Source organism: Blautia acetica (assembly GCF_038739805.1).
Taxonomy (GTDB): Bacteria; Bacillota; Clostridia; order Lachnospirales; family Lachnospiraceae; genus Blautia.
The window spans coordinates 1-57,671 of sequence record NZ_JBBEWO010000009.1 but is presented as its reverse complement, the minus strand read 5'-3'; the positions used below and the strand labels follow the sequence as shown (position 1 = coordinate 57,671).

Below are 57,671 nucleotides of genomic sequence, written 5' to 3'. Positions count from 1 at the left end.
GCAGACACCATGATAACCGGCGTATTTTTCTGATTTCGGATTTCCCGGCAGATTTCAAAGCCGTCTACCTGCGGCAGCATCAAATCCAGAATAAACAAATCATAGTCCTCTTCCAGAGCTCTTTTCAGTCCTACGTCTCCCCGGTTTTCAATTTCCACCTCAAATCCGCTCAGTTCCAGATAATCCTTCTCTAAATCTGCAATCGCCTCTTCATCTTCAATAATCAAAATCTTACTCATTGACTGGTACCTCCTGATATTTTCTAAGAACAAAATACATCACTGTTCCGATATTTTCCTTGCTTGTCGCCCAGACCTTTCCGCCATGGTCCTCCATAATCTTCTTTACAATGGAAAGCCCGATTCCGCTTCCGCCCTTGGAAGAATTTCGTGAAGAATCTGTACGGTAAAAACGGTCAAAAATATTAGGCAAATCTTTGGCCGCAATGCCCTTTCCGTTATCCTCGATTTCCACCTGAATGAAATCTCCCACGTCCTTTACCCGCAGGTTAATCCGCCTCTGCCTGCCTGCATCTGTATATTTCAGAGAATTGCTCACAATGTTATTGACAACCCGTTTAATCTGCTCTGCATCTGCAATGACCAGCACTTCCGGCTCCACATAGTTGGAATAAGAAAATTCCACATTCTTGGAACTCAGTTCCATTTTCAAATCTTCTGCGCAGTCATCAAAAAAGTCTGTAACCGAAATTTTATTAAAGGTATACGGAATTTTATTGGTATCCATTTTGGAATAAAAGGTCAGTTCATTAATCAGCCTGTCCATCTCATTGGCTTTGTTGTAAACCGTTTTAATATAACGCTCCATTTTCTCCGGGGTGTTGGCCACGCCGTCCATAATTCCCTCTACATAGCCCTTGACCGCTGTGATAGGCGTTTTTAAATCATGGGAAATATTGCTGATAAGCTCTTTACTCTCCCGGTCAAACTCTATTTTTTCCTCGGCATTTTCCTTGAGCCGCTGGCGCATATCTTCGAAATCCTGGCACAATTCTGCGATTTCACTTACACCTTCTGTAGATACGGAAAAATCCAGATTTCCCTCCTTAATCTTTCTGGTGGCAGTGCGGAGTTTGTCCAAAGGCGAAATCACACCGCGGTAAATCCACCAGGTCAGTCCCAGCGCTGTAACTGCCAGAATAATAATCACCGTTACCAGCATATTGCGAAATAATTCTTCTGTCTGCGGAAGCGTCTCTAAAATGTTGGAAACAATAAATACATTTCCTTCCTGTACCTCTTCTGTATGAAAATCCACTCTTTTTACAAGGGCCTGTACCTTACCGCCCAGATACATACCGTCGCTGGCACTGGTGGTAAATTCCTGTACCTTTGCCAGCTTCTTTACAAGCTCTGAAGGGTAATCCTCGCACCCATAATAAATAATTCTGTCATCCTCGCATACCAGAAGATACGAATACATACTCTGCAGCTCTTTGTTCAGTTCAGTCAGATATTGAATATTTTCAAATTTTTCCGGTTCTGTATCCGCCACCTTCTGAATTACCTGTGCCTGTTCATTTGTCAGATTATTTACAAGCTCTGCTGTATTCGATAAACTCTGGTAAGTGGGATTTTCAATGCCATACTGTTTTTCAATTACTTTAAACTGATACTGAGAAAATGCCCAGAAGGCCAGCCCTGTAAAAAGAAGGGGTTCCAGCACAATGATAAAGAAAGAAATGATGATTCTTGTTTTTAATTTCATGACTATTGCCTCTCCGCCAAAGTTATTCTAAATCCTACTTATGTATATTATAGCATAGTTTTTTCTCTTTTCCTCTAAAGAATATAGAATCAAATCTAAACTTTCTATAAAAAACCTGCCAAAATCTTTTGACTTTCTGCAAAACTCACTCTAAAATAATAAAAAATGGTAATACAAACGAAGGAGAAATCATGTTTATAGATAAAGGCCAACTACTTTCCAGTTTAACACAATTATATGATACCCAGATTACTCAGGCGGTTTCCCTCTATTCCCATCCCGGAATGGGCAAAAGCCGACTGCTGCAGGAGTTTTCACAGGAGAGAACCGTGCTGTATTTTAAAGCCCCTGCCCTTCCTTTTGAGGAGATTTTTTCTCTTTTCAAACAGCTTTGCATCCGCAGACTGGGTACTTCTTATGAAAACACAAAAAAATTTGGAGATATTTTCAAACTGCTTTCCAAAGACTCTGTCCGTGAACCTGTGGTTCTGATTCTGGATGACTTCGTCAACTGGACTGCCGCAAACCGGCGTTTTCCTACTATGCTGAGTTCGCTGATACAACGGGCGGATCCAAAATCCCGGCTTTTTGTACTTTTGTGCAAGCCGGCCTCCTTATATGAAAAAGAAAGCCCCAGAGAATCTGCCTCTTTCCTCCTTGAGCCTTTTTCATTCTTTGAAATGCGCAGACAATATCCTCAGATGAAGTTTGAAGAACAGATTCTGCTTTACAGCATTACAGGCGGCGTTCCGGCTTATCTGCAGTATTTTCCTGCTGACTGCTGTGTGCGGGAAAAACTCCGGGAATTGTTTTTCACTGCAGACGGGATTTTTTACCGGCTTGTGGAAGCCCGCACCAGAGAATATTATTCCGCCTCCTCTGTTATGCGCGCCATCCTTTCAGCTATAGGCACGGAAACCAAAAAGCTGCAGGAAATCTGTGACTATACGAATCTGACCCCCAGTGCAGCCGGAAGTCTGCTTTCCTCTCTGGCTTCCCGCAATCTGGTCAGCCGCATTGTTCCGGTCACAGAAAATCAAGGCAGCCGCCGGGCCCTCTATCTGATTAGCGACGGCATTTTCCGCTTCTGGTATACCTGTGTACTGCCGTATCTTTCCGAAATCGAAGTGGGCGAAGGCGCACAGGTATTTGAAAAGCAAATCGTTCCTCTTTTGGAAGATTACACTATCCGGGTGTTTCCGGATATCTGCTGTGATTTTCTGGAACTGGAAGAAAAGGCCGGACGCACACCATTTCCTATGCAGCGCATTGGCCGCTGGTGGGGACAGCATCCCACCAAGAAGAGAACAGAATACATTTCCATTGCCGCCTATTCCAGAGACAACATTATGCTGGGCGCCTGCTTCTGGACAGAAGACTGGCTGGACGTTGACGCGCTTTATGACTTGCAGAAGCATGCCAGTCTTTTCCCTGATGAAGAACAGTGGTATTATCTGTTCTCCAAATCCGACTTTGTCAGTGGATTTGAAACCATATCCGGAAACCATGTGCATGTATTCAGTCTGGAAAAGATGTGCCGTATGGCCGATGAGTATCTCTCTTCCACAATTTAACAGTGCATATTTCAAATTGGATTTCATTTTTGCAATATTATAATTATTATTTGCATATTTTTAGTTTGTTTTTGTGTATCCCTGTCAATGCTATACTTTACAGAAGACAAGGAGAACACAAATATGAACGAAAAGAGAATCCGGCAGTTCCGGGAACTCGGACTGACTATTTCTTATTATCGAAAATTAAAAGGGCTGACTCAGGCTGACCTTGCCCAGAATGTAGGGCTGAGCAGAACGCATATCAGCAACATCGAAGCGCCTCAGGTGAAAACTTCTATTTCTCTGGAAAGTTTATTTGACATTGCAGATGCCTTAGATGTTCCGGTAAAAGACTTATTTGATTTCAGAAATTAATCACAGATGACGAATAGGCTGTCGCACGCGACAGCCTATTCTTTCTTCTGCAGTGTCTGGTACAACGAGTGCGAAACTCATGCGGCGCTGCCGGAACCGCTTCCTTTTCCTTTACATGCCTGTTCAAATTCTTTCAGTTTTTGCCTTGCTTCCCGGCTGATATTTCTGGGCACCTGGATTTCCACAGTGGTATACTGATCACCATGGACGGATGAATCCTTCATAGATACGATTCCTTTCCCCCGCAGACGGATTTTTGTTCCTGACTGTGTGCCCTCCCGGATTTTGCAAAGCACATTTCCATAAATGGTACTGACCGGAACTTCACCGCCCAGAACAGCAGTGGTAAAAGGCACTTTTACAGTCGTGTACACATCCATACCCTTCCGTTCAAACCCCGGCTTATCCTGTACCTGAACCTTCAAAAGCAAATCTCCCGGCTGCCCGCCTCGGGTACCCGGATAGCCTTTTCCTTTCAGACGAACGTATTTGCCTGATGCAATGCCTGCCGGTATCCGCACCTGCAGATTCTGAGGCTGTCCTGAATGTTCGTCCTGCAGACGGAATATCTTTTTACAGCCAAATGCCGCCTCATCAAAAGTAATCGTCACATCTGCATGCAAATCAGCGCCCCGGCGGCTAAATCCACCTCGTCCAAATCCGTCCGTAAACGGTCCGCCAAAAGATGCGTCTCCATGGAACTCGTTTCCGAAAATATCCTGGAAAATATCCCCCATATCCTCTCCTGTAAAATGGTATTCCCGATAACCGCCCTGCCGGGTATTTTGTCCCTCTGCTCCCGGATTGCTGCCGTCAAAGGCTGCATAGCCGAACTGGTCATACAGCCTCTTCTTCTCTTCGTCACTTAAAATTCCGTAGGCTTCTGTCACTTCTTTAAACCGCTCTTCCGCCTGTGCATTTCCTGCATTGGTATCGGGATGATATTTTTTTGCCAGCTTTCTGTATGCTTTTTTTATTTCATTTGCCGTAGCGTTTTTGCTCAATCCAAGAATCTCATAACAATCTCTCTTTGTCTTCAATTTTACCACCTTCTAACTTTTCCCCTGCTTGTTGCCTTTACAATCTATAAAAACATAAGACATGCCCTGAGAACCTTACGTCCTTTGAAAGTCATTCTTATGGAATTTTTGTTCTATTTGTAATATAACATCCATTTTTACAATTGTCAACCACCTGGCAATTTATTTTTTCTCCGCAGTCCAAAACAGGAAAAAGCCGCTCTGCAAATCCCTGTCAAAAAAACTTTCAACAGTTTTCTGCAAAACGGCTCTTTCCACCTTTTTATTTCCTTTTATAATACAATACCTGCAAATTCAAATAAGATTCCCCACAACACGCTGACACCATATAAAATCCCTATAATACCCAGATTCTCTTTGGCGCCTTTATTGGTCCTGCAGAGTACCAGAATACCGACTCCCGCTCCTGCCAGAAGTCCTGCCATCATCTGCCCCGCTCCCAGAATACCACTCAGATACATCTGCGTAATAATGACAGACGCCGCGCAGTTTGGAATCATGCCAATCAGTGCAGCCAGAAAAACACCCAGCACCGGCTGATTGACAATGAAACTGCCGATTCGCTCCTGTCCTACCGCTTCCACCAAAAAACCAATGGCCGCAGACACCAGGAAAATAAAAACGGTTATCTGCAGTGTGTGTATCAATGCAGATTTTAAAATACTTCCTTCTTCACAGTGGCAATGCTCATGTTCACACAGTTCATGAATGCCTTTTTCGTGATGTTCGTGATGTTTATGGTGATGTTCTCTGTATTGGGCCCGTTTTCTGCTGCCAACTCTCCAGAGAAAATCAATGGCAAAACCGGAAACGGCTCCAATAACCACTTTTAGCCCCAGAATCTTAAAAATTGTCCCCGCTGCCACGGATTCCGAAATGAAAATAGGCAGCATTTCATCTGAAGTTGAAAGAAAAATGGCCAGAAGCGTTCCTACAGAGATGACCCCTCCTGCGTAGAAACCGGAAGCTGCCGCCGAAAAACCACACTGTGGAAATGCGCCCAGCACACCTCCGATAAGCGGTCCGAATCTGCCGGCTTTCTGCACCATCTGCTGCGTTGCTGCTTTTGTCCTGTGTTCCAGGTATTCCATAATAAAATACGTAAGAAACAGGAAGGGAATGAGTTTTACTGTGTCCAGAACTGCGTCCAGACAAACGTCGATAATGATTGACATGCTTGCTCCTTTTATCTCAAAGGGACTGTTTCTCTCCCAGCCCCGCCCTCTTGCTACAGGGTTTGAATTTACCACAAATTTGAAAAAAAAGCAAGAACCATCGTTGTTTTCCTTTATCGGTACTTTTCACCTAAAAGAGAGCATCGCATCTTTCATAAAGGCAGTATATATAATATCCTGGTACACGTTTCATGCTGCAGCGCTTTTTTCATTTCATTTTTAATAATTTTCTGTCTTTCTCTCAAAATATGCCTGCGGGTGTACACATGCAGGACATACTTCCGGTGCTTCATCTCCCATGTGAATATATCCGCAGTTATTGCATTTCCATCCCAACGGCGCTTCTCCCTTAAATGTTTCTCCCTTTTTCAGAGAATCCAACAACTTGAGATACCGTTTCTCGTGGGCAGCTTCGATTTCAGCAACTAATTCAAATTTTTCCGCAAGTTCAGCGAAGCCTTCTTCTCTGGCTTCTTCTGCCATACGTTTGTACATGCTTGTCCATTCTTCATGTTCACCTTCGGCAGCATCTTTCAGATTCTCTTCCGGATTATGAATTCCGTGAAATTCCTTAAACCACATTTTTGCATGTTCTTTTTCCTGGTTTGCAGTCTCTTCAAAGAGATTTGCCATCTGCACAAATCCTGCTTTTCTGGCAGCTGAGGCATAATATGTATATTTATTGCGTGCCTGTGACTCACCTGCAAAAGCTTCCATAAGATTCTTTTCTGTTTTTGTTCCTGCGTACTTTGACATACAAGACCTCCCTTTATTCATTATACTCACAAGTGTAACGAACCTCAAAGAAGATGTTAATAGAATTGCCCTTGTAAAAACGGGCGTGCCGAGTAAAAGGCGGGCGGCTTTAGAAAAAGCCATCGGTAATTTGCTGGGCCTTTTTGCAAAAATCTTCCTGAGATATTTCATCCGTAATATACTTTTGAAAAAGATTTCCCATAGCTGTAATATCCTCCATCGTATTGGCTGACAAAGGTCTTTCCTTTAATTCTACGTTTTCCACATAGTCTCTCAGCCCCTCAAATCCAGGAACATCTAATTCTTCTTCGCAAATAATATCTATTCTGGCGGGCAGTCTGCTCATACATTCTGAGTATGCAATACTACCTTCACGGCTGGCTGCATACTGCAAAAATTTTACCGCATTGTCCTGTCTTTTTGAAGAACGGTTCAGAACATACTGCCAGGCAGCAATATTCGTGGCCTGCCTTGTAAACTGAGGCAGCGGTACAACCTGAATCTGCTCTTTTCCATATGCTCCTGCTCTTTGAAAGGTGTCCATGGCTCCGCTGTACATAAAGATACTGCTTATGTTTGAATTCACTTACCATTTCGTCATTTACTGTAAAAATATCCACAGAAGCCTCTCCTGCTGCCAAAATAGTGGAAATTTTTGCATGGCGGTTATCTGCATTCTCTGGGCAGGAAAGTACCTCTATTTCCATCTGTAGTTCTTTTTCTGCCCGCTGGATAAATTTCTGAAATTCCGGATTTTCTGCATCAATATGCATAATCGTCAAATCAGCCTCCCTCGATTCTTTCAGAGCTTTCTCTTTTTCCTGTTCCTCTGCCATACAACCCGTAATACCCAAAATACAAACCCCAATTACAAAACCCAACACCCGTCTTTTCAAAAACCTCTCTCCTTATCTGGGCCACCGGTCCTCCTTTTCCATCAGGGGAGCAAAACCCTTATGAGGCTCCGCCTGATACCAGTATGCCACGCTTGCCACATCATCCTGACGCTCAAAAAGTCCTCTGTACCCCACACCAATCTGCTGAATGGTTACCTTCAAATTTTCTTCAAAACAAATAGGATCCTGAATATGCCAACGTTAAAATCCCCGCATAGGCATACAGTCATCATTGTGATAATCGTTGTGAATCACCTCATCATGAGAAGAATAATAGGGATATCCCATATAAGGCGTACAATAGTTCTGCTCCACGGTTTTGCCGTCCACCTGTTTTGCAAAACTCCAGGAACCACCAAAGTAATCCTCTGTTCCTGTTCCGCATATCGTAGGGTATTCCTCATCCCCATCAATATAAAACTTCATTTCTCCTTCGCCCCACCAGTAGCGTTCTAATGTTGTCAAGGCCATATAAGTTCCCACATAATGACCTTTTCCTCTCACATTATCCAAAATCACATAATCTTTTTGAAGCTCCGTAATTTTTTGTCTTCTCCACTGTGCATGAAAATAAGCAATATCTTCTGGTAAAGGGTCATCCCAAAGGCAGTAATCTATCTGGTAGAAAAATGCCGGTATCGGATTCACATGCTGATTTTCCAATGTAATTCTTGCTTTCTTTTTAAACGGCATTTGAAAATAACTGTTCAGTCCCCTGCTTGGAACTGCCGCAATAGGAAGTGAATTTACAATACACTCCCTGCCAAAGCCACAGCAGAAAAAATCTCCCAGAGGGCTTTCCACAGAGGGTTCCTCTTCATCATCCCAATACATACGCAGCACTAAATCCCTTAAAACAAAGCAGTCCGCTTCTGTAGTTTTATTAGTCACAGTAATCCATATATGATTGATGGTTCCCGGCCCTTCGATTTCTGCCAATGTCACAGTCTCGCCGCTTGGTATATCCCGCAGGCACGGGCTTCCTTTCCTTGATGGTCCCAGGGGGCTCGCCGCCATTCCCCCTTTGCCTTTTTCTCCTGTAGGATTCTCTGCATTAATGGCACGGCTTTTTCTGTGCTTCGCCAATGCCAGAGTTCCCAGGCTTCCTCCTAAATCATAGTTCATCTTATTCTCCTCCTGTCTGCTTTTCCTGCTCTAAGCCTTTACACCGCCTGCCATAATTCCATCCATAATCTGTTTCTCAAAAATTGCCACAAAAATAATAATTGGAAGCAATATAATCCACCCCATAGCACTGACCAGCTCCCACGGCACTCCATACATATTATCTCTCAGAGGAAGCTGTACAATAGCAACAGATAACACCTGAATATCATTAGAGTAATATAACGGCGTAAAGAAATTGTTCAGGCAGGTAATAAAATTAATAAGAAGTTCTTCCCCCTAAAGTCTATGCTCTCTTTTTCCTTTTCTTTCCCGTCTTTTTTACAGGTGTTCCTGCTTCCTCACCCTGCGCCTTTTCACTGTGTCTCTTGAGCCGTCTCTTCTTCCGCAGCTCTTCCTTTTTCTGCCGAATCAAATCCGCCTCTTCTTCCTCTATCTGTTTCAGAGTCCTGACCACATAATATTTCCCCTCATCTGTCTTTTTTATCCTGGCCTTTCCTTTAAAGTACCCATGCTCCGGACAATAAGCCAGGCAGAGATGGGATTTGGGATTCAGGGAAAACCAGCGTATTTTCTTTCTGGCTGTCTGACCACAGAGAAAGCACTTTGTTTTCGTTACTTCCCGGTCCTCCATCGCTTCTTCTTTTGAATAAAACTCTCTGGAAATATACTTAGAATAATTTTCAAAAACCCGATAAATTTCTTCGCCTCTGGCTTTGGGGTTCTGATAGCAGTCAATAGAATAATGTTCCTGTACAAAAGCTTCGGGAATCTTCTGCAGGATTTCGGCAGTGTAATAGGCATCATTCAGTGCTCTGTGAAATTCCCCCTCTTTTCCCATACACAGGAAATCTATGGCATATTCCAGAGACCTGGAAGTTTTTTCTCCTTCGTAAAACAATCCAAACAATTTCTGCACATCATAATAGAAAACAGGTCCTTTTAAAAGATTTATCATTCGGTAATACTTCAGATTGCGCTGCAATTCAACCAAATCCGAACATCCCCATGTACAAAATTTCACGTCAGATCCGCACCATTTCATAAACTGCTTTGCCGCTTTGGCAAAAGGCATACCCTTTTCCAGTGTTGCTACATCAATATCCAAAATCTCTTTTGTGCGAAAATGCAGCTTTCGATAAACACAGGGTTTTACAATCTGCTGAAAAGAATCTACAATTTCCCGCTTTTCATTCAGTTTCACCGCACCTATCTCGATAATTTCAAAAGGCAGTTTCTTATTCTCTCTTCCCTTTCCATAAGGACATTGATTCCACTCTAAGTCCAAAACAATATAATTCATACCAGCACCTTTCTTTCGGAATCATCATTTGTGCAGAATCATTCTAGCAAAATATCCTATACAAGTCAATGCGGCTCCATTGAGAAAAGATGCCGGACACAGCGCTTACAGCCCTTTTCTGTCCGACATCTTTTGCATTTTCCCTTATTCTACTGTCACACTTTTTGCCAGATTTCTGGGCTTATCCACATCCAGTCCCTTGGCCACTGAGATATAATACGCCAAAAGCTGCAGAGGAATCACCGCCAGACTGGTGGTAAAAGTGTCTTTTGTTTTAGGCACATACACGGTAAAATCCGCAATATCTTCCATTGTATAATTTCCGTAAGAAGTCAATCCCAATACTGACGCTCCACGACTGCGCACCTCTACCAGATTGCTGATTTCCTTTTCAAATAATGCAGGCTGTGTAGCTGCTCCAATGACCAGAACGCCTTCTTCAATAAGCGAAATCGTACCGTGTTTCAATTCTCCTGCTGCATAAGCCTCAGAATGGATATAGGAAATTTCCTTCAGTTTCAAAGAACCCTCCAGAGAAATGGCATAGTCCAATCCTCTTCCGATGAAAAATACATCTCTTGCATGGGAATATTTATTTGCCAGCCACTGAATTCTTTCCTTTTCATCCAGAATCCGCTGAATTTTCTCGGGAAGTTTTCCCAATTCCTGAATATACTCTTTATATTCTTTGTCCTTAATCGTGCCTCTCACTTTTCCGAAAAGCAGACCAATCAGATATACCGCTGCCAACTGTGTGCTGTAGGCTTTCGTTGTTGCCACGGAAATCTCCGGCCCTGCCCAGGTATAGAACACACTGTCCGCTTCTCTGGCAATAGAACTTCCCACTACATTTACAATTCCCAGTACCTTATAACCTTTTTTCTTAGATTCTCTTAAAGCCGCCAGAGAATCTGCCGTCTCACCGGACTGGCTCACCACAATGACCAGAGTGTTTTCTGTCAGAAGCGGATTTCTATACCGGAATTCAGACGCCAAGTCCACATCTACCGGAATCTGAGCCAATTCCTCCAGCACATACTTCGCGCATACACACACATGATAAGCAGAACCGCAGGCCACCATCTGAATACGGCTCACATTCTTAATATCCTCATCTGTCATTTCCAGTTCATCAATCACAATTTTCCCATTTTTAATTCTGGGGCTGATGGTATCTGCCACTGCTTTTGGCTGTTCGTAGATTTCCTTCAGCATAAAGTGTTCAAACCCTTCTTTTTCAGCCGCTTTCGCGTCCCACTCTACAGTTTTGAATTCTTTCTGCAGTTCTTCCTGGTCTACATCATAAAAACGAATGCTGTCTGCTGTAATTTCTGCAATTTCTCTGTCATCAATATAACATACCGTCTTTGTATACTTCAAAATTGCAGGAACATCCGACGCAATAAAATTTCCCTGGGCAGATTTTCCGATAATCAGAGGACTGTCTTTTCTCACTGCATACATCACACCCGGATTTTCCTGAAACAGAATTCCCAGGGCATAAGAACCTCTCACCCTTCCCAGCACTTTTGTGATGGCTTCCAGGGGATTTCCTTTGTAATAGTAATCCAGCAGATGTGCAATGACTTCTGTATCTGTCTCAGATAGAAATTCATATCCCTTTTTCTGCAAATATTCTTTGATTTCCTTGTAATTTTCAATAATGCCATTGTGTACCACTGCAATTTTTCTGTCTTTTGATACATGAGGGTGTGCATTCACCACAGAGGGTTCTCCATGAGTTGCCCACCGGGTATGGCCGATTCCGCAGCAGCCCTTTACTGCTCTTCCATTATCCGTCATTTCACGAAGAGCCTGCAAACGGCCTTTCGCTTTGATAACTTCGATTTCTTTGTTCTCCTGACTGTCATCCAGCACTGCAATACCGGCAGAGTCATAGCCCCTGTATTCCAGTTTTGAAAGTCCGTCTATTAAAATAGACGCTGCATTTTCCTTTCCCACATATCCAACGATTCCACACATATTTTATGCCTCCTGATGTCCCTGTTTTATAATAACGTCTACGATTTCCTGCACATGCCTTTCACATTCTGCTTTTTCTGCTGCCTCTGCCATAACGCGGATAACCGGCTCTGTGCCGCTTTCCCGCACCAGGATTCTTCCGCTGTCTCCCAGCTTTTCTTCTGCTGCTTTCACCGCTGCCTGTACAGCCGGGTCTTCCTGCGCTGCTTTCTTATTTTTTACTCTCACATTTACCAGCACCTGGGGATATACCTTCATGGGCGCTGCCAGCTGAGAAAGCGTCTGGTCTTTGGCCAGCATAACCTCCATCAGCTTGATTGCTGTGAGAATTCCGTCTCCGGTAGTCGCATATTTACGGAAGATAATATGTCCGGACTGTTCGCCGCCAATGCGGTATCCGTTGTCTGACATACTTTCATATACATACTTATCTCCTACTGCTGTTTTTTCATATGCCACGTCAATCTCATCCAAAGCCTTATAAAGACCGAAATTAGACATAACCGTAGTAACGACTTTATTTCCTGTCAGCTTCCCTCTTTCTTTGAGATAACGGCCATAAATATAGATAATGGCGTCTCCATCCACCAGCTTACCGTTTTCATCCACAGCAAGACAGCGATCTGCATCTCCGTCAAAAGCAAATCCCACATCTAAATGATTCTCTATTACGAATTTCTGCAGTTCTTCTATATGAGTAGACCCGCAGTTTTCATTGATATTATTTCCGTCGGGATGATTATTTATCACATAAGTCTCAGCGCCCAAAGCATCGAATACCTGCTTAGCCAGCATCCAGGCACTTCCATTTGCACAATCCAGCCCTACTTTCTTTCCGCTGTAAGATTTCACAGCAAGGGAAATCAGATAATTCATATATTTGCTGCGTCCTTGGGAATAGTCCACAGTGCAGCCGATTTTTTCTTTATATGCAAAAGGAATCTCACCGGAAATACCATCCATATAAGCTTCCACTTTCAGAAGAGTTTCCTCGTCCATCTTCTCACCAGCCGCGTTAATCAGCTTGATACCATTGTCATAATACGGATTATGACTTGCAGAAATCATCACTCCACAGTCAAAATCTTCGGTTCTGACAACATAAGCCACAGAAGGAGTCGTTGTTACATGCAGCAAACACGCATCTGCCCCTGAAGCAGTAATTCCGGATGCCAATGCATATTCAAACATGTAGGAGGACAGTCTGGTATCTTTTCCTATCAATATCCTGCACTTTTCATCCGGCTGCTTTTTTCTGCCATAATACCAGCCCAGAAAGCGTCCAATCTGATATGCATGATTTACAGTTAAGTCCACATTCGCTTCTCCTCGGAAACCGTCTGTTCCAAAATATTTTGCCATAACAAACTCCTTTGTACAATCGTTCTTTTTTTTTACACTTTTCATTTAATTATACCAGATTTCCTTCTGTTTTTTAAGATTTTCTTTTTTATTTTCTTATTTTTTTCATACCGTACAAAAAAGTTTCCCTTTTCCCCTGTTTTTTATTATAATATTTACGATAAGTAAGAAATGGAGGAACTCTCAATGAAGCTTCCCGGCTACTATACCTCCGGTCAGTTTGCCAAAATGGCAAACATCTCTGTCCGGACTGTGCGTTTTTATGATAAACAGAATATATTGAAACCCTCTTATGTGTCTTCCTCTGGTTCCCGTTTTTATACTGACCGGGACTTCGCCCGCCTGCAGCAGATTTTACTGTTAAAATATCTGGGATTTTCTCTTGATGATATTAAAGAAATGACCATTAACGATACGGATTATCATTTTATGCTGAATTCTCTGAACCTGCAGCAAAAGCTGATTAAAGACCGTATAGAACAGCTTCAAATGGTGGAAAAAGCCATACAGGATACCACAGAAGAAATCCGCAGCAACCATGCTGTCAACTGGAGTCATATGCTGAATCTGATTCATCTTACTAATATGGAAAAAAGTATGAAAAGCCAGTATCAAAATTCCAGCAATATTTCTGCCAGAATTCATCTTCACAGCCTTTATTCCAAAAACAAACAGGGATGGTTTCCCTGGCTGTTTGAGCAGTGTGAAATCACTGAAAATATGAACATTCTGGAAATCGGATGTGGAAGCGGTGCCCTGTGGAAAGAAAGTCTCGCCCGGATTCCCAATCCTATTTCCATCACTCTTTCTGATATTTCCCGGGGAATGCTGCGCGATACTCAGAGAGAAATCGGCACAAAGGATTCCCGCTTTTCTTTCCGGGCTTTTGACTGCCATAAAATTCCCTATCCAGATGAGCAGTTCGACCTTGTAATTGCCAATCATGTACTATTTTACTGTGACATTCCCCAGGTCTGCAGAGAAGTGTCCAGAGTTTTAAAACCTCAGGGACGCTTTCTGTGCAGTGCCTACGGAATGAATCACATGGCAGAAATCAGCCAGCTTGTACAGGAGTTTGACAGCCGTATTATTCTGTCTGCAGAAAAACTCTATGAAAAATTCGGAAAAGAAAACGGCGCTGCCCTCCTGTCCCCTTATTTCCAGGAAATTCAATGGCATTTATATGAAGACAGCCTCTTTGTGGATACACCGGAGCCTATTATTGAATATATTCTCTCCTGTCACGGAAACCAGAACCAATATCTGCTGGACCGCTATAAGGAATTCCGTTCTTATGTATCGAAAAAAACTTCTTCGGGATTTTTCATAACAAAAGAAGCCGGTGTATTTCTCTGCAGAAAAGCCTGAATGGTTCCATAATAGGTCTCCGGGTCCTTATCCTGGGACTGGGCATGTCCTGCACCTTCCACGATCAAAAGTTCTTTGGTGCAGGCAGCCGCTTCATAAAGCTGCTTTGCCATGCCAACGTCTATCATCTTATCCTCATCTCCGTGAATGAACAGAGTGGGGACGTGGCTTTTCTTTACTGCCTCAAGGGCAGACGCTTTCTTTAAATCATAACCTCCGCGAAGCTGAAGCATGAGATTTGCTGTGTCCAGCAGAGGAAAGGCAGGAAGATGAAACCACTCTTTCATCTTCTGGCGGAACATTTCATACGCATCCGTATAGGCGCAGTCGGAAATCACCGCCTTTACGTTATCCGGCAGGGACTTTTCTCCTGTAAGCATCAGAGCGGCGGCTGCTCCCATGGACTGCCCGTGAATGACAATTTCCGCTGATGGGTCTTTTTCCAGAATATACTGTATCCACATCAGATTATCTTTTCTGTCTGTCCATCCCATTCCGATAAAATCCCCTTCACTCTCCCCCTGACACCTCATGTCCGGCATCAGTACATGAAAATCATTTTGGTTGTACCAGGCTGCGAAAGGGTACATCTCCTCTTTCCAGCCTGTATACCCATGGAGAATCAATGCCCATTGATGACTGTCCGAAGAAGCATAAATTTCCTGTGCAACCAGCTTATAACCATCTTCGGAAGTTTTCGTCACTTTCTCTCCTCTGGCACTTTCCGCCCATTTTTCAGTTTCTTCCCAAGCCTTCTCTTTTTGCTGTTCTATATCATCCGTCTGTACCAACGCTTCCATGCTGTCTTCTGTGATTCTGGAAAAAGCGTCCAGTTTCTCCATGGTCGATGGCACCAGAGCCGCACTCACCAGAAAATTAGCTGCTGCCAGATAAATGAGGAAAAGCAATACAACTGCTGCAATTCCTATGCGCTTCCAGTGCTTCTTTTTCATCTTCTGTCACCTCTCATGCATTTTCTGCTGCTTATTTTAAATGCCAGATTTCTTCATTGTACTGTTTAATCGTCCTGTCTGAAGAGAAAAATCCCGCCTTTGCAATATTCATCAGCACCTTCTCATTCCATTCCTTCTGATTTTCGTAGTCTGCATATACCTGTTCTTTCGTCCGGATATATTCTCTGGTATCCAGAAGTGTCATAAACCAGTCTTTTCCAACCAGTTCTTTATGAAGACGAGTAAGACTCTTTTCATCTCCGATTTCCAACAGTTCATCGCCTGTAATAAAATCTACCAGTGTATGAATCATCTTATCCTGGCCGTAAATATCCTTTGCACAGTATCCCTCACTGGCATATAAGTCAATGACCTCCTGTGGTTTTTTACCAAAAATGTAAATATTTTCTTCTCCCACCAGGTCTCTGATTTCTACATTTGCACCATCTTCCGTTCCCAAAGTCAGCGCACCGTTCAGCATAAATTTCATATTTCCTGTACCGGAAGCTTCTTTTGACGCCAGGGAAATCTGTTCTGAAATATCAGCTGCTGGAATTACCTTTGCCGCTTTGGAAACATTATAATTTTCAATCATCAGCACACGGAAATACGGACGCACATCCGGATCCTTCTCAATGAGCTCCTGCAGACACAGAATCAAATGAATAATATCCTTTGCAATCACATAAGCTGGCGCTGCTTTTGCTCCGAAAATCATGGTAATCGGACGCTTCGGCTTATTCCCGGCTTTGATATCCAGATATTTGTAAATCGCATACAAGGCATTCATCTGCTGCCGTTTATATTCATGAAGACGTTTCACCTGCACATCGATAATGGAATTTTCATCTAACTCTATATCCTGTGTTTCCTTCATAAATTTCTTGAATTCCAGTTTTTTCTCCAGCTTAATTTCAGCCAGCTTCTGCAATACATTTTCATCGCCTTTGAAGGCCAAAAGCTTTTCCAGTTCAGCAGCATCTTTTTTGAACCCGCTCCCAATCAGAGTTTCCAAGTAAGCGCTAAGCTGTCTATTGCAGTGAAGAAGCCAGCGGCGGAAGGTAATACCATTCGTCTTATTGTTAAACTTTTCAGGATAAATATCGTAAAAATTCTTTAATTCGGATTCTTTCAGGATTTCTGTATGAAGGGCTGCCACACCATTGACAGAAAATCCATAGTGAATATCCATGTGTGCCATATGCACTCTTTCGTCTTTGTCTATGATATATACCGATTCGTCTTCATACCTGCTTCTTACTCTTTTGTCCAATTCCTGAATCACCGGTACCAGGTGCGGAACTACTTCCTCCAGATACTCCATAGGCCATTTTTCCAGCGCTTCTGCCAGAATTGTATGGTTGGTATACGCACAGGTTCTGCTTACCGTATCAATGGCCTCATCCATGGAAAATCCTCTCTCTTTAAGCAGACGAATCAATTCAGGAATCACCATAGACGGATGTGTGTCATTAATCTGAATCACTACATGTTCGTGAAGTTTATGCAAATCATATCCCTTCTGCTCGCATTCCCGCAAAATCAGCTGTGCGCCGCTGCTTACCATAAAGTACTGCTGATAAATACGCAGTTTACGGCCTGCATCATCCGAATCATCCGGGTACAGAAACAGGGTAAGATTTTTACGGATTTCCTCTTTGTCAAAATCAATACTGTCCTCAGAAACAATACTTTCATCCACAGATTTCACGTCAAACAGATGCAGTCTTCCACACCCGGATTCATATCCCGGAACAGCAATATCATACAATACAGATTCCACTTCAAAGTCTTTAAACTGCACTTGAAAGCTTTCCGGCTGCCGCATAAGCCAGCTTTCTTTTGTAATCCAGGGATTCTTCACCTCTTTCTGCTTATGATTCCGGAATTTCTGCCGAAACAGTCCGAAATGGTAATTCAGACCAATACCGTCCCCCGGCAGCCCCAGGGTAGCAATGGAATCCAGAAAACAGGCAGCCAGTCTTCCCAGTCCCCCGTTTCCAAGAGAGGGTTCCTGTTCCAGTTCTTCTATATCGCATAATTCATATCCATGTTTCTTCAATATCTGTTCCGCCTCTTCATATAATCCAAGATTAATCAGATTATTTGATAAAAGCTTGCCAATCAGAAACTCTGCGGAAATATAATATAATTTCTTATTTCCTGTATTGGCAGGGAGTTTTTCTGCTGCTTCCCTGGTAAATATGAGCAGCGCCTCAAAGAGCTCCTCCTTAGTACAGTTATCTAAATTTTTTTGAAATTTTTCTTCAAGTAAGGCTTCTAATTTTTTTTCCACGTCTTTTCTCCTCGCTGTGTTATTTTTCACGTTTCATTGTTCCATTTGAACTTTGCTTTTCTTTGTCTGCAGGGGGAATGGTAGATTCTCTTTCTACCAGTTCTCCTTCAAAAATCAACTGTCTGGGCTTCTCTTTCCCATTTATCATATCAAAAAGCAAATCCGCCGTAGCCTTTGCTATTTGTTCCACCGGCTGGCGTATGGTGGTAATACTGGGTATATAAAATTCCCCGGTATCCATACCGTCAAATCCTGCCACAGAGCACTGCCCCGGAACCGAAATTCCTGCCTCTTTCAAAGCTCTGCAGGCTCCAATCGCCATCGTATCTGACGTCGCATACAAAGCCGTAAACTCTGTATCCATTAAAAGCTGCCTGGTCAGCTTATAGCCGGAACGGAAAGAATATCTGTCCTCCTCTGCGTCCATATAACTCACCAGCTTCTCAGAATACGGAATCCCATAATCTCTTAATGCCTTCTGATACCCCAAAAGACGCAGCTTTCCAATACTCTTATCCTCTTTTGGTGCAGTCAGAATGGCAATTTTTTTGTGTCCCAGATGGATCAGATATTCTGTCATCTTATAACTTTCTTTAAAGTCATCTACCGAAACAGCCGCATATTTTTTGTCTTCCATATCTGAGGTACGAATCGTACTCAGCACATAAGGCACCTCCAACTGCTCCATTTTCTCCTTTGGGTGGGAAAAGTTTCCTCCTAAAAAGACCAGTCCCCGCAGTTTTTTCTCTTTGGTAATGTGCAGGGCAATATCCAGTTCATCTTCCTGCTCCTCTACATGCTGCAGGATACAGCTGTAATTCATGTGCTGACATTCTCTCTCCAGCCCGCTGACCAAATCACTGAAAAAGGTATTTCCTATGCCCTTGACCAGCACAGCAATGGCTTTGGTATCGGTACGCTTCAGATTTCGTGCACTGTTATTGGGCACATAGTTCGATTGGGCAATGGTTTTTAAAATTTTTTCCTTTGTTTCCGGATTGATATCCGGATGATTGTTCATAGCACGGGATACTGTGCTGACACCAACCCCGCATTTCTTTGCTATGTCTTTTATCGTCATGTTTCCCATTACGGTATTTTCCTCCCATTTCCCCTTACGAGAGTCTTCCGTAAAGTTTTGTCATATCGTACATCTTTTCCAGAACCTCATCTGTAAGTTCTCCGGGCCGCAGTCGCCATTTCCAGTTTGTTCCCAGAGTGGAGGGTTTGTTGATTCTGGCCTCGCTGCCCAGACACAGATAATCCTGAATCGGAATCACCGCCAGATTCGCTACAGATGCCATTGCAAGCCGAATAAAATCCCATGGCAAATCTTTTTTCTCTTTATCTGCATAATTCATATATTTTTGTGCAAAGGCTCTGTCCTTGGGAGACATTTCATCCAGCCAGCCCAGCACCGTATTATTGTCATGTGTTCCTGTATATACGACGCAGTTTTTCTCATAGTTGTGCGGAAGATAATCGCTCTCCTCCCTGGAATCAAAGGCAAACTGCAGCACTTTCATGCCCGGATAACCCGTATCTCTTACCAGTTTTAACACACTCTCTGTCAGATAACCCAAATCCTCTGCAATAATATCTACTTGGCCCAGTTCCCTTTTTGCAGCCTCAAACAGTTTCATTCCCGGGCCCTGCTGCCATGTTCCATATTCTGCAGTCTTATCTCCATATGGAATCGCATAATATTCATCAAATCCTCTGAAATGGTCTACTCTCACCACATCGTAAAGTTTAAAACAATATTTCAATCTCTGAATCCACCAGACAAATCCTGTTTTTTCATGATAATCCCAGCGATACAGCGGGTTCCCCCAAAGCTGTCCCGTAGCCGCAAAAGCATCCGGCGGACAGCCTGCCACTGCGAGAGGTGTGCAATCTTCATCAAACTGGAAAAGCTCCGGATTTGCCCATGCGTCCGCACTGTCAAAGGCAACATAAATGGGAATATCTCCAATAATCTTAATCCCCTGCTCATTTGCATAAGCTTTCAGCTTTGTCCACTGCTTCAGAAACTCATACTGCTGAAAACGGACAAACTGTATTTCTTCTGCCAGTTCTTCTTTCTTCTGTTCCAGCACATCAGGATTTCTTCCCTTTAAGTCAGATTCCCACTCACTCCAGCTCACCCCGTTCAAACTGTTTTTCACAGCCATATAGAGACTGTAATCTTCCAGCCAGAAAGCATTCTCTTTTACAAACTGCGCAAAATCTTCCCCCGGTTCAAATCTTCCAAAGGCTTTCCGTAAAATATCAAATCTTCCGTAATAAATTTTCTCATAATCCACATAAGAAGCATGACTCCCAAAATCACAGGCCTCACATTCCTCTTTGGTAAGCAGTCCTTCTTCTGCCAGCGTTTCCAGGTCAATATAATATGGATTGCCTGCATAAGTAGAAAAGGACTGGTACGGGGAATCTCCGTATCCTGTGGGACCCAGAGGCAGAATCTGCCAGTAATGCTGTCCTCCCCTTTTTAACTGATTGACAAACTCATAGGCTTCTTTTGAAAAACTGCCGATTCCATACTGTGACGGAAGTGCCGAAACAGGAAGTAATATTCCGCTTGCTCTCATCTCTCTTCTCCTTTTATCCCTTTCTCTGTGTTTCCGGTAACGATATCGGTAACGTTTCCGATAATCTGTATAAATACATTACCACACTTGCTTTTGAATTTCAATCTTGTAAAATCAAACAAAATTTGCGGTTTTGATTTGTCTAATTTTTTCTATAAGTTTTATAATTTTTTATATTCTTTTTCTTGCATATAATTTTTTTTGGCGTAGTATACTGATTATAGATTATCTTACGGGAGATGAAAGAAATGTTTATAGATTATTCTTATGTGGTTTATGTACTTCCTGCTGTTCTCTTTGCCATGTGGGCCAGTTCCCATGTCAACAGCACCTTCCGCCGCTACTCCACACAGTACTCCATGCGGAATATGACCGGCTATGATGCTGCCAGACGGGTTTTGGACGCCAATGGGCTCTACAGCGTAAGAATCGAGAGAGTAAGCGGTAGCCTCACCGACCACTATGACCCCAGAAATAACGTCATACGGCTTTCAGACAGTGTCTATCATCAGACTTCCACTGCTGCTATCGGTGTCGCTGCCCACGAAGCCGGACATGCCATTCAATATGCGCAGAACTATGCGCCTATCAGGCTGCGAAATGCTATTATTCCCGTTACAAACCTGGGTTCCAAGCTGGCTATGCCCCTGATTCTAATCGGACTGCTCTTTGCCGGTTCCGGTTCTTCTATGGGCACACTGGCTTATGTGGGTGTTGCCTGTTTCGGGCTTTCCACCCTCTTTCAGCTTTTTACGCTACCCACAGAATTTGATGCCAGCAGACGGGCTATCCGGGCCATTGAAACCTGCGGAATCCTCACATCCGATGAAATTTATGGCTCCAAAAAAGTGCTTACCGCAGCGGCTTTGACCTATGTGGCCGCTCTTGCGGTTTCACTCATGCAGCTATTCCGGCTGCTGACCATTGTAAACAGGCGAAACAATCATTCATAAAACAGCTGAAACCATGTCCTCACATGAGTTTCAGCTGTCTTATCTATTTTTGATTCACTTCATCTCTCACCCTCAGAGCCCTGTCCGGATAATTGGTAATCACAGCCTCTAAATCCTTTTCTATGAACTGCCTCATATCCGCCTCGTCATTTACCGTCCACACCCGGACTTTCAAGCCGCTTCTTCGATAGCTTTCCAGAAAATCCGCCATTTTCAGATGATACACTGCCGGGTGCAGTCCACATACCCCGGTATTTTTTGCATAGTTTTCCACATTTAACAATACATCGCTGTAGAGATAGGCCGTTTCTGCCTCCGCATCCAGTTCCAGTATTTTCTGTACACTGTAGTGATTAAAAGAAGAATAAATCACTCTATTTTCCATACCGGCTGCCTTTACCAATTCTACCGTCTTCTCTTCCAGCCCCGGATACCAGTAAATACCGGTTTTCAGTTCAATATTGACCTCCATGCCGCCGGGCTTTACCTGTTCCAAAACTTCTCTTAGCGTAGGAATCTGCACGCCCTCATACTCTTTTTTGTGGTTATGGAAAGAAAATCTCCGCAATTCTTCCAGTGTATAATCCCGGACTGCACCCTTTCCGGTACTGACCCGGTCAATGGTTTCGTCATGAATAACCACCACTTCGCCGTCTTTCGTCAGCTGCACATCCAGTTCGATTCCCTGAGCGCCCTGCTCCCCGGCCAGAGCAAAGGCTTCCAGCGTATTTTCCGGAGCATAGCCGCTGGCGCCTCTGTGTGCAAATACTTTTGTCATCTGGTCTTCACCCTGTTCTTTCTTACTCATTTACAAGATTATATTCCTCAATGGACTTGTTAATAGCATCTGCCATGTTTTTCACTGCACCGTCCACATCTTCGTTGCCATTTAGCAGATTTTCAATCTCAGATTCCACCGTTGCTCTTGCTTCCGGGAACACGCTGAGCAATGCGCCTGTGTATTCCGGGGAAGAATCATGCAGCTGGTCAATGGCTGTCTGGAACTGTGGATATTTTGCAACATTGTCTTTAAACACCTGCTCGTCCTGAGCCGCTGTTGTAACAGGGAAGTAACCGGTCTGTGCATTCCAGTATGCCTGAGATTCCGGGGAAATCAGGAATTTTACAAATTCCCAGGTCGCTCTTGTCTTTTTCGGGTCATCATTGTTCAGCGCCCAAAGAGAAGCGCCTCCGATGGATACACCGCCTTCATCGCTGGATTTGATTTTCGGGAAATAAGCGGTTCCCACTTCAAACTTGCCGTTTACATCCTGCAGAATCTGCTTTAAAGAAGCGGTAGATCCTAAAGTAATTGCGGACTTTCCTGCTGAGAAATCAGCCAGTCCTGCGTCTCCGCCTTTTCCTACATTTGGTGCAAATCCCTTATCATACAGAGATTTCCAAGCGGTCAGAATATTCTTTGCACCGCCGTTTTCATCAAAAGCTACCGCTGTAGCTGCTTTTTCTCTTCCGTTTCCATTATTGGCATACTCCAGCCCCTGTTTGCCCATAAACTGCTCAAAGAACCAGCCGTAAATACTCAGAGACATCACTTCCCCTGCACCGCCGTCGGACAACAGCTTATCTCCTACCGCCTCAATGGCTTCCAGGCTGTCCGGAATCTCTGTAATACCGGCTTTCTCGAACATATCCTTGTTGTAATACATAATCGGAGTAGAAGAGTTAAACGGCATAGAATACAACTCATCATCAATGGTGTAGTAAGCTGCCAGGTTTGGTTCAATCTGAGACAAATCATAATTGTCTGCATCTACCATATTCTGCATAGGAGTAATCCAGCCGGATTCGATCATAAATCTGGTTCCGATTTCATACACCTGCACTAAATCCGCTCCCATATTTCCAATCTGCGCACTTTTTAATTTGTTCAGAGAATCGTCATATTCTCCCTGATACTGCGCGTTTACTGTAATGCCATATTCATTTTCTTCGTTAAATTTCTCTACCAATGCATCAATCGCCTGTCCGTTGACACCGCCCATAGAATGCCAGAAAGAAATTTCTGTTCCGCTTACATCTTTTGCGTCTGCCATGGAAAATTCCTCGTCTGTACTTTCTGTTTTCTGGCTGTCGCTGCCGTCCGTTGCCGCCGGTGTCTCTTCCAGGCTTTTTCCGCTTCCGCAGCCTGCCAGAGCGCTCATGGACATTACTCCGATTAAAAGTGCCGAAATCAATTTTTTCTTCATTTACGTTTCTCCTTTTTTGCTTTTTAGCCTTTGACTGCTCCAGAGAACATGCCTCTGATAAGCTGTTTCTGTCCTACGATAAAAATAGAAATGGACGGAATAATTACAATTACCACACCTGCAATCATCAGGGTAATGGACTGGGAATCAATGCTGTTCAGCATACTAATACCAATCTGTACTGTTCTCATCTGGTCTGAACCTGTTACCAAAAGCGGCCACATATACATATTCCATGCATTAATGAACGTGTAAACCGCCATAGCTCCGATTGCCGACTTGGTAAGCGGAATCAAAATCCGCACAATGAATCTCAGATTGCCGCAGCCGTCCAGCTTGGCAGATTCATACAGGGAAATCGGAAAGGTCATATAAAACTGACGGAACAGGAAAATCCCCATTGCTGATGTCAGATAAGGTACAATCAATACAGAATACGTGTCCAGCATCCCCAGATTTCCCACCGTCAGATAGTTGGAAATAATCGTTGCCTCTCCGGGAACCATCATGGTCGCCATAACAATCATAAAGAGTACGCCCTTTCCCTTAAAGTCCAGAAAGGAAAAGGCAAATGCAGCCAGAGAACAGGTCACAATCTGACCCAGGGTAATACACCCCGCCATGATAAAAGAGTTTAAAATAAAACGAAGCAAAGGTACATTGGTCATGGCGTCTTTAAAATTGCTGAAGGTTGGATTTTTGGGAACTAAATTCAAATCCATGGTAAACAGTTCGCCGGAGGGCATAAATGCAATGCTCACCGCATATAAAAGAGGCAGCAGCACCACAAAAGCCAAAACAAAATTGGCCGTCACCCGCAGTCCTGTGCGGGCTCTGCGCTTAGCCAAAGCCTTGCTGTTCATCTGACGCTTCAATTCCAGAAGCTGTTCTTTCGATATAGAATTTTTCTGTTCCGGATGTTCCAGAACCAGATTTTCGCTCTGTATCACGAGTATTTCACTCCTTTCTTTTCTATGCGGAACATCACCAGCGTAATCAGCATTACAATGAAAAACAGGATAACAGACTGAGCCGCCGCACTTCCAAATCTGTAGTTAAAGAAAGCGTCACGGTAAATGGAATACACAATGACATTCGTGCTCTCATTTGGTCCGCCTTCTGTCAAAATTTTAATCTGTCCAAAAGACTGGAACGCCTGAATAATATTTACTACCAGAGTGTAAAACATAATCGGGGAAAGTCCCGGCAGCGTCAGTGTAAAAAATTGCTGCACACCGCTGGCACCGTCTACAGAAGCTCTTTCGTAAATGGTTTCATCAATGTTTCCAAGCCCTGCGGAAAAATACAGGAAATTAATACCGCTGTTGAGCCATGCGGTGAGAATAGCCACACAGTAAAGGGCTGTTTTAGGGTCATTCAGCCAGTTAATATCAAGCCCCAGCAGCTTATTCACAATGCCCACAGAAGGATGAAGCATAATCTGGAAAATCATGGCTGCAGAGCTGGACGCAATGGCCATAGGCAATGCATACGCCGTACTGAAAAACCGAATTCCCGGAAATGCCTTGTTGCAGAGAACTGCCGCAATCAGCCCCAAAAGCATACTTCCCAGAACCACAATCACCACAAATATCAGTGTTACCTTTAAGCTGTTCCGAAAGGAAGCAGAACTGAGCAGTTCTGTATAATTGCCAAGACCCACAAACAGCTTTGCTTCTCCCATTTTGTTGGTTTTATAAAGACTCAGGTAAATGGTCTTAAAAAACGGATAAAACAGAAATACCGCAAAAACTGCCATACATGGAAGAAGATAGCCGTAAGGCGCAAGATTTATTTTCTTCTTTTTTCCCGTGTTCATGCCTGCACATCCTCCCTGTAAAATAAATTTTCTTCTGTTTCCATATCAAAAACATGGATTTTCTCTGTATCAAAGTAAAGAGTAATCTTTTCCCCTGTCTGGGTCTGATTTTCCGGGCTGAGCCTTACCGCATGGGTCCTTTCCTGGGACTCATAGTAAAGAATCACCTCTGCCCCCAGCATTTCCCTGGTTACCACCGTTTCCTCCAGGCCCTGGCAGTTCTGGGCAAATCCCTTCTCCACAGCCTCTTCATATTCGTAAATATCCTCCGGACGAATACCCAGAATCACTTTCTTTCCGTTTTCTTTCTGTCTTACCAGCTCTCCTCTTTCTCCGTCCAGATAAACCTTTTTGCCCAGTTCACTTCCTCCGGGGTACAGCACCGTTCTGCCGTCTTCCACAGACACCCAGGCCTCCAAAAAATTCATGGAAGGAGATCCGATAAAGCCTGCCACAAAAAGATTTGATGGAGAATTGTACACATTCTGAGGGGTATCTGCCTGCTGCACCACACCGTCCTTCATAACCACAATTCTGCTGCCCAGAGTCATGGCTTCCGTCTGATCGTGGGTTACATAGACTACTGTAGTTTCCAGTTCTTTGTGCAGCTTAGCCAGTTCAATACGCATCTGCGCCCTTAACTTGGCATCCAGATTAGACAGGGGTTCATCCATGAGAAAAGCTTTTGGTTTTCGGATAATGGCACTTCCGATTGCCACCCTCTGCTTCTGTCCCCCGGAGAGCGCCGCCGGCCTTCTGTCCAGCAAATGCTCGATTTCTAATGTTTTCGCCACCTTATGTACCTTTTCATCAATTTCCTTTTTCGGTATTTTCCTGATTTTCAAGGCATAAGCCAGATTTCCATAAACCGTCATATTGGGATACAGGGCATAATTCTGAAAAACCATGGAAAGCCCCCGCTCTCCGGGCTCATAATAATTGCACAGTTCCCCGTCTATCCATAACTCTCCGTCGCTGATTTCCTCCAGTCCCGCAATCATACGCAGCGTAGTGGATTTCCCACAACCCGAAGGACCTACGAAGATTACAAATTCTTTATCCTGTATTTCCAGGTTAAAATCTTTTACGGCATAATGTGCACCGTCATACATCTTGCAGACATTCTTTAATGCAATTCCCGACACCGATTTCTTCCTCCCTTAAAACTCCATTACAATTTCTCATATTTTACTTCTTTAACGCTAAGTCCGGGTTTTAGTTTAACGGGAATACGTCTTGGAAACTACCACAGTTTTCAAAAATCATGGTAAAATTTTTGTAAGACAGCGCAGTAAAATAAAAAAATCCCTGACAGCCGGACGTATTCTTTCTACGTCATACTGTCAGGGATTCCCTGTTTTTCTTTTATACTTCTACAATGTTCTGCAGCCAGACACCTTTTTTCACCAAAATAAATCCAATAAAGCACTTCACGATATCTGCAAGCTGTACAGCAATAAAAATATACACCACATACAAATTTGTAAAATGTCCCAGCAAATACGCAATAGGTACACTTACACAACATATAAACACGCTGTCAAAGAAAAAGGTAACTATCGTCTTCCCTCCGGAACGCAGGGTAAAATAAGCGGCATGCAAAAAGGCATTCTGCGGCATAAACACGGCTGTCACCATAATAAAATATTTCGCAAATTCCCTGGACTGGGCATTGGTATTGTAAAGCTGTGGAAACAGCGGTGCAATGGCCAGCATGACCAGCGCTATAAGAGTACAGCAGGCTACAGAAAAGGCTATCATCTTTCTGTCTGTGTCCTTTGCCTCTTCCATTTTGCCTGCCCCCAGAAGCTGTCCCACCACAATAGCCACAGAATCTCCCAGAGCAATAAATACCACATTAAACAAATTAGAAATCGTATTGGAAATGTTCATTCCGGCAACTACGTTCATGCCTCTGACAGAATAACACTGCAAAAGAATAGCCATGCCCGCCGCCCAAAGAGTCTCGTTCAGCAGCAGCGGCGTTCCCTTTATCAGAATCCTTTTCACCAGATATCCCGGTATCTTTGCAGTCTTATACAGACCTGAAATATAGGTATTGATTTCCCTGTGCCTGTGTGTCCAGCCCACTACAATAAAAGCCTCCACATAGCGGGACATCACGGTTGCAACTGCGGCTCCCGCCACACCCAGCTTTGGAAATCCGAATTTACCGTAAATCAGAAAATAATTAAATACCAGATTCACTATCACAGCCACAATACCTGCCTTCATAGGTGTAACAGTTCTTCCGCACTCTCTCAGTGTACTGGCATAAACCTGCACCAGCATAAACGGCGGCAGACCTATGAGCATAATTCTCAGATATTCTTTTCCATAGCGCAGTGCGGCAGCCACATCTCCTCCGTCCTGATTTCCGTTTAAATACATCTGAATGAGCGATTCCCCAAAAGTAAGAAACAGCAGAATCGTAATTCCCGTCAGAATTACTCCCATGTAAAGTTTAAACCGCATGGTATTTGCCACGCCTTCATCATCCTTCTGCCCGAAAAACTGTGCTGTAAAAATCCCCGCACCGGAAACCCCTCCGAAAATGCACAGATTATATACAAAAATCAACTGGTTGACAATGGCCACACCGGTCATCTGCTCTGTCCCGACCTGACCCACCATAATGTTGTCCAGAAGACTTACAAAATTCGTAATACCATTCTGAATCATAATCGGTACGGCTATGAGCAGCACCATCTTATAAAAACTTTTGTCTCCTATCAGCTTTTGTCTCCATGTACTTTTCATCACAATCCCCCTCTTTTGTCTGTTTCATGGTCGTAAGAGACATTATACCCCATGTCTCCGGCTGGATTCAAGACATTCCCACATTTCCACTGTTTTTAACCGCAAAAAAAGAAGAGACTGTGTTCTGCACACAAACCTCTTCTTTTTCGTCATTTTTACTCTTCCTATTTTGTAAAGTTAAAAATGCTGTGGTAATATTTATCTTCTTTGTCATTCAGTCCAAAAGGTGCAATCAAGGACTGTCTCATACAATAATCATGAAATTTCTGTTTAAAACTCTTCTTTCCCTCTGTTTTATTTTCTTTTGCTGCCATATAGCATTGCCTCTTTTCTTTTTCTTTGCATATTTAAAAGTTTCTCTTTACGATTCCTAATCATAGCACCTTTAAATCCCCAAAACAATACCCTTGGCAGCACTTCTCCCTTTTGACTTTTCGCACTTCAACGCGCTAATATAGTCAAAATTATTTTTGCATTTTCTCCGTTGTTTTTCGTTCACTTTTTATGCAAATTTCTCAACACTCCTCTTTTGTTTTATTTAGATAAAGAGCAGTTTGAATCTTGCAAAATTTCCGCTATGACCTCTTCCGGTTCTTCTAAATCCTCTGCGATTTCTGCCGTAGTTTTTCCTTTCTGTATCTTCTTCTGTATCAGTTTACAGAGCAACTCTCGCTTTCCTTCCTTCTTTCCTTCCTCCCAGGCTTCTTCCATCTCCTGCCTCATATGCTTTTCCTGGTCATACTCAAATATACTCATGCTCTTCGCCTCCACTCGATTCTTCTCCAGAAATTCTTTCAGTATCCCTTCCTTTATACACTCTTCTATGGCTCTCTCTACTGCCTCGGCCAGTTCCATTTCCTCCGCGTGTTTCCTCACTCTCGCCGTATATTCCGCGTATTCCCACAAGGTATGACTCATTTTCATCAGCTCTTTGTTGTGCCCGCTGTTTACATTCAGCATAACTGCTTTCAGCTCCAGACTGTATTCTTCTTTTATAGTATACAAATCAGACAGTCTTAAGATTTTCCTGTCCGGCTGTTCCTCCAGACCATTGTAAAACACTATAAAACGCGGCGGCGGCGCCGTGACAAAAGAATTTGCTGAGCATATCGGCGCTGACGCTTACACAGAATCCGCTGTCGACGCGGCAGAACTGGCAAAAACCTTTATTGTCTGAGGAAAGGGGGAGAATTTTACTTTGCAGCTTACCTCTATTTTACTATATCAAAATTTGAAGGAACAATTTCACATTGCTGACTATCGGCTTTTATCCAAAAACCAACCCCTTGCCCGTCCCTTTTTCTTTGAGGCAGACAAGGGGTTTAAAAATAACCATATTTATCTCACAGACGCTATTTTAGACCTGGATGTTTTTTCATCCATACCAGAGGATGCCGTGCTGATTATCTGCCAGAAAAATGAGACCTCCCATCTCCCGGAGGGTCGTTTTTCCTGTCTGCTGCTGTCCTGCCATACTTCAGTTATTCATGTATTTAACTGTATCCAGTCTATTTTTGATTACTATGAAGAATGGGAAGGGCAATTGGTATCCATTTGTCATCAGAATGGTTCCTTGTCCGATTTACTGGAAATCTCCCAGCCCGTATTTAAAAATCCTCTGTGCATTATGAATATGGATTTTTCTCTGGTGGCCCACCGGGGACTTTCCCAGCTTCCCGAAGAACAGCAGATATTTGAAAATCATACGCTCCGTCTGGATTATATTCACGCATTGATTCAGGACGAAAATTTTCATCTGGAGGACGCTTCTCCAAAGCCTTTCCTCTTTCCGGCCTATCTTACCGGACACCGTTCTCTGAACATCCGCCTGTTTCTGGATGAAAAACCGGCATACCAGCTCTCCATTCTCGAAAACGGAACGCCTCTCACAGATGCAGACTGGTATCTGATTACCATTCTGGCTCATCACGCAGAGTACATTCTGCACCGTATGCAGTCAGAATCCTCTTCCCGCAGTACGACTCTGCAATCTATTTTTCAGAGCGTTTTATCGGACCGCACTGCCGATTACATGGGTATCAGCCATCTGCTCACCAATGTGGGCTGGCTGGCAGAGCATACCTATCTGTGCTCCGTCATTCAGACAGAAGGGCCGTCTTCCCTGAACGGGAATACCATATGCCAGTATATCAAAAATAAATTTCCCGCTTCCTGCAGTCTTGTTTTCAAGGAATATGTGGTAAGCTTCTATAACGAAACACTATTAAAAATGGAAGCGGAAGACATTTTCCGGGGACTTGTATATTTTATCCGGGACAGTATGTTAAAAGCCGGATACAGCCGTTCCATGTGCGGGCACATGAATCTGCGCAGGCAGTATCTGCAGGGTCTCACCGCCCTGACTCTGGGGCTGGAAATCCGTCCCCAGCTCTGGATTCATCATTTTAACCAGATTGCCCTGCCTTATATTCTCCGGCAGTCCGTAAAAACTTTTCCCGGCCATATGCTCTGTTACGAGAAATTACTGGATTTACAAAAATCCGACAAACTGCAGAATACGGAATACATGAAAACTCTGCGTGTCTATCTGGAACACAATCTGAATACTGTTCAAAGCGCCAAGGCTCTCTTTATCCACCGGAGTACCTTTCTGTACCGTCTGGAGCGAATTAAAAGTATTCTGGAAACGGATTTGGAAGACCCGGACGAACTGTTTTATCTGAATCTGTCCTTCCGCCTTCTGGATAATGAGGAAATGTAGGGTTTCCTACACAGTGTCGCAATACTAAAAGGATTTTACCTTATTTATACGGATTTACAGACTGCCGCCTTTCCTGTTATCATAAGGTCAGGCAAGAAGGAGCTGGTCCACCAACAGCCCTTTATGAGATTATACGGGTACAGTTCATGTACCCGGTCACAAAGAGGTATTGCGTATGCTCACAAAAAGGCAAAACTTATTAGAAACCGTCCGGGGCGGGAAACCGGACCGTTATGTAAATCAGTATGAAGCACTGGCTATGCTTATGAATAATCCTTATACGGTAAATAACCCGGCACCGGAATATGGGAAAGGTCCTATGAAAAATGCCTGGGGTGTAACCAATGTATGGCCGGAAGGTACGCCGGGCGGTTTCCCTATTCACGATGAGGAACACATCGTATGCAAGGATATTACAGACTGGAAAAATTATGTACACGCACCGCGGCTGGATTATTCTGATGCTGAATGGGAACCTTATATCAAAGCTGCAGAGGAAATTGACCGAAAAGAATATTTTGTTACTCAGTTCATAGCACCTGGTATTTTTGAGCAGTGTCATCATCTGCAGGAAATCCAGAACTGTCTGATGAATTTTTATGAGGAACCGGAAGCTACCCAGGAGCTCATTGACTACCTCACGGAATGGGAACTGCAGTATGCGGAAAAAATCTGCAGATACATAAAGCCAGACGCCATTTTTCATCATGATGACTGGGGCAGCCAGACTTCAACCTTTATTTCTCCTGCCATGTTTGAGGAATTTATTCTGCCTTCTTACAAAAAGATTTACGGCTATTATAAATCTCATGGAGTAGAACTGATTATCCACCACAGTGATTCTTACGCTGCAACACTGGTTCCATACATGATTGATATGGGGATTGATATCTGGCAGGGAACTATGAGTTCCAACAACATTCCGGAACTGATTGAAAAATACGGAGGTCAGATAACTTTTATGGGCGGTATTGACAGTGCCTCCATCGACAGACCCGACTGGACGCCGGAACTGGTAGATAAAGAAGTTCGCAGGGTCTGCCAGGAAAACGGTACAAAATACTTTATTCCATGTCTGACCCAGGGACTTGGTATCAGTACCTTCCCAGGTGTCTATGAAGCTACAAGTGAAGTGATTGAAAAAATAAGCAAAGAAATTTTCTAGGACAACGATTTTTATAAACATAGAAAAGGCCGCCGCTTTCCTACGACAGCCTTTTCTATGTTTTCACCTTTTTCTCTAAATCCGGCTCACTCCATCATCCTCATACAATTCATAGGACGCCCCTTCGTATCCCACATACTGAATACTGTCTTCCCGAATCCGGCTGACGCTTTCTGCCACATCAGCCACAGGAATGCATTTTCCTTTGCGGATAAACAGCGGTACTTCGTTCAGCGCCACTTCTACATAGTGATGTCCTTTTTCCAGTATCTCTTCATGGATGCTGCCGTCCGGCATGAATTTCACGAACATCATTTCTTCCGGCAGATAGACACAGCGTCCGTCTGCATTCTGCGTGTAAACAGGTGCAATCATGATTTCATTTCCCAGCATCAACTGGTCTTCCACAGTCCGCGCCCGTGTATCTTCCGGATACACAAAGGCCAGCGGCTTAAAGTACATATCATCCTGCAGCGCAGCTTTCATGTACTCACTGTACAGATATGGCACCAGACGATAGCGCACACCAATTACATGGCGGAAATCTTCTGCATTTCCAAAGCGGTAGCTTTCCTGCTCTCTGGTTCCCAGGGCAGAATGGTTTCGCATAAGAGGTGTAAATACTCCAAGGGCTGTCCAGCGCAGCACTAAATCCGCTGTGGCGTCTGCCCCAAATCCGCCTAAGTCCGCACCTGCATACAGGAAACCGCACATATTTAAGGAGGGCATCATTTTCAGATTCAGAAGCAGATGAGACCACCAGGATTTGTTGTCTCCTGTCCAGATACCGCCATAGCGGTGCATACCAATGTAAGAAGCTCTGGAAAACATGAGAATTCTCTTATCCGGCGCAATTTTCTCAAAGGCCTCTCCTGCTGCACGGGTCATGTTATAGCCAAAAAGATTGTGCACCTTATCATGACGGACTCTCTCTCCCTTTACCTTGTGATAAAAGCTGCGATAGTCCTCCGGGTCATTGCTCAAGTGCTGCAGTTTCTCGGTAATGCCGTAAGTGCCGCGGCTCTTGTCCTCTGCATAAGCGTCTACCATGTCCCGAAGTTCTTTTTCACCCTTTTCAGAGTAGAAAATTGCCGGCTCATTCATGTCATTCCAAAAGCCTTCGATTCCCTGAGAAGTCAGAATTTCATATTTACTGCCAAACCACTCTCTTGCCTCTGGATTCAGCACATCCGGAAAATGGGTCCAGCCCGGCCATACGGCTCCTACAAATTCTTTGCCGTCTTCCTGCTTACAGAAATACCCCTTGGCTTTTCCCTCTTCGTAGATATCATATCCATCCTCAATTTTTACCCCGGCATCAATAATGGGAATCAAATGGATGTCCTGGGCTTTCATTTCATCCACAAATGCCTTGAAGTCCGGGAAATTCTCTTTATTTACTGTAAAGTCTTTGAAGGATTCCATGTAGTCAATATCCATGTACAGCATATCCATAGGAATGTGATTTTCTCTGTATTGTCTCACCACTTCACGGAAATCCTCTGCTGTCTTATAGCCCCAGCGGCTCTGTCCGAAACCAAAAGCAAATTTCGGAGGAATATAGCTTCGTCCGATGATTTTACGGAACTGTTTCACAATATCGTAGGCAGAAGTTCCTTCTATGATATAAAGGTACAAATCCGCATCTTCACAGGTGATATCCAGACGGTTCTGCTGTGTATAGCCAATGTCAAAAGTCAAAGCAGACGGGTAATCCACAAACATACCAAAGGTTTCTTCCCCGGATACGATAATAAAATTGTGCGCGCCGTACAGAGACTTTTTGTCTTCTGTGTGCTCCGGGTCATCGGTACAGTTACTTATGTAAACAAAACCACGCTTATTGATGCCTCTGTTCGCCTCTCCCAGCCCATACACCATGTCCTTTTCCTGCATTTCGTAAGTAAACCGAAATCCTTTTTCCAGATTGATGTTTCCGTACTTCGGCATTCCTTCCGCACAGGGAATGTCCCGCACAACCGCCTCTGTTTCAAAAGGCTTTCCAAACTTGTATTTCTGAATCATTGTCCTTCTCCTTTACATAAACCATTGATGATAAGGTCATTTTAGCATTTTGCCTGGGATGGCTCAATAGGTGTTTTTTCTCATTTTAATGTAAAATTTCTTACTATTTTTAGCGGACACAAAACCTTTCGCCTATAGAAAAGGGACTACCACACGAATATTCGTACGATAGTCCCCGCTTTTCCTATAATAAATTTAGCTCTATTCTTCTTCCGCAGCCTCTTCAGAAACTTCACTGCTTTCTGTCTCTTCCGGTTCACTCATACCGATTCTCGGCTTCGTTTCCAGAATTCTCATGAATTCTTCTCCGGTAATGGTTTCGTGCTCATACAGGAATTTCGCCAGTTCATGGAGTTTCGCAATGTTATCTTCCAGTATCTTATAGGCCTTATCATGCTGTTTTTTAACCAGTTCCACAACTTTCTTGTCAATCAAAGTCTGTGTCTCAAAGGAGCAGGCCAGGGCACTGTCACCGCCCAGATACTGATTGGACATGCTCTCCATAGCCACCATATCAAATTCATCGCTCATACCGAAGCGGGTAATCATGCCTCTGGCAATCTTGGTTGCCTGCTCAATATCATTTGACGCACCTGTGGTTACGGAGTGGAAGATAAGCTCTTCTGCCGCCCTTCCGCCTGTAAAGGTTGCAATCTTATTCTCCAGTTCCTCTTTGGACATCAGGAAGTGCTCACCTTCATCCACCTGCATGGTGTAGCCGAGAGCGCCTGACGTTCTGGGAATAATGGTAATCTTGTGTACCGGGGCGGAATTGGTCTGCAAAGCGGCTACCAGCGCATGGCCCACTTCGTGATAGGAAACAATCAGCTTTTCCTTCTCAGACAGCACACGGCTCTTTTTCTGATAACCGGCAATTACCACTTCGATACTCTCTTCCATATCCGCCTGTGTGGCAAATTTTCTTCTGTCACGAACAGCCCGAAGCGCCGCTTCATTGACAATATTGGCCAGCTCTGCGCCGGAAGCGCCGGAAGCTGCCTTTGCAATTTCGTGGAAGTTTACATTATCGGAAATCTTAATTTTTCTTGCATGTACCTTCAGGATTTCTTCTCTTCCCTTTAAGTCCGGAAGTTCCACCGGAATTCTCCGGTCAAAACGGCCGGGACGAAGCAGGGCCGCATCCAGGGAATCCGGCCGGTTGGTCGCAGCCAGAATCACAACACCCTTAGATCCGTCGAATCCGTCCATCTCGGTCAGAAGCTGGTTCAGGGTCTGCTCTCTCTCGTCATTACCGCCCATGGCGCTGCCGTCACGCTTTTTACCAATGGTATCAATCTCGTCAATGAACACAATACAGGGGGCTTTTTCGTTGGCCTGCTTAAACAAATCTCTTACCTTGGCAGCGCCCATACCCACAAACATCTCCACAAATTCAGAACCGGAAATGGAGAAAAACGGCACATTGGCTTCTCCTGCAACGGCTTTTGCCAGAAGAGTTTTACCGGTTCCCGGAGGGCCTACAAGAAGTGCGCCCTTCGGCATAGAAGCGCCGATTTCTCTGTATTTTTCAGGGTTGTGAAGGTAATCCACGATTTCGGTCAGAAGTTCTTTCGCCTCATCCTCTCCCGCTACGTCTGAAAATTTAATTCCCGTAGAGGATTTCACATAAATCTTGGCATTGCTCTTTCCGAATGTCATAGCGCCCGGACCTCCGGCGCCTCCCATACCTTTCATCATCCGTTTCATAAACCAGCCGCCTACAAACCAGATAAATACAAAAGGAAGTACCCAGGAAATCAAAAAACTCACAAGAGGATTGGCTCTGTTCGGTATCTCAGAGGAGAACTTTACGCCCGCCTCCTGCAGACGTTCTACCTCCTGTCCGTCCGCAATACGTCCGGTCTTGCAAATCTGCTCTTTTCCGTTCTTGTCTTCACTCTCCAGGGAATAATAAATTGTATCGGATTCCAGATTTACTTCTTTGATTTTTCCATCATCCAAATCTTCCAGAAATTTATCATAGGATACCTGTTTAATACTTTTCTCCGCTATGGCCGGGGTAATAAATAAATTAATGACCATCAAAGCCACCAGAATAATCGCATACCAGAACAGCAGCGGTTTCTTCGGCGGCTGGGGTTTCTTTTTTTCTTCAACGTCCATTTCTATCTCCTCCGTTTCAGCACATGGCAGACACAAAAATCTGCTGTGCTATTCTTGTTATATCAACTATACGTCTTTCAAAGATAATATGCAATGAAGAAAACATGTTTATTCTATAAAAAAAGAATAAACCGCTTATTTATCGTCTCCGGTCAGCTTAATCACGGCTTCCATCTCCTCCGGATCCATGTCCAGAAAGGCCGCCAGTTCTTCCACACTGTATTTCACATTTTCGTCTTCTGTCAGTTCTTTCACCCTTGTTTCCAGATTCCGCACCTTTTCCACCAGAATATTGTCCTCTTTTTTCTGCTGTGTCTGGTCTTCAATAAAAAGGCGCATGGTACTTCTGGCCTCTTCCAGAAGCCACTTGGCAAGATTTTCCTGTTCTTCTGCGCTTTTGACAGCCATAAGAAGCCCCATGTTGCCCTCCTGCAGCAAGTCTCCGAAAAAGATTTCCCGACAGTTCAATTCCTTTGCCGCCTGAATCAAATCCTCCTGCAGACAGCGCAGCAGTTCTTCTGCTTCATAGTCTCCGCCTGCTTTCAGCGCCTTTAAAACAGCTTCTTTTTCCGCCTGACCTGGAAGTACAAAGCCCTCCAGGTACTCCTCCAGAAAGGCTTCTTCCTCCGGGGTAAGCGCCAGAATTTCCGCCGGAACATCTGCCTCTGCTTCTTTAGGACGGCTTTTGCTGTATCCCTCCACATAGATTCCCTGGACTTCGAGAAAATCATACACTTTCTGCAGTTTGTCCTTATCCATGCCCGGTTCGTCAAAAAACTGCTCTACCAACTCTGTGTGAACCTTTTTTCCATTCTGCATGGCTAAGGTCTGTATATCCTTTAATTTCTCCTGAAACTGATTAATATCCATAGCTGCCTCCTTATTGTTCTCTATACTATAAAGGTAGCTTAACACAAACCGTTCCGTCTGAAAAGCAGGGATTACATTTTCGTGATTCTGTCAATGGCTTCCAGCGTATTTTCATAGGTACCAAAGGCGCTGAGACGGAAATATCCCTCTCCATGGGCTCCGAATCCGCTTCCCGGTGTGCCTACCACATTTGCCGTCTTTAAAAGCTGGTCGAAAAAGTCCCATGAAGTGGTATTTCCCGGTGTTTTCAGCCATACATACGGGGCATTGACACCGCCGGATACGGTGTAACCCGCTTTTTTCAGGCCATTGTAAATGGCATGTGCATTCCGCATGTAATAAGCCACCTGCTCTTTCACCTGGGCTTTTCCTTCTTCTGTATACACGGCTGCCCCTGCTTTCTGTACAATATAAGGCGCGCCGTTATACTTCGTGCCATGGCGTCTTGCCCACAGAGCATTCAGAGAAATCTCCCCGGACTTCAATTCTTTCGGAACAACCGTGTATCCCAGACGCACCCCTGTAAATCCCGCATTCTTGGAAAAGCTGCGAAGCTCTATGGCACAGGTCTGCGCGCCTTCACATTCGTAAATGCTGTGAGGCACTTCTTCCTGGGTAATGTAAGCCTCATAAGCCGCGTCATAGATAATGAGAATTCCGTTTCTGTTGGCATAGTCCACCCATTCCTGCAGCTGTGCTTTTGTTACTGCAGCTCCTGTAGGATTGTTTGGAAAACAGAGATAAAGAACATCCGGCGTTTCCTTTGGAAATTCCGGCACAAAACCGTTTTGGGCTGTACAGGGCATGTAAATCATACCGTCAAAATTCTGCGTCTTGGGATTGTAGCCGCCTGTGCGCCCTGCCATCACGTTGGTGTCCACATACACCGGATACACAGGATCGCAGACAGCGATTTTGTTGTTCAAAGCAAGGATTTCCTGAATATTTCCGGAATCGCACTTGGCGCCGTCTGACACAAAGATTTCATCTGCGTCAATTCGGCATCCTCTGTCCTGAAAATCATTTTTGGCAATGGCTTCTCTTAAAAACCCATATCCCTTATCCGGGGCATAACCGTGAAAGGTCTCCCCGTGAGCCATTTCCTCCACCGCACTGTGCAGAGCCTGAATAATGACCGGCGCTAAAGGCTGCGTCACGTCTCCGATTCCCAGCCGGATAATCTCTTTTTCCGGATTTTCCTGCTGATATGCCGCAATTTTCTTCGCAATGTCGGAAAACAGATAGCTTCCCGGCAGTTTCAGGTAATTTTCATTTATCGTAAACATTTCACATTCTCCTTTAACATTCGTCATAAATCAGTGTCAATACCATCTGGGCCGTTTCCACCATATTTGTACCGCTGTCCATACTGCATTTCTGAATATAACGGAAAGCCTCCTCCTCGGAAAGATGATTTCGCTCCATCAAAAGCAGTTTGGCATTTTTAATATAATTCTCTTCCCTCTCTGACCGTTTCTTCGGCTTCTTCTTTGCTTTCTTGTATCTTTTCTCTGCCTGACCTGCCATCAGTTCCACTGTGTTGACCAGGTCGTAAATTTTCACAGGCGTGGTAATGGCCATAATACCGCTGCCTGCCGCACTTACCGTAGTGGCCGATCCTATCAGCAGCATTTCGAAATAATCCGGGATGCACTGTGCAAGCTGGGAATAATGCATATCCGGCAGTTTGTAGCTGCTGATAACCAGTCCCCTCTGATGTCTGTTTGCTTCAATCAAAGCTGCGGAAGCGGTATTGCAGGATACAATATTTTCAAATCCGTGGTCGGTGAGGATTCTGCGTATCCGCTTTGCATCTTCAATTTTTGGTAATGCCACAATGATGATGCTCATATACTGCTCCCTGCCTTTTCTCCTTCTGCTTATATCTGGTATAAATACTGCTCCAGCTCCCAATCGGAAACCTGTTTCATGTAGCTTTTCCACTCCTTTTTCTTCGCTTTCTTATAATGCTCAAAAAAGGCAGTTCCAAGTATTTCTTTCAGCCACACATCTTTTTCCAGTTCATATAAAGCGTCGCTTAAATTTTCCGGCAGGGAGTCAATTCCCTGACTGTTTTTCTCTTCCTCAGACATGCTGCGAATACTTTTTGTCAGTTCCTCCGGTATCTCCAGATTCCGCTCAATCCCATCAATCCCTGCGGCCAGGCAAAGGGCAAAGACCAGATATGGGTTTGCGGAAGGATCCGGGCTCCTCAGCTCGATTTCTTTCTCTCTCTGCCGTCTGGACGGCACCTTGATAAGGGCAGTTCTCTGTCCTGAAGACCAGGTAATCTCCGAAGGCGCCTCAAATCCCGGCACCAGACGTTTGTAAGAATTCACCAGCGGATTGAAAATTGCCGTCATGCCCTTGATGTGCTCCAGAATTCCCGCAATAAAAGCATAGGCTTCACGGCTGAGTCCCAGAATGTCGTTTTCGTCTTCAAAAATATTCTTCCCGTCCTTATACAAAACCATGTTGATGTGCATACCGGAACCATTGACCTCTTCTTTCGGCTTTGGCATAAAGGTAGCGTGAAGCCCGTGGCGCTTGGAAATGGTTCGCACCGCTACTTTAAAGGTCATCAGCTTGTCCGCGGTTTCCTGAACATCTGACATGGTAAAGTCAATTTCCTGCTGTCCGGGCGCAATCTCATGGTGGGAAGATTCCACATCATATCCCATTTCCTCCAGGGTAAGCACAATATCTCTTCTGGCATTTTCGCCCAGATCCACAGGACTCAAATCCATATAGCCCGCCTGCTCATGGGTGACTGTGGTGGGCATGCCGTTATCATCCGTGTGAAACAGGAAAAATTCACACTCGGGATTTACCATAAACGTATATCCCTTTTCCTTTGCTTTCCTTACGGTTTCCTGCAGAATATATCTGGGACTTTCTCTGTAAGGCGTGCCGTCCGCCTTATAAATATCGCAGATAAATCTTGCCACCTTCCCCTGCTGAGGACGCCAGGGCAGAATACAGAACGTATTCAAATCCGGATGTAAATACATGTCCTCCTCTTCGTTTCGATAAAAACCCTCCATGGAAGACGCGTCTATGACGCACTGGTTGTCCATGGCCTTTTCCAGCTTACTGAACGGAACCGCAATATTCTTCATGGTTCCGAACATATCGGTGAACTGGAGACGGATAAATTCCACATCCTCCTCTTCTGCCATCTGCAGAATATCTTCTCTGGTATACTTTTCCATAGTTTTTGCTCCTTTTACAAAAAGGGCGCACTTATTCAAATCTCTGAATAAGAACGCCCTTGTCCTTTATGGGTCGTATTATAGCAGTCCACATTTTAAATGTCAATGATTTTCCGTATCTGTGCAAACAAGTCTTCTATATGCTGTGCACCGTTTCCCAGAATCCGGACCGCCAAATCCATATCCGAAATCCGCGTCACACCGCCCTGAGTCTTTTCGTCCTCCTCCAGAAGTTCCCGGATTTTCTCCACTTTCTCTGACGTATTTTCCGTTCCGAACACCAAAAAACTGCCCATATGGGAAAAGCCTTCATACATGCCAAGTCCTGGCAGGTCCATGGTTTCAGGTTCAAAGAAACAGTTGTCCCTGTAAATCAGTTTCCCCTGTCGCCTTACATGAACCAGATTATGATAAAAACGGTATTCAAATTTTTCTCCTCTGGCAGCCCGCCCGCAGGACAGCACCTCCTGATACAGGAAAAGGGAACTTTCGTCTTCAAGCTCCGCCTCCAAAGTGCTGCGAAAGGCAGATTGTGCAAAGGGAATCACCGGCTGGGAACCGTAGTCCATGATACCGCCGTGCGCTACCCGAATACGGGCATTTCTCCTGGCGCTGCCCTGCTTCATCTTGTGGATTTTTTCATAAGCCTGGGCGGAAAACCGCAGTCTGCCGCCCTCCTTTACCTCTATGTCAAATTCCTGGGTATCCCCTTCCATAATGCCTGCTGAAGCGGACAAAAGCATGACATGCATAAAGTCTCCCGATTCGTAAAAGGGGCTCATAATCTTAAAGGGCGCGGTAAACGACACCTGTTCCAGTACGGTTTTCCCCTCTTTTTCCCCTGCCCTCAGGGTGCAAAGAGAAGTTCTTCCGAATTGATTTTCCATACTTAACATCCTTCCAGAAGTACGTTTTTCTGTATCCATTCCACAACCTTATCCGTGCCCTCTTCGCCCCGGATGTTGGTAAAGAGGAAGGGTCTGTCTTTCCGCATTTTTTTGGAATCCCGTTCCATAACTTCCAGACTGGCCCCTACATAGGGCGCTAAATCGGTCTTGTTAATCACAAGCAGGTCGGAACGAACAATGCCCGGACCGCCTTTTCTCGGAATCTTGTCCCCCTCTGCTACATCAATGACGAAAATAGTAGCGTCTACCAGTTCCGGACTGAAGGTAGCAGACAGGTTATCTCCGCCGCTTTCTATAAACAACAGCTCTATATCCGGAAAACGCTCCAGCATCTCATCTACTGCTTCCAGATTCATGGAAGCATCTTCCCGAATAGCCGTGTGGGGGCAGCCGCCGGTTTCCACACCGATAATGCGCTCTCTTGGAAGCACACTGTTTTTGCAGAGAAATTCCGCATCTTCTTTTGTATAAATATCATTGGTAATGACTCCAATACTGTACTGTCCTGCCATTTTTCTTGTCAGACATTCAATTAACGCCGTTTTGCCGGAACCCACCGGCCCGGCAACACCTATTTTCACATAAGACATGTTTTGTCCCCTTTCCTCTGTTATTATGACATATAAATTCTGGAATACAGCCCTTCATGCTGCATACACCGAATGTCAAATCCGGGAGCGCCTGCCCCCAGAAGTTCTGTTGGAAGTTCCTTCACCTGTTCCAAAAGGCGGCTCATTTCCTCTGTACAGGACACCAGAATCTGCTGTCCCGTGGTCTGGCTTAAAGGTATGCTTTTTACACAGTTGGTCACCATGGCAGACGTTTGGGCATAGAGAAAATGTTCCAGGCAGTCTTCCAGGGAAATGCCAATGCTGCTGCAGAAAATTCCGTAAGCTATGACATGATGTACGCTGCCGTTCTTTTTTTTCTCCAGATAGCGGAGAAAGACCGGTGTCTCATAGACAATTCCACAGTTTTTCAGTGTCTTTGCAAACCGGGAGCCCATCTTTTTGGACGCCTCCCGGATTTCTGACGGCACTTTTCCCGCCTCCAGCACTTCTTCCAGCTCCTGTAAGCCTTCCATATCCTGTGCCTGCCCCCGTTCCCAGGCCAGACGGCAGAAGAAAAGTTCATTGTACAGAAGATTCTGTGTCAGTTTGTTTCTGATATAGGATTCTGCCTCTGCTGCATTGGTGACAAGTTCTTTCTGAATATAAGTTTCCAGTCCATAGGAATGGGAATATCCCCCTATGGGAAACAGGGCGTCATTCACCTGCAGCAGCAGAAATTTACTCTTTTTATCCATACGCTCTCCCTTTTCCAGTTTTTAATGTGTATGGGAATTGATGGAGGCGGAGATTCTTTTGTCAAAATCCAGCGCCTGTTCTTTTACTTCTGCCTTTACGCCGTGGATTTTTTCCAGCATTTCCAATACCGGCTGTGTGTAGGGAGTGAGGAAAGTCTGTTCCTCCTCTCCCCACAGAAGTACGGCGTGACGGTTTCCGATTTCGTAGCAGACCTTGGCGGCCATTTTTTCATGGCCTTTGGTAAGCTTTACCTCAATGACTTTACAGGGCAGAATTTCCGCCGCCAGAAGTTCATCTCCCTCCTGCCAGAGAATATCTCCCGTGCGGATTCCTTTCGTCAGCACAGAATCGTCCAGACGGATACCCACTTCTTTTCCCGCTCTGCTGACCTTCTTGTGAATTCTTTTAAAGGCTTCATCCCATTCAAATTCCACATAATCTATCTTTTTTCCTGTTGTATCAATATCTTTTAGATTTCCCCAAATATTTTCACACAGCATGTTTTCTCTCTCCTACCACCAGTTTAATAACAGCATTACGCCCGGAATCCAGGCCGTTACCACGCCTTCAAACACCTGCAGGCAGGGCACAAATTTTCCCAGCTTCTTTCCCATAATATCCTCTACAAAAGCCGTTCCCCAGAGAATGGCCCACAGATACCAGATAGCTGCCCATCTCCAGTCCGGGGAAATATTCCATGCAGGAATTCCCAAAAAGCCTTCCATGGTTCCGAAAATCACAGCATTGACTGCCACGAAAGAAGAAAACCAGGCAAACGGACGGGTGTCCAGATGAAACAGATTGTTGGCAGCTACAAACAAGTAGGTAAAGCCAAAGAGAAGCCCGGTACCTGCCGCATAATAATTTCCCTGAGCCAGATTGACGAAGTTAATAAACAGGGAGAGACCGCCTGTGAAAATATTCATCACAGACGCTGCTTTCCCGTCTATGCGGCAAAGACCGCAGATACCGTTGTTAATTAGCACAATTCCTACAAAAAGCAGACAAACTCCTAACATATTCCCTCTCCTCTTCTAGAATAAACTGTAAAGCTGTGTCAGTGGAAGACTCTTAGCCGGTTTGGAAGTAATCGAAACGCCGTCTGCCTTTACCTCGTAGGTTTCCGGATCCACCGTGATTTCCGGTGTGGCGCCGTTGAATTTCATATCCTTTTTGCCGATATTTCTGCAGTTTTCTACTGGAAGCACCATTTTCTCCAGTCCGTATTTTTCCTTTACGCCGCCTTCTGCTGCCGCTTTGGATACAAAAGTAATGCTGGTTTTGTATTTTGCCTTTCCCTGGGCTCCGAACATCGGACGGTAGATAACAGGCTGTGTAGTCGGGATGGAAGCGTTGGCGTCACCCATTTTGGAAGCCACAATCATGCCGCCTTTTAAAATCATTTCCGGCTTCACACCAAAGAAAGCGGGATTCCACAGTACCAGGTCTGCAAATTTGCCCTCTTCCACAGAACCTACATAGTTGGAAATTCCGTGGGTAATAGCCGGATTAATGGTATATTTGGAAATATATCTCTTTACACGGAAGTTGTCGTTTCCATTGGCTTCGTCTTCCAAAAGGGCGCCTCTTTCGTCTTTCATCTTGCTGGCAGTCTGCCAGGTTCTGGTAATGACCTCACCGATACGTCCCATAGCCTGGGAGTCAGAGCTCATCATACTGAAAACGCCCATGTCGTGAAGTACGTCTTCTGCCGCAATGGTTTCCGGACGGATTCTGGAATCTGCAAAAGCCACGTCTTCGGGGATTTTCTTATCCAGGTGATGGCATACCATCAGCATGTCCAGGTGTTCGTCCAGAGTATTTACCGTAAACGGCATAGTGGGGTTTGTGGAGGAGGGCAGTACGTTTTCTGTGGCTGCCGCACGGATAATATCCGGCGCATGTCCGCCGCCTGCGCCCTCAGTGTGGTATGTATGGATGGTTCTTCCCGCAATGGCGTCTAAGGTATCTTCCACGCAGCCGCCTTCGTTTAAGGTGTCCGTGTGAATGGCAACCTGTACGTCATATTCGTCCGCCACATTTAAGCAGTGGTCAATCACAGCCGGAGTGGCACCCCAGTCTTCGTGAATTTTCAGTCCCATGGCGCCCGCTTTTACCTGTTCCTCCAGAGGACCTTCATCAGAGCAGTTTCCCTTGCCCAGAAAGCCCAGATTCATGGAATACTCCTCTGCGGCCTGAAGCATTTTTTCCATATTCCAGGGGCCTGGTGTACAGGTAGTTGCATTGGTTCCGTCTGCCGGACCTGTGCCGCCGCCAATCATGGTAGTAACACCGGAATACAGCGCACAATCAATCTGCTGCGGGCAGATGTAATGAATATGTGTGTCAATGCCGCCTGCAGTGACAATCAGACCTTCTCCTGCCAACGCTTCTGTGGATGCGCCTACAATCATCCCCGGAGTCACCCCGTCCATGACTGCAGGATTTCCTGCCTTGCCGATACCCTTGATTTTGCCGTCTTTAATTCCGATATCCGCCTTTACAATCCCTGTATAGTCTACAATCAGGGCATTGGTAATCACCAAATCCAAATCTCCGTCGCTGCTTTTTGTTTTTACAGACTGTCCCATGCCGTCACGAATGGTTTTGCCGCCGCCGAACTTGATTTCGTCACCGTAATGGGTATAATCTTTTTCCACTTCAATGACAAGACTGGTATCTGCAAGTCTTACTTTATCCCCTGTAGTCGGGCCGTACATTGCCGCATATTTTTCACCGGAAATTTTTGTGCTCATTTGTCTGCCTCCTTACTCTAAAAAACCTTTTCTCGCTGCTGTCTCAAGTGCTGCCTTCTTCGTATTTTCGGATACCTGGGCACAGGTCAAATCGTTAAAACCGAAGATGCGCTTTGTACCGCCCATTTCCGTAAGCTGCACTTCCTTTTCCTCTCCGGGCTCAAATCTTACCGAAGTACCGGAAGGAATGTCCAGATGGTATCCATATGCTTTTTCCCTGTCAAATTTCAGACATCTGTTGACTTCAAAGAAGTGAAAATGGGAGCCTATCTGCACCGGTCTGTCTCCTACATTGGACACAGAAAGCACAAGACTCTTTTTCCCTTCGTTTAAGGTAATTTCTCTGTCTAAAGCCATGATTTCTCCGATTTTCATCCTTATTTCCTCCTTATTGAATCGGGTCGTGTACCGTTACCAGCTTGGTACCGTCCGGAAAAGTTGCCTCTACCTGTACCTCATGTACCATGTCTGCCACACCATCCATAACGTCTTCTTTTGTCAAAAGTTCTCTTCCGAGACGCATAAGTTCCACCACGTCTTTTCCGTCTCTTGCCAGTTCCAGAAGTTCTGAACTAAGGAAAGCCACAGCCTCCACATAATTCAACTTCAGTCCTCTGTCTTTTCTCTCTTTTGCCAGCATACCTGCCATATGCAGCATTAATTTTTCCTGTTCCTTAGGATTGAGTCGCATGAATTTATCCTCCTTGTCTTGTTCTCTTGTGTCTTAAAAACTGCTGCCCATCAAAGACCTGTCCACAGCCTCTGCTGCCTTTCGCCCCTCTGCAATGGCCCATACCACCAGAGACTGGCCTCTGTGCATATCGCCTGCCACGAATACCCCCGGTACACTGGTTTCGTATTCCTCCGGCTTTGTCAGCACATTGGTTCTGGGATTTAAGTCTGTTCCAAAGGCATCTGTGACATATTTCTGACTGCCCAGAAAACCTGCGGCAATCAGTACCAGCTGTGCCGGACGCTCTTCTTCGGTTCCTTCTACGGGAACCATGTTCATCCGTCCGGTTTTTTCATCCTTTTCAGGCGCCAGCTTCACGATTTTCGCCTTCTTTACATTGCCCTTTTCATCTTTGATAAACTCTGTCACTGTGGTCTGATAAATGCGGGGGTCTTTTCCAAAGACGGCAATGGCTTCCTCCTGACCGTAATCTGTTTTCAGCACCCTGGGCCACTCCGGCCATGGATTTTGCAAAGTTCTTTCTTTTGGGGGTTCGGGCATCATTTCCAGCTGGGTTACAGATTTTGCCCCCAGACGAATAGCAGTTCCCACACAGTCATTTCCCGTGTCACCGCCACCGATAACCAGCACATCTTTTCCCTTTGGGGAAATATACTGCTTATCCTCAAAGTTGGAATCCAGAAGGCTTTTGGTCACAGAGGTAAGAAAATCTACGGCAAAGCAGATATTGCCTGCCTCTCTCCCCGGCACGGAAATATCTCTGGGATTGGACGCGCCGCAGGCCAGTACCACCCTGTCAAATTCCTTCCGGATTTGAGATGCCTTCCTGTCTTTTCCCACATCCACACCGGTCTGGAATACCACACCTTCCGCTTCCATCAACTTCACTCTTCTGTCAATGACAGATTTATCCAGCTTCATGTTGGGAATACCGTAGCGCAGAAGGCCGCCTATCCGGTCCCTCCGCTCAAATACCGTAACCTCATGTCCCCTGCGGTTTAATTCCTGGGCTACCGCCAGTCCGGAAGGCCCGCTGCCAATGACAGCCACCTTTTTCCCGGTGCGCACCGGAATCTTCTGAGGTGTCACCCAGCCCTCTTCCCAGGCCTTTTCTATAATTGCCCTTTCGTTTTCCTTGGTAGCCACCGGTTCTCCGTTTATATTACAGGTGCAGGCCGCCTCACACAAAGCCGGGCATACCCGGCTGGTAAATTCCGGAAAACTGTGTGTCTTAGCCAGACGGTCGTACGCCTGTTTCCATTTGCCCCGGTATACCAGGTCATTGGTCTCCGGCACCAGATTGTGCAGGGGACATCCCGATGCCATACCAGCAATCATCATGCCGGACTGGCAGAAGGGCACGCCGCACTCCATACAGCGGGCGCCCTGTTTCTGCTGCTCTTTCAGGGACAACGGTTTCTTAAATTCCTGAAAATCTCTGATTCTCTCCAGCGGCTCTTTGTGCACCGCTTCTTTTCTGTCAAATTCTAAAAATCCCGTGGGTTTTCCCATGTTCTGCCTCCGTTTAAAAAATCACATCTTCCTGTTTCTATTTCTGAAATACTTCCGTAAACGCTTCCATCTGCGCCTGTTCTGTAGACATTCCCTGCTCTTCCAGTTTCATGCTCAGGGCTGTCATCTTCTTGTAATCATATGGAATGATTTTCTTGAATTTAGGCAGGTATTCTGTGAAATGCTCCAGTACCTCCTGCGCTTTCTCCGACCCGGTCAGAGTCTGATGTTCTTTGAGCATGCTTTTTAATTCATGTACATCTATCTTGCTCTCCAGCTTTTCAATGGAAATCATCTGCTTATTCAGATTTTTGTACAGGGTGTTGTCCTCATCCAGCACATAAGCAATACCGCCGCTCATACCGGCCGCAAAGTTCTTGCCTGTGGAGCCCAGAATCACGACCCGGCCTCCAGTCATATATTCGCAGCCATGCTCTCCTACGCCTTCCACCACTGCGTAAGCGCCGGAATTTCGCACGGCAAAACGCTCGCCTGCCACACCGTTTATAAAGACTTTTCCACTTGTGGCGCCGTAAAGTGCAACGTTACCCACAATCATATTGTCTTTTGCACAGTAATGCCTGTTTTTCGGTGGATAAATCACCAGTTTGCCTCCGGAAAGACCTTTTCCGTAATAGTCGTTGGTATCTCCTTCCAGATTCAGGGTCAGTCCCTTTGGAATAAAGGCGCCGAAGCTCTGCCCGCCGGAACCTTTGCAGTTCACTGTCAGCGTGTCTTCCGGCAGTCCGTTTTTATGCTGTCTTGTGATTTCCGCACCGAAAATCGTTCCAAAGGTTCTGTCCGTGTTGCTCACTTCCACGGACACAGAGGCTTTCTCTCCCTTTTTCAGAGCCGTCCCCAGCTTTTTCAGCAGTACCTTTTCATCCAGAGTCTTCTCAAGCTGGAAGTCATAAGCCTTATCCGGCTGGAAAATCACCTGGTCTTTGTCCTCCAAATAAGGGTTTTCCAGAATCGCGCTTAAATCAACCTTAGCTGCCATGGGATTCTCCGCTTCTTCCTTCTTCTTTAAGAGGTCGCTTCTTCCCACCATTTCATCCAGGCTGCGGATACCCAGTTTTGCCATATATTCCCGCAGTTCCTCTGCAAGAAAACGCATAAAGTTTACCACATATTCCGGTTTTCCCTTAAACCTCTTACGAAGCTCCGGATTCTGGGTAGCCACACCCACCGGACAGGTATCCAGGTTGCAGACTCTCATCATGACACAACCCATGGTTACCAAAGGCGCTGTGGCAAATCCGAATTCTTCCGCGCCCAGAAGCGCCGCAATGGCTACGTCCCGTCCGCTCATCAACTTTCCGTCCGTCTCTATCATTACCCGGTTTCGCAGACCGTTTTTCTGCAATGTCTGGTGTGTTTCTGCCAGTCCCAGTTCCCAGGGAAGTCCTGCATTGTGAATGGAACTTTCCGGTGCTGCTCCCGTACCGCCGTCATAGCCGGAAATCAGAATCACCTGCGCACCCGCCTTGGCCACGCCTGCCGCCACGGTTCCCACGCCTGCCTCAGAAACCAGTTTTACGGAAATCCGGGCATATTTGTTGGCATTTTTCAAATCATAGATAAGCTGTGCCAAGTCTTCGATAGAATAAATATCGTGATGCGGCGGAGGAGAAATCAGGCTGACTCCCGGTGTGGAGTGTCTGGTTCTGGCCACCCACGGGTACACCTTTCTGGCTGGCAGGTGTCCGCCTTCTCCCGGCTTCGCGCCCTGAGCCATCTTAATCTGAATCTCCCGGGCGCTGACCAGATAGCGGCTGGTCACGCCGAAACGTCCGCTGGCCACCTGCTTAATGGCAGAACACCGGTCCCTGTCACTTCCTGCGGAATCCAGACGTTCCTCGCTTTCTCCGCCCTCACCGGTGTTGGATTTGCCGTGAAGCATATTCATAGCCAGGGCCAGGGTTTCGTGTGCTTCCTGCGAAATGGAGCCATAGGACATAGCCCCTGTTTTAAAGCGTTTCACAATGTCATCCACGCTTTCCACTTCCTCCAGAGGAAGGGGATGTTCTGCAAACCTAAAGTCCATAAGACTGCGGAGGTTTCCGCTTCGCTCTGCGTCTACCATCTTTGTATATTCTTTAAACATGCCGTAATCCCCCAGACGGGTGGCTTTCTGCAGCATGTGAATAGTAGCCGGATTGTAGCGGTGCTCTTCTCCGTCTTTGCGCATTTTGTGTCTGCCCATGCTGTCCAGAGTCAAATCTGTGCTTCTGCCCAACGGGTCAAAGGCCTGAGAATGAAGCATATCCACGTTCCGGGCTATGTCGTCCAGCGTAATGCCGCCTACACGGCTCACCGTACCGGCAAAATATTTGTCAATGACTTCCTTTGAGATACCGATAGCCTCAAAAATCTTAGAACCCTGATAGGACTGGATAGTAGAAATTCCCATTTTGGACGCAATTTTTACAATGCCGTGAATCACGGCGTAATTATAATCACTGACTGCTGCATAGTAATCTTTGTCCAGCAGTTTTTCATCTATCAGTTCCTGAATGGTATCCAGGGCCAGATACGGATTCACTGCACAGGCTCCGTATCCCAGAAGGGCTGCAAAGTGGTGCACTTCTCTTGGCTCTCCGGATTCCAGAATCAACGCCAGAGAGGTCTGCTTTTTCGTATCCACCAGATGCTGGTGTACTGCGGAAACCGCCAGAAGCGACGGAATGGGCACATGGTTTTCATCCACGCCCCTGTCGGAAAGAATCACAATGTTGGCGCCCTCTCTGTAAACCTTATCCACCTCTACAAACAGCCGCTCCATGGCCCTCGCAAGCTTGGTGGATTTATAGTAAGTGGTAGGAACCACTGCCACCTTAAAGCCTTCCTGCTTCATATTTTTGATTTTCAGCAAATCGGTGTTTGTGAGAATCGGGTTATTGATTTTCAGTACCTGACAGTTTTCCGGTACCTGCTCCAGCAGATTTCCGTCCTTGCCTACATACACGGTGGTACTGGTGACAATTTCCTCACGGATAGCGTCAATAGGCGGATTGGTGACCTGTGCAAAAAGCTGTTTAAAGTAATCGAACAAAGGCCGGTTCTTCTCAGAAAGCACAGCCAGCGGGGTATCCACACCCATGGCAGCAATGCCCTCTGCCCCGTTTAACGCCATACTGCAGATGGAATTGCGGTACTCCTCATATGTATAGCCAAAGGCTTTCTGCAGCTGTTTTCTCTGCTTTGGCGTATACTCTTCCACACGGATATTGGGAATCTTTAAATCCTTTAATTCCACCAGATTGCTGTCCAACCATTCTCCGTAAGGCTGCGCCTTGGCATAACGTTCCTTTACCTCGTTGTCAGACAGGATTCTGCCCTTCACCGTATCAATCAGAAGCATTTTTCCCGGATGCAGACGTTCTTTCTGCACAATGTCCTCTTCCGGAACCTTCAGCACACCTACTTCCGATGCCAGTATCACGTCGCCGTTTTTCATCACATAATACCGGGAAGGACGCAGACCGTTTCTGTCCAATACGGCTCCCATCACATCTCCGTCGGAAAATACAATAGAGGCCGGGCCGTCCCAGGGCTCCATCATCGTAGCATAATACTGGTAGAAGTCACGTTTTTCCTGTGACAGCGTTTTATTATTGGCCCAGGGCTCCGGAATGGTAATCATCACAGCCAGAGGCAGCTCCATACCGCTCATAACCAGAAATTCCAGGGTGTTGTCCAGCATGGCGGAGTCAGAACCTCTGCGGTCTACCACAGGGAGAACCTTGTGCAGCTGCCCTTTGAGATGAGCAGACGCCATATTTTCCTCTCTGGCCTGCATTTTGTCCGCGTTGCCCCGTATAGTATTGATTTCCCCGTTATGTACCATAAAGCGGTTGGGGTGTGCTCTCTCCCAGCTTGGATTGGTATTGGTGCTGAATCTGGAATGTACCATGGCAATGGCAGATTCATAATCTTTATCCTGCAAATCCGCAAAAAAAGTTCTAAGCTGCCCTACCAGAAACATACCCTTGTAGACAATGGTCCGGCTGGACATGGAAACCACATAAGTATTGTCATTGCTCTGCTCAAAAACTCTTCTGGCAATGTACAGCTTCCGGTCAAAATCAAGCCCTTTCTCCACACCTTCCGGCTTTTTGATAAAGGCCTGCACAATATGGGGCATACATTCTTTCGCTTTGTGTCCCAGTACCTGGGGATATACAGGGACTTCCCGGTATCCCAGCAGTTCCAGGCCTTCCTTTTCGGCAATGATTTCAAACATTTTCTTTGCCTGTCTGCGCTTTATCTCATCCTGTGGGAAAAACAGCTGTGCAATTCCGTATTCCCGTTCTCCCCCAATGGCAATGTTCAGCTTCTTACAGACCTTTGCAAAAAATTTATGGGAAATCTGCAGAAGGATTCCCACACCGTCTCCGGTCTTGCCCTCCGCGTCTTTCCCGGCGCGGTGTTCCAGATTTTCCACAATGCACAGCGCCCGTTCTACGGTCTGGTGGCTTTTGATACCTTTGCTGTTTACCACAGCGCCGATACCGCAGTTATCGTGTTCAAATGTGGGGCTGTATAAGCCCTGTTGATTTCGGCTCATATTAATTTCCTCCTTGCTTTCCATATTCGTCTGCTGCCTTTACAAATCCCCGAAACAGCGGGTGAGCACGGTTTGGTCTGGATTTCAGTTCCGGGTGCCCCTGCGTTCCCACAAAAAAGGGATGTGTTTCAATTTCTATCATTTCTACAATTCTTCCGTCAGGAGACAGGCCGGACAGCACCAGTCCTGCTTCCTCCAGACGGAGACGGTAATCGTTGTTGACCTCATAGCGGTGTCTGTGCCGCTCGGAAATCTCTTCTTTCCCGTAAAGCTGCCGCGCCTTTGTGCCCTCTTTCAGCACACAGGGGTAAGCTCCAAGCCGCAGGGTTCCTCCCAGATTTTCCACACCGTTTTGCTCCGGCATCAGATCTATCACCGGATACATGGTGTCCGGGTTCAGTTCCGCACTGTTGGCATCCCGATACCCCAGCACATCTCTGGCAAATTCCACGATAGCCATCTGCATGCCCAGACAGATACCAAGGAATGGGATTTTGTTCTCTCTGGCAAACTGCACGGCCTGAATTTTCCCTTCCGTACCTCTGGTGCCAAAACCTCCCGGTATGAGAATTCCATGTACTCCTGAAAGAAGCCCTTTACAGCCCTGCTTTTCAATATCCTCGGAATCCACCCAGCGCAGCTTCACGCTTACATGGCCGGCAATGCCGCCGTGCTTTAAAGCTTCTACCACACTTAAATACGCATCATGAAGCTGAATGTATTTTCCTACAATGGCAATCTCCGTTTCTGAGACCGGGTGCTTCAAAGCCTCCACCATGGCTTTCCATTCCTCCAAATCCGGTTTTTCACAGGGCAGCTTCAGACACTCACAAACGGCCTGGGCCAGATGTTCTTTCTCCATGGCCAAAGGCGCTTCATAGAGATATTCCACATCCAGATTCTGCAGTACATGATGGGAGGGTACGTTGCAGAACAGAGCAATCTTGTCCTTTAGTTCCTCAGACAGAGGGTATTCAGAACGGCACACCAGAATGTCCGGCTGCAGCCCCATACCCTGAAGCTCCTTTACGCTTGCCTGGGTAGGCTTGGTCTTCAGTTCCCCCGACGCTTTCAGATACGGAATCAGCGTCACATGAATGAGTACTGCATTTTCCTTTCCCACATCATGCTGAAACTGACGGATGGCTTCCAAAAACGGCTGGCTTTCTATATCCCCGGCCGTACCTCCTACCTCGATAATGGCGATACGGTTTTCTTCGGGCAGTTTCCCTCTGTAAAACCGGCTTTTAATCTCATTGGTAATATGAGGAATCACCTGAACGGTTCTTCCGCCGTAATCTCCGTGCCGTTCCTTCTGGAGAACGGACCAGTAAATCTTCCCTGTCGTTACATTGGAATTTTTATCCAGACTTTCATCAATAAACCGTTCGTAATGTCCCAGGTCCAAGTCCGTTTCCGTCCCGTCATCTGTCACAAACACTTCCCCGTGCTGTATGGGGTTCATGGTACCCGGGTCTATATTAATGTAAGGGTCAAATTTCTGCATAGTGACCTGATACCCTCTCGCTTTCAACAGTCTCCCCAGAGAGGCCGCTGTAATGCCTTTTCCAAGCCCTGAAACAACGCCTCCTGTTACAAATACATACTTTACCATGGTGTTTTCCTCCGTTCTCCTTTCTTATTTCTTTGCTGAAAAAATAAAAAAGCGTCAGAATCCCCGTATTAAAAGAAATTCTGACGCCTTTGTCATACTCATTTTTCACTTGCTGTCTACTATAAACGATTTTTCCCGATTTGTAAATCCCCGAATTTTAAAAAATATAACCAAATTTTGCTCTCCTTATGCTTCCTGCGCAAATTTCCCTATGCTCTGTCGAAATTCCGGGTTCTCCCCGTGGCAGTTTACAGTCAGCAAATGTTCCAGTCCCAGGGCAAAAATTCCCATAATGGATTTTCCGTCCACCACAGCCCTTCCATAAGAAATATCCACGTCAAACTCACATTTTCTGGCAGCCCTTACAAATTCTCTCACTTCTTCAGCCGTCGTCAGGCGGATTTTTATTTCTTCCATAATCCAAATCTCCTTTTCCAGAGCCTTTTTGCAGACGTTCTGTTATTATTTTAACCTATGCAGAACCTGCCTTTTTGATGTATTTCCCACTCTCTTTTCAGTATGACCCTGCTGCCGTCATCTATACAGGCTCTTTCCATTTTTTTCAAAAAATGTATTGACAAGCCGATTTTTTTGAGTATACTACAGAACATAAAGCAAAGGCGCTTTGGATAACTTCCAAGGCGTCTTTTTCTGTTTTATGCAAAATGAAAGGAGACACCACTATGAAGAAAGATATTCCCGCTTTATACGGAAGCCTGGTATTTAATGACAAGGTTATGAGGAACAAACTTCCCAAGGATGTTTACAAGGCGCTGAGAAAAACCATTGAAAACGGAACCCATCTGGAGCTGGACGTGGCAAATGCCGTAGCGGTTGCCATGAAGGAATGGGCTGTGGAACAGGGCGCTACCCATTACACGCACTGGTTTCAACCCATGACCGGATTCACAGCCGAAAAACATGACAGCTTTATCACCCCTTCCGGAGACGGGGAAGTCATTATGGACTTTTCCGGCAAGGAACTGGTAAAAGGAGAACCGGATGCCTCCAGCTTTCCTTCCGGCGGACTTCGCGCCACCTTTGAAGCCAGAGGCTATACCGCATGGGACCCTACCTCTCCTGCATTTATTAAGGATGGAACTCTATACATCCCCACAGCTTTCTGTTCCTACGGCGGAGAAGCCCTGGATAAGAAAACACCTCTTCTGCGCTCTATGGAAGCACTCAGCCGGGAAGCGGTGAAGATTCTTCACACACTGGGAAACACCGATGTCACCAGTGTTTCCACCACCATCGGACCGGAACAGGAATACTTTCTGGTAGATAAGGATTTGTACCGCCAAAGACGTGATCTGCAGTTCTGCGGCAGAACCCTGATAGGCGCACCGGCTCCCCGGGGACAGGAACTGGAAGACCATTACTTCGGTTCCTTAAAGCCCAGAGTTGCCGCTTATATGCATGATTTAGACGAAGAACTGTGGAAGCTGGGCATTCCGGCCAAAACCAAGCACAACGAAGTTGCTCCGGCCCAGCACGAACTGGCGCCCATCTTCTCCACAGCCAACGTAGCTGTGGACTACAATCAGCTTACCATGGAAGTCATGAAAAATACAGCGGACAGACACAATATGGTATGTCTGCTCCACGAAAAGCCCTTTGAAGGCATTAACGGCAGCGGCAAGCACAACAACTGGTCCCTGACTACCAACCAGGGAGACAATCTTTTAGAGCCGGGCAAAACTCCTGCGCAGAACATCCAGTTCCTTGTGTTCCTCATGGCCGTAATCAAAGCCGTAGACGAGTATGCAGATATGATGCGTGTATCTGCCGCCAGCGCCGGAAACGACCACCGCCTGGGCGGCAACGAAGCGCCGCCTGCCATTGTATCCATCTTTCTTGGAGATGAACTGACCGCTGTCTTAAAATCCATTGAAGAAGATACTTATTTCGGTAAACAGCAGAGAGTGGCTCTGGAAACAGGCGCTCATGTACTGCCTCACTTTTTCAAGGATACCACAGACCGGAACCGTACCTCACCTTTTGCATTTACAGGCAACAAATTTGAGTTCCGCATGCTGGGTTCCTCTGCCTCTGTATCCACGCCGAATATTGTACTGAACACTGCTGTGGCAGAAGCCCTGGCTCAGTTTTATGAAGAATTAAAAGGCACGGCTCCGGAAGATATGGAGCATGCCGTACATGAACTGATTAAACGCGCCATCAAAAAGCACAAAAAAGTTATTTTCAACGGAAACGGCTATACCGAAGAATGGGTGGAAGAAGCGAAAAAACGGGGACTTTACAATCTGGTTTCCACACCGGACTGCCTCCCTGCCTTTATTGAAGAAAAAAATATCCGGCTCTTTACAGAACACAAAATCTTTACCCGGGAAGAAATTTTCTCCAGATATGAAATTCTGTTGGAAAACTATGTGAAAACAGTAGAAATCGAAGCGAAAACTTTAAAAGAAATGCTGACCAAAGATTTCCTGCCTGCCCTTTCCGACTATGCAGCCCAGGAGGCAGACAAGGCTATGGCTGTGAAAAACTTTATACCGGAAGCTTCCACTGCAGAAGCCGCCGCACTGGTTGGCAAACTGACTTCTGCTTATGAAAGCATTTCCTCCGGTGTGAAAGCTCTGGATAAGGAAATTCAGACTGTCTCCGGTTTTGCTTCCATGCAGAAGGCCGCGGACTACTGCCGCAGCACGCTCCTGGTGTCCATGGACAAACTCCGTCAGACCGCAGACGCCGTGGAAGCCAAAATCCCGGATGAAAACCTGCCTTATCCTACTTATGACGCACTTTTATTCTCTATCTAAATAAGATTTAAGATTCAAACAGCGGGGTGGAGTAATATCTGTCTCCGCTGTCCGGCAGAAGTGCCACAATGGTTTTTCCTTCATTTTCCGGACGCTTTGCCAGCTCAATAGCTGTGTGCAGAGCAGCTCCGGAGGAAATACCTACCAGAATTCCTTCCTTGTGTGCAAAGAATTTTGCTGCTGCAAAAGAATCTTCCGCAGTGGCGGTTATCACTTCATCGTAAATCTTTGTATTTAATACCTGAGGTACGAATCCCGCACCGATTCCCTGAATTTTGTGAGGACCTGGGGTTCCTTTGGAAAGCACCGGTGAATCAGACGGCTCTACAGCCACGATCTTCACTTCCGGTTTCTTTTCTTTCAGATATTCACCTACACCTGTTACGGTTCCGCCGGTTCCCACACCTGCTACGAAAATATCCACTTCTCCCTCTGTGTCATTCCAGATTTCCGGTCCTGTAGTGGCAATGTGCGCTGCCGGATTTGCCGGATTATCAAACTGCCCTGTGAGGAAGCTGCCCTGAATTTCCTGATTTAATTCCTTTGCTTTGGCAATAGCGCCTGTCATGCCTTTGGTTCCTTCTGTCAGTACAATCTCTGCTCCGTATGCTTTGAGAATATTTCTTCTCTCCACACTCATGGTTTCCGGCATGGTAAGAATCAGCTTATAGCCTTTGGATGCTGCAAGAGAGGCCAGACCAATCCCCGTGTTTCCGGAAGTCGGTTCAATAATGGTTGCCCCCGGCTTCAAAAGCCCTTTGGCTTCCGCATCTTCTATCATATTTTTTGCAATTCTGTCCTTTACGCTTCCTGCAGGATTCAGGTATTCCAGCTTCACCAGAACGGTTGCTTTTAATCCCTCTTCCTTTTCAATGTTGGTCACTTCCAGAAGCGGAGTTCCGCCGATTAATTCCTGTACACCTTTATAAATCTTCTTTGCCATAACTGATTCCTCCTTATATTGTGATTTCATGTTTTATATTCCTATTAACTTAGTAGGAATTATATGTTATTAAGTAAGATTTGTCAAGGGATTTTTTCAGTCATGACCACCCGCTTAGCGGGTGGCATGTTCTCCCCCTATAAGGGGATATTACCTGCTTGCGCCCGGAAGGCGCACTGAAGTCTGCTAACTGCACCACATTTACAGCTGCCCCCA

Annotated in this window: 48 protein-coding genes and 2 pseudogenes (1 of these 50 running past the window's edge); 7 read left to right on the top strand and 43 right to left on the bottom strand. The window is 45.4% G+C overall.

Annotation, left to right across the window (positions count from 1 at the left end; translation table 11 throughout):
• Together WBS51_RS07925 and WBS51_RS07920 are read right to left on the bottom strand one after the other, a co-directional pair.
• Positions 1 to 239, bottom strand: the 5' portion of a protein-coding gene (locus WBS51_RS07925) for a response regulator transcription factor (protein ID WP_173749312.1). It extends 451 nt beyond the left edge of the window; 239 of the gene's 690 nt are visible here — the first part of the coding sequence; its start codon is at positions 237 to 239; its stop codon lies beyond the left edge, outside the window.
• A complete protein-coding gene (locus WBS51_RS07920; RefSeq protein WP_173749313.1) occupies positions 232 to 1,728 on the bottom strand; it encodes a sensor histidine kinase in 1,497 nt (498 codons plus the stop codon). The genes WBS51_RS07925 and WBS51_RS07920 overlap by 8 nt, the downstream gene beginning before the upstream one ends.
• Before the next feature lie 191 nt (positions 1,729 to 1,919).
• On the opposite strand from WBS51_RS07920, the gene WBS51_RS07915 reads away from it, so the two are divergent.
• Both WBS51_RS07915 and WBS51_RS07910 read left to right on the top strand, forming a co-directional pair.
• A complete protein-coding gene (locus WBS51_RS07915; RefSeq protein WP_294459850.1) occupies positions 1,920 to 3,302 on the top strand; it encodes an ATP-binding protein in 1,383 nt (460 codons plus the stop codon).
• 123 nt (positions 3,303 to 3,425) lie between these two features.
• The gene (locus tag WBS51_RS07910) at positions 3,426 to 3,659 is read left to right on the top strand and encodes a helix-turn-helix transcriptional regulator (protein WP_173749315.1); all 234 of its coding nucleotides are present in this window, start codon (positions 3,426 to 3,428) and stop codon (positions 3,657 to 3,659) included.
• Positions 3,660 to 3,736: 77 nt separating this feature from the next.
• On the opposite strand, the gene WBS51_RS07905 is transcribed toward WBS51_RS07910, so the two are convergent.
• From WBS51_RS07905 to glmM, 10 genes and pseudogenes are all read right to left on the bottom strand, one after another.
• Positions 3,737 to 4,699: a DnaJ C-terminal domain-containing protein gene (locus tag WBS51_RS07905; protein WP_173749316.1), complete on the bottom strand. Its 963-nt coding sequence runs from the start codon at positions 4,697 to 4,699 to the stop codon at positions 3,737 to 3,739.
• Between the two features lie 272 nt (positions 4,700 to 4,971).
• Positions 4,972 to 5,868 carry a putative manganese transporter gene (locus WBS51_RS07900; RefSeq protein WP_294459912.1) on the bottom strand — a complete coding sequence of 299 codons (897 nt, stop codon included), beginning with the start codon at positions 5,866 to 5,868 and terminating at the stop codon, positions 4,972 to 4,974.
• A gap of 225 nt (positions 5,869 to 6,093) precedes the next feature.
• A complete protein-coding gene (rbr, locus tag WBS51_RS07895) occupies positions 6,094 to 6,630 on the bottom strand; it encodes a rubrerythrin (protein ID WP_291682253.1) in 537 nt (178 codons plus the stop codon).
• Positions 6,631 to 6,739: 109 nt separating this feature from the next.
• Positions 6,740 to 6,976, bottom strand: coding sequence for a hypothetical protein (locus WBS51_RS07890; protein WP_291682254.1), 237 nt, complete (start codon positions 6,974 to 6,976; stop codon positions 6,740 to 6,742).
• A gap of 25 nt (positions 6,977 to 7,001) precedes the next feature.
• Positions 7,002 to 7,526, bottom strand: a complete 525-nt coding sequence (locus tag WBS51_RS07885) for a hypothetical protein (protein WP_291682256.1) — start codon at positions 7,524 to 7,526, stop codon at positions 7,002 to 7,004.
• A gap of 12 nt (positions 7,527 to 7,538) precedes the next feature.
• Positions 7,539 to 8,651, bottom strand: a pseudogene (locus WBS51_RS07880) (glycoside hydrolase family 172 protein).
• Between the two features lie 30 nt (positions 8,652 to 8,681).
• Positions 8,682 to 8,918 (bottom strand): annotated as a pseudogene (locus WBS51_RS07875) (carbohydrate ABC transporter permease); the annotation flags it as partial.
• Between the two features lie 19 nt (positions 8,919 to 8,937).
• Positions 8,938 to 9,954: a 3'-5' exonuclease gene (locus WBS51_RS07870; RefSeq protein ID WP_173749328.1), complete on the bottom strand. Its 1,017-nt coding sequence runs from the start codon at positions 9,952 to 9,954 to the stop codon at positions 8,938 to 8,940.
• Positions 9,955 to 10,098: 144 nt separating this feature from the next.
• Positions 10,099 to 11,937: a glutamine--fructose-6-phosphate transaminase (isomerizing) gene (gene glmS, locus WBS51_RS07865; protein ID WP_173749329.1), complete on the bottom strand. Its 1,839-nt coding sequence runs from the start codon at positions 11,935 to 11,937 to the stop codon at positions 10,099 to 10,101.
• A gap of 3 nt (positions 11,938 to 11,940) precedes the next feature.
• A complete protein-coding gene (gene glmM / locus WBS51_RS07860) occupies positions 11,941 to 13,299 on the bottom strand; it encodes a phosphoglucosamine mutase (RefSeq protein ID WP_173749330.1) in 1,359 nt (452 codons plus the stop codon).
• A 186-nt stretch (positions 13,300 to 13,485) separates the two neighbouring features.
• Between glmM and WBS51_RS07855 the strand changes: the two genes are divergently transcribed.
• Positions 13,486 to 14,667 (top strand): MerR family transcriptional regulator, encoded by a 1,182-nt coding sequence (locus tag WBS51_RS07855; RefSeq protein WP_294459865.1) that lies wholly within the window; start codon positions 13,486 to 13,488, stop codon positions 14,665 to 14,667.
• Here the strand turns inward: WBS51_RS07855 and WBS51_RS07850 are convergent.
• From WBS51_RS07850 to malQ, 4 genes are read right to left on the bottom strand one after another with little or no spacing between them, the layout of a single operon-like run.
• Positions 14,592 to 15,620: an alpha/beta hydrolase gene (locus WBS51_RS07850; protein ID WP_294459868.1), complete on the bottom strand. Its 1,029-nt coding sequence runs from the start codon at positions 15,618 to 15,620 to the stop codon at positions 14,592 to 14,594. The genes WBS51_RS07855 and WBS51_RS07850 overlap by 76 nt on opposite strands.
• A 31-nt stretch (positions 15,621 to 15,651) precedes the next feature.
• A complete protein-coding gene (locus WBS51_RS07845) occupies positions 15,652 to 17,916 on the bottom strand; it encodes a glycogen/starch/alpha-glucan phosphorylase (protein WP_173749333.1) in 2,265 nt (754 codons plus the stop codon).
• Between the two features lie 19 nt (positions 17,917 to 17,935).
• Positions 17,936 to 19,006, bottom strand: coding sequence for a LacI family DNA-binding transcriptional regulator (locus WBS51_RS07840; protein WP_173749334.1), 1,071 nt, complete (start codon positions 19,004 to 19,006; stop codon positions 17,936 to 17,938).
• A 25-nt stretch (positions 19,007 to 19,031) separates the two neighbouring features.
• On the bottom strand, positions 19,032 to 20,510 hold the full coding sequence (gene malQ / locus WBS51_RS07835; RefSeq protein ID WP_173749335.1) for a 4-alpha-glucanotransferase: 1,479 nt from the start codon (positions 20,508 to 20,510) through the stop codon (positions 19,032 to 19,034).
• Between the two features lie 248 nt (positions 20,511 to 20,758).
• Between malQ and WBS51_RS07830 the strand changes: the two genes are divergently transcribed.
• On the top strand, positions 20,759 to 21,463 hold the full coding sequence (locus tag WBS51_RS07830) for a zinc metallopeptidase (protein ID WP_173749336.1): 705 nt from the start codon (positions 20,759 to 20,761) through the stop codon (positions 21,461 to 21,463).
• 43 nt (positions 21,464 to 21,506) lie between these two features.
• On the opposite strand, the gene WBS51_RS07825 is transcribed toward WBS51_RS07830, so the two are convergent.
• The 8 genes from WBS51_RS07825 to WBS51_RS07790 form a co-directional block, all read right to left on the bottom strand.
• Positions 21,507 to 22,241, bottom strand: a complete 735-nt coding sequence (locus WBS51_RS07825; RefSeq protein WP_173749366.1) for a glycerophosphodiester phosphodiesterase — start codon at positions 22,239 to 22,241, stop codon at positions 21,507 to 21,509.
• Between the two features lie 22 nt (positions 22,242 to 22,263).
• Positions 22,264 to 23,670, bottom strand: coding sequence for an ABC transporter substrate-binding protein (locus tag WBS51_RS07820; protein WP_173749337.1), 1,407 nt, complete (start codon positions 23,668 to 23,670; stop codon positions 22,264 to 22,266).
• Between the two features lie 23 nt (positions 23,671 to 23,693).
• Positions 23,694 to 24,533: an ABC transporter permease subunit gene (locus WBS51_RS07815; RefSeq protein WP_173749367.1), complete on the bottom strand. Its 840-nt coding sequence runs from the start codon at positions 24,531 to 24,533 to the stop codon at positions 23,694 to 23,696.
• 83 nt (positions 24,534 to 24,616) lie between these two features.
• Complete coding sequence (locus tag WBS51_RS07810) at positions 24,617 to 25,489, bottom strand: carbohydrate ABC transporter permease (protein WP_173749338.1); 873 nt, start codon at positions 25,487 to 25,489, stop codon at positions 24,617 to 24,619.
• On the bottom strand, positions 25,486 to 26,601 hold the full coding sequence (locus WBS51_RS07805; protein ID WP_180211130.1) for an ABC transporter ATP-binding protein: 1,116 nt from the start codon (positions 26,599 to 26,601) through the stop codon (positions 25,486 to 25,488). Before WBS51_RS07805 ends, WBS51_RS07810 begins: the two co-directional genes overlap by 4 nt.
• 253 nt (positions 26,602 to 26,854) lie before the next feature.
• Positions 26,855 to 28,249, bottom strand: coding sequence for an MATE family efflux transporter (locus WBS51_RS07800; protein WP_226853594.1), 1,395 nt, complete (start codon positions 28,247 to 28,249; stop codon positions 26,855 to 26,857).
• A gap of 164 nt (positions 28,250 to 28,413) precedes the next feature.
• Positions 28,414 to 28,563: a glutamyl-tRNA amidotransferase gene (locus WBS51_RS07795; RefSeq protein ID WP_173749340.1), complete on the bottom strand. Its 150-nt coding sequence runs from the start codon at positions 28,561 to 28,563 to the stop codon at positions 28,414 to 28,416.
• A gap of 220 nt (positions 28,564 to 28,783) precedes the next feature.
• Entirely contained in the window at positions 28,784 to 29,254 is a 471-nt protein-coding gene (locus tag WBS51_RS07790; protein WP_302229248.1) for a hypothetical protein, read from the bottom strand.
• A gap of 226 nt (positions 29,255 to 29,480) precedes the next feature.
• Between WBS51_RS07790 and WBS51_RS07785 the strand changes: the two genes are divergently transcribed.
• On the top strand, positions 29,481 to 30,971 hold the full coding sequence (locus tag WBS51_RS07785; RefSeq protein WP_302702762.1) for a PucR family transcriptional regulator: 1,491 nt from the start codon (positions 29,481 to 29,483) through the stop codon (positions 30,969 to 30,971).
• Between the two features lie 175 nt (positions 30,972 to 31,146).
• Positions 31,147 to 32,136 (top strand): uroporphyrinogen decarboxylase family protein, encoded by a 990-nt coding sequence (locus WBS51_RS07780; protein ID WP_173749343.1) that lies wholly within the window; start codon positions 31,147 to 31,149, stop codon positions 32,134 to 32,136.
• 75 nt (positions 32,137 to 32,211) lie between these two features.
• On the opposite strand, the gene WBS51_RS07775 is transcribed toward WBS51_RS07780, so the two are convergent.
• The 18 genes from WBS51_RS07775 to WBS51_RS07690 all read right to left on the bottom strand — a co-directional run bounded on the left by WBS51_RS07775 (position 32,212) and on the right by WBS51_RS07690 (position 54,146).
• A complete protein-coding gene (locus WBS51_RS07775; protein WP_173749344.1) occupies positions 32,212 to 34,161 on the bottom strand; it encodes a glycoside hydrolase family 31 protein in 1,950 nt (649 codons plus the stop codon).
• Positions 34,162 to 34,362: 201 nt separating this feature from the next.
• Positions 34,363 to 36,285 carry an ATP-dependent zinc metalloprotease FtsH gene (gene ftsH / locus WBS51_RS07770; protein ID WP_173749345.1) on the bottom strand — a complete coding sequence of 641 codons (1,923 nt, stop codon included), beginning with the start codon at positions 36,283 to 36,285 and terminating at the stop codon, positions 34,363 to 34,365.
• Between the two features lie 135 nt (positions 36,286 to 36,420).
• Positions 36,421 to 37,155 (bottom strand): RNA polymerase subunit sigma-70, encoded by a 735-nt coding sequence (locus WBS51_RS07765; protein WP_173749346.1) that lies wholly within the window; start codon positions 37,153 to 37,155, stop codon positions 36,421 to 36,423.
• Between the two features lie 71 nt (positions 37,156 to 37,226).
• Positions 37,227 to 38,441, bottom strand: coding sequence for an LL-diaminopimelate aminotransferase (locus WBS51_RS07760; RefSeq protein WP_173749347.1), 1,215 nt, complete (start codon positions 38,439 to 38,441; stop codon positions 37,227 to 37,229).
• Positions 38,442 to 38,454: 13 nt separating this feature from the next.
• Complete coding sequence (locus WBS51_RS07755) at positions 38,455 to 39,006, bottom strand: ANTAR domain-containing response regulator (RefSeq protein ID WP_173749348.1); 552 nt, start codon at positions 39,004 to 39,006, stop codon at positions 38,455 to 38,457.
• A gap of 29 nt (positions 39,007 to 39,035) precedes the next feature.
• Positions 39,036 to 40,367 carry a type I glutamate--ammonia ligase gene (glnA, locus tag WBS51_RS07750; protein ID WP_173749349.1) on the bottom strand — a complete coding sequence of 444 codons (1,332 nt, stop codon included), beginning with the start codon at positions 40,365 to 40,367 and terminating at the stop codon, positions 39,036 to 39,038.
• A gap of 95 nt (positions 40,368 to 40,462) precedes the next feature.
• Positions 40,463 to 41,254: an urease accessory protein UreD gene (locus tag WBS51_RS07745; protein ID WP_173749350.1), complete on the bottom strand. Its 792-nt coding sequence runs from the start codon at positions 41,252 to 41,254 to the stop codon at positions 40,463 to 40,465.
• Positions 41,255 to 41,256: 2 nt separating this feature from the next.
• Complete coding sequence (ureG, locus tag WBS51_RS07740) at positions 41,257 to 41,865, bottom strand: urease accessory protein UreG (protein WP_173749351.1); 609 nt, start codon at positions 41,863 to 41,865, stop codon at positions 41,257 to 41,259.
• 23 nt (positions 41,866 to 41,888) lie between these two features.
• On the bottom strand, positions 41,889 to 42,581 hold the full coding sequence (locus WBS51_RS07735) for an urease accessory protein UreF (RefSeq protein ID WP_173749352.1): 693 nt from the start codon (positions 42,579 to 42,581) through the stop codon (positions 41,889 to 41,891).
• A 21-nt stretch (positions 42,582 to 42,602) separates the two neighbouring features.
• Entirely contained in the window at positions 42,603 to 43,082 is a 480-nt protein-coding gene (locus tag WBS51_RS07730; protein ID WP_173749353.1) for an urease accessory protein UreE, read from the bottom strand.
• Positions 43,083 to 43,094: 12 nt separating this feature from the next.
• Entirely contained in the window at positions 43,095 to 43,601 is a 507-nt protein-coding gene (locus WBS51_RS07725) for an AmiS/UreI family transporter (protein ID WP_173749354.1), read from the bottom strand.
• Positions 43,602 to 43,616: 15 nt separating this feature from the next.
• A complete protein-coding gene (gene ureB / locus WBS51_RS07720; RefSeq protein WP_173749355.1) occupies positions 43,617 to 45,338 on the bottom strand; it encodes an urease subunit beta in 1,722 nt (573 codons plus the stop codon).
• A gap of 12 nt (positions 45,339 to 45,350) precedes the next feature.
• Complete coding sequence (gene ureB, locus WBS51_RS07715; protein WP_173749356.1) at positions 45,351 to 45,713, bottom strand: urease subunit beta; 363 nt, start codon at positions 45,711 to 45,713, stop codon at positions 45,351 to 45,353.
• A 13-nt stretch (positions 45,714 to 45,726) separates the two neighbouring features.
• Entirely contained in the window at positions 45,727 to 46,029 is a 303-nt protein-coding gene (gene ureA, locus WBS51_RS07710; RefSeq protein ID WP_173749357.1) for an urease subunit gamma, read from the bottom strand.
• A 33-nt stretch (positions 46,030 to 46,062) separates the two neighbouring features.
• Positions 46,063 to 47,544 (bottom strand): glutamate synthase subunit beta, encoded by a 1,482-nt coding sequence (locus tag WBS51_RS07705; protein WP_173749358.1) that lies wholly within the window; start codon positions 47,542 to 47,544, stop codon positions 46,063 to 46,065.
• Between the two features lie 37 nt (positions 47,545 to 47,581).
• A complete protein-coding gene (gltB, locus tag WBS51_RS07700; protein ID WP_173749359.1) occupies positions 47,582 to 52,114 on the bottom strand; it encodes a glutamate synthase large subunit in 4,533 nt (1,510 codons plus the stop codon).
• Position 52,115: 1 nt separating this feature from the next.
• Positions 52,116 to 53,729, bottom strand: coding sequence for a CTP synthase (locus WBS51_RS07695; RefSeq protein ID WP_294459898.1), 1,614 nt, complete (start codon positions 53,727 to 53,729; stop codon positions 52,116 to 52,118).
• Positions 53,730 to 53,915: 186 nt separating this feature from the next.
• Positions 53,916 to 54,146 (bottom strand): HPr family phosphocarrier protein, encoded by a 231-nt coding sequence (locus tag WBS51_RS07690; protein WP_173749361.1) that lies wholly within the window; start codon positions 54,144 to 54,146, stop codon positions 53,916 to 53,918.
• A 266-nt stretch (positions 54,147 to 54,412) separates the two neighbouring features.
• On the opposite strand from WBS51_RS07690, the gene WBS51_RS07685 reads away from it, so the two are divergent.
• Positions 54,413 to 56,512 (top strand): glutamine synthetase III family protein, encoded by a 2,100-nt coding sequence (locus tag WBS51_RS07685; RefSeq protein WP_291682295.1) that lies wholly within the window; start codon positions 54,413 to 54,415, stop codon positions 56,510 to 56,512.
• A 7-nt stretch (positions 56,513 to 56,519) separates the two neighbouring features.
• On the opposite strand, the gene cysK is transcribed toward WBS51_RS07685, so the two are convergent.
• Positions 56,520 to 57,455 carry a cysteine synthase A gene (gene cysK, locus WBS51_RS07680; protein WP_173749363.1) on the bottom strand — a complete coding sequence of 312 codons (936 nt, stop codon included), beginning with the start codon at positions 57,453 to 57,455 and terminating at the stop codon, positions 56,520 to 56,522.
• Positions 57,456 to 57,671: the final 216 nt, after the last annotated feature.

Excerpts from the sequence above, each read along its gene's own strand:
- WBS51_RS07920 (WP_173749313.1), bottom strand. The coding sequence starts at position 1,728 with ATGAAATTAAAAACAAGAATCATCATTTCTTTCTTTATCATTGTGCTG.
- WBS51_RS07915 (WP_294459850.1), top strand. The coding sequence starts at position 1,920 with ATGTTTATAGATAAAGGCCAACTACTTTCCAGTTTAACACAATTATAT.
- WBS51_RS07910 (WP_173749315.1), top strand. The coding sequence starts at position 3,426 with ATGAACGAAAAGAGAATCCGGCAGTTCCGGGAACTCGGACTGACTATT.
- rbr (WP_291682253.1), bottom strand. The coding sequence starts at position 6,630 with ATGTCAAAGTACGCAGGAACAAAAACAGAAAAGAATCTTATGGAAGCT.
- WBS51_RS07890 (WP_291682254.1), bottom strand. The coding sequence starts at position 6,976 with ATGAGCAGACTGCCCGCCAGAATAGATATTATTTGCGAAGAAGAATTA.
- WBS51_RS07870 (WP_173749328.1), bottom strand. The coding sequence starts at position 9,954 with ATGAATTATATTGTTTTGGACTTAGAGTGGAATCAATGTCCTTATGGA.
- glmS (WP_173749329.1), bottom strand. The coding sequence starts at position 11,937 with ATGTGTGGAATCGTTGGATATGTGGGAAAGGAAAATGCAGCGTCTATT.
- glmM (WP_173749330.1), bottom strand. The coding sequence starts at position 13,299 with ATGGCAAAATATTTTGGAACAGACGGTTTCCGAGGAGAAGCGAATGTG.
- WBS51_RS07855 (WP_294459865.1), top strand. The coding sequence starts at position 13,486 with ATGAAGCTTCCCGGCTACTATACCTCCGGTCAGTTTGCCAAAATGGCA.
- WBS51_RS07850 (WP_294459868.1), bottom strand. The coding sequence starts at position 15,620 with ATGAAAAAGAAGCACTGGAAGCGCATAGGAATTGCAGCAGTTGTATTG.
- WBS51_RS07840 (WP_173749334.1), bottom strand. The coding sequence starts at position 19,006 with ATGGGAAACATGACGATAAAAGACATAGCAAAGAAATGCGGGGTTGGT.
- malQ (WP_173749335.1), bottom strand. The coding sequence starts at position 20,510 with ATGAGAGCAAGCGGAATATTACTTCCTGTTTCGGCACTTCCGTCACAG.
- WBS51_RS07830 (WP_173749336.1), top strand. The coding sequence starts at position 20,759 with ATGTTTATAGATTATTCTTATGTGGTTTATGTACTTCCTGCTGTTCTC.
- WBS51_RS07825 (WP_173749366.1), bottom strand. The coding sequence starts at position 22,241 with ATGACAAAAGTATTTGCACACAGAGGCGCCAGCGGCTATGCTCCGGAA.
- WBS51_RS07820 (WP_173749337.1), bottom strand. The coding sequence starts at position 23,670 with ATGAAGAAAAAATTGATTTCGGCACTTTTAATCGGAGTAATGTCCATG.
- WBS51_RS07815 (WP_173749367.1), bottom strand. The coding sequence starts at position 24,533 with ATGAACAGCAAGGCTTTGGCTAAGCGCAGAGCCCGCACAGGACTGCGG.
- WBS51_RS07810 (WP_173749338.1), bottom strand. The coding sequence starts at position 25,489 with ATGAACACGGGAAAAAAGAAGAAAATAAATCTTGCGCCTTACGGCTAT.
- WBS51_RS07805 (WP_180211130.1), bottom strand. The coding sequence starts at position 26,601 with ATGTATGACGGTGCACATTATGCCGTAAAAGATTTTAACCTGGAAATA.
- WBS51_RS07800 (WP_226853594.1), bottom strand. The coding sequence starts at position 28,249 with ATGAAAAGTACATGGAGACAAAAGCTGATAGGAGACAAAAGTTTTTAT.
- WBS51_RS07795 (WP_173749340.1), bottom strand. The coding sequence starts at position 28,563 with ATGGCAGCAAAAGAAAATAAAACAGAGGGAAAGAAGAGTTTTAAACAG.
- WBS51_RS07780 (WP_173749343.1), top strand. The coding sequence starts at position 31,147 with ATGCTCACAAAAAGGCAAAACTTATTAGAAACCGTCCGGGGCGGGAAA.
- WBS51_RS07775 (WP_173749344.1), bottom strand. The coding sequence starts at position 34,161 with ATGATTCAGAAATACAAGTTTGGAAAGCCTTTTGAAACAGAGGCGGTT.
- ftsH (WP_173749345.1), bottom strand. The coding sequence starts at position 36,285 with ATGGACGTTGAAGAAAAAAAGAAACCCCAGCCGCCGAAGAAACCGCTG.
- WBS51_RS07765 (WP_173749346.1), bottom strand. The coding sequence starts at position 37,155 with ATGGATATTAATCAGTTTCAGGAGAAATTAAAGGATATACAGACCTTA.
- WBS51_RS07760 (WP_173749347.1), bottom strand. The coding sequence starts at position 38,441 with ATGTTTACGATAAATGAAAATTACCTGAAACTGCCGGGAAGCTATCTG.
- WBS51_RS07755 (WP_173749348.1), bottom strand. The coding sequence starts at position 39,006 with ATGAGCATCATCATTGTGGCATTACCAAAAATTGAAGATGCAAAGCGG.
- glnA (WP_173749349.1), bottom strand. The coding sequence starts at position 40,367 with ATGGAAAAGTATACCAGAGAAGATATTCTGCAGATGGCAGAAGAGGAG.
- WBS51_RS07745 (WP_173749350.1), bottom strand. The coding sequence starts at position 41,254 with ATGGAAAATCAATTCGGAAGAACTTCTCTTTGCACCCTGAGGGCAGGG.
- ureG (WP_173749351.1), bottom strand. The coding sequence starts at position 41,865 with ATGTCTTATGTGAAAATAGGTGTTGCCGGGCCGGTGGGTTCCGGCAAA.
- WBS51_RS07735 (WP_173749352.1), bottom strand. The coding sequence starts at position 42,581 with ATGGATAAAAAGAGTAAATTTCTGCTGCTGCAGGTGAATGACGCCCTG.
- WBS51_RS07730 (WP_173749353.1), bottom strand. The coding sequence starts at position 43,082 with ATGCTGTGTGAAAATATTTGGGGAAATCTAAAAGATATTGATACAACA.
- WBS51_RS07725 (WP_173749354.1), bottom strand. The coding sequence starts at position 43,601 with ATGTTAGGAGTTTGTCTGCTTTTTGTAGGAATTGTGCTAATTAACAAC.
- ureB (WP_173749355.1), bottom strand. The coding sequence starts at position 45,338 with ATGAGCACAAAAATTTCCGGTGAAAAATATGCGGCAATGTACGGCCCG.
- ureB (WP_173749356.1), bottom strand. The coding sequence starts at position 45,713 with ATGAAAATCGGAGAAATCATGGCTTTAGACAGAGAAATTACCTTAAAC.
- ureA (WP_173749357.1), bottom strand. The coding sequence starts at position 46,029 with ATGCGACTCAATCCTAAGGAACAGGAAAAATTAATGCTGCATATGGCA.
- WBS51_RS07705 (WP_173749358.1), bottom strand. The coding sequence starts at position 47,544 with ATGGGAAAACCCACGGGATTTTTAGAATTTGACAGAAAAGAAGCGGTG.
- gltB (WP_173749359.1), bottom strand. The coding sequence starts at position 52,114 with ATGAGCCGAAATCAACAGGGCTTATACAGCCCCACATTTGAACACGAT.
- WBS51_RS07695 (WP_294459898.1), bottom strand. The coding sequence starts at position 53,729 with ATGGTAAAGTATGTATTTGTAACAGGAGGCGTTGTTTCAGGGCTTGGA.
- WBS51_RS07690 (WP_173749361.1), bottom strand. The coding sequence starts at position 54,146 with ATGGAAGAAATAAAAATCCGCCTGACGACGGCTGAAGAAGTGAGAGAA.
- WBS51_RS07685 (WP_291682295.1), top strand. The coding sequence starts at position 54,413 with ATGAAGAAAGATATTCCCGCTTTATACGGAAGCCTGGTATTTAATGAC.
- cysK (WP_173749363.1), bottom strand. The coding sequence starts at position 57,455 with ATGGCAAAGAAGATTTATAAAGGTGTACAGGAATTAATCGGCGGAACT.